The 57671-nt window shown below is 67.4% G+C and carries 19 protein-coding genes and 1 pseudogene (2 of these 20 cut by a window edge); 7 read left to right on the top strand and 13 right to left on the bottom strand.

Annotation, left to right across the window (positions count from 1 at the left end; all coding sequences use genetic code 11):
• Positions 1-697, top strand: partial view of a hypothetical protein gene (locus tag VL15_RS08635; protein WP_053077604.1) — the 3' portion only. 392 nt of this gene lie to the left of the window's left edge; only the last 697 of its 1089 coding nucleotides appear in the window; its start codon lies off the left edge, out of view; it ends in the stop codon at positions 695-697.
• On the opposite strand, the gene VL15_RS08630 is transcribed toward VL15_RS08635, so the two are convergent.
• On the bottom strand, positions 686-1528 hold the full coding sequence (locus tag VL15_RS08630; RefSeq protein ID WP_048244896.1) for a galactosyltransferase-related protein: 843 nt from the start codon (positions 1526-1528) through the stop codon (positions 686-688). The two genes, VL15_RS08635 and VL15_RS08630, sit on opposite strands and share 12 nt — an antisense overlap.
• A gap of 72 nt (positions 1529-1600) precedes the next feature.
• Between VL15_RS08630 and VL15_RS08625 the strand changes: the two genes are divergently transcribed.
• From VL15_RS08625 to rpoD, 5 genes are all read left to right on the top strand, one after another.
• Positions 1601-2458 carry a 1-deoxy-D-xylulose-5-phosphate synthase N-terminal domain-containing protein gene (locus tag VL15_RS08625; RefSeq protein ID WP_080970766.1) on the top strand — a complete coding sequence of 286 codons (858 nt, stop codon included), beginning with the start codon at positions 1601-1603 and terminating at the stop codon, positions 2456-2458.
• A gap of 12 nt (positions 2459-2470) precedes the next feature.
• On the top strand, positions 2471-3379 hold the full coding sequence (locus tag VL15_RS08620) for a hypothetical protein (protein ID WP_048244894.1): 909 nt from the start codon (positions 2471-2473) through the stop codon (positions 3377-3379).
• Positions 3376-4263 carry a JmjC domain-containing protein gene (locus VL15_RS39060; RefSeq protein WP_053077601.1) on the top strand — a complete coding sequence of 296 codons (888 nt, stop codon included), beginning with the start codon at positions 3376-3378 and terminating at the stop codon, positions 4261-4263. The genes VL15_RS08620 and VL15_RS39060 overlap by 4 nt, the downstream gene beginning before the upstream one ends.
• Positions 4264-4277: 14 nt before the next feature.
• The gene (locus tag VL15_RS08610) at positions 4278-5180 is read left to right on the top strand and encodes a DUF6817 domain-containing protein (RefSeq protein ID WP_048244893.1); all 903 of its coding nucleotides are present in this window, start codon (positions 4278-4280) and stop codon (positions 5178-5180) included.
• A 354-nt stretch (positions 5181-5534) separates the two neighbouring features.
• Positions 5535-7526: an RNA polymerase sigma factor RpoD gene (gene rpoD, locus VL15_RS08605; protein ID WP_048245070.1), complete on the top strand. Its 1992-nt coding sequence runs from the start codon at positions 5535-5537 to the stop codon at positions 7524-7526.
• Positions 7527-7622: 96 nt separating this feature from the next.
• Here the strand turns inward: rpoD and VL15_RS08600 are convergent.
• Both VL15_RS08600 and VL15_RS08595 read right to left on the bottom strand, forming a co-directional pair.
• A pseudogene (locus VL15_RS08600) lies at positions 7623-7811 on the bottom strand (cold-shock protein); the annotation flags it as partial.
• A gap of 30 nt (positions 7812-7841) precedes the next feature.
• Positions 7842-9590: a cholesterol oxidase substrate-binding domain-containing protein gene (locus VL15_RS08595; protein WP_048244889.1), complete on the bottom strand. Its 1749-nt coding sequence runs from the start codon at positions 9588-9590 to the stop codon at positions 7842-7844.
• Between the two features lie 913 nt (positions 9591-10503).
• Between VL15_RS08595 and VL15_RS08590 the strand changes: the two genes are divergently transcribed.
• A complete protein-coding gene (locus VL15_RS08590; RefSeq protein WP_048244886.1) occupies positions 10504-11337 on the top strand; it encodes a response regulator transcription factor in 834 nt (277 codons plus the stop codon).
• A gap of 425 nt (positions 11338-11762) precedes the next feature.
• Here the strand turns inward: VL15_RS08590 and VL15_RS08585 are convergent, their stop codons facing one another.
• The 10 genes from VL15_RS08585 to VL15_RS08540 form a co-directional block, all read right to left on the bottom strand.
• Positions 11763-13466 carry a cyclic peptide export ABC transporter gene (locus tag VL15_RS08585; protein ID WP_048244884.1) on the bottom strand — a complete coding sequence of 568 codons (1704 nt, stop codon included), beginning with the start codon at positions 13464-13466 and terminating at the stop codon, positions 11763-11765.
• Positions 13467-13503: 37 nt separating this feature from the next.
• On the bottom strand, positions 13504-13983 hold the full coding sequence (locus VL15_RS08580; protein WP_048244883.1) for a hypothetical protein: 480 nt from the start codon (positions 13981-13983) through the stop codon (positions 13504-13506).
• Between the two features lie 53 nt (positions 13984-14036).
• Entirely contained in the window at positions 14037-14693 is a 657-nt protein-coding gene (locus tag VL15_RS08575; RefSeq protein ID WP_048244881.1) for a glycosyltransferase family 25 protein, read from the bottom strand.
• The gene (locus VL15_RS08570; protein WP_230684381.1) at positions 14690-24169 is read right to left on the bottom strand and encodes an amino acid adenylation domain-containing protein; all 9480 of its coding nucleotides are present in this window, start codon (positions 24167-24169) and stop codon (positions 14690-14692) included. The genes VL15_RS08575 and VL15_RS08570 overlap by 4 nt, the downstream gene beginning before the upstream one ends.
• A gap of 98 nt (positions 24170-24267) precedes the next feature.
• Positions 24268-33354 carry a non-ribosomal peptide synthetase gene (locus VL15_RS08565; protein ID WP_080970765.1) on the bottom strand — a complete coding sequence of 3029 codons (9087 nt, stop codon included), beginning with the start codon at positions 33352-33354 and terminating at the stop codon, positions 24268-24270.
• Entirely contained in the window at positions 33351-37283 is a 3933-nt protein-coding gene (locus VL15_RS08560; RefSeq protein WP_048244874.1) for a non-ribosomal peptide synthetase, read from the bottom strand. Before VL15_RS08560 ends, VL15_RS08565 begins: the two co-directional genes overlap by 4 nt.
• Positions 37271-38887, bottom strand: coding sequence for an MBL fold metallo-hydrolase (locus tag VL15_RS08555; protein WP_048244872.1), 1617 nt, complete (start codon positions 38885-38887; stop codon positions 37271-37273). The genes VL15_RS08560 and VL15_RS08555 overlap by 13 nt, the downstream gene beginning before the upstream one ends.
• A gap of 10 nt (positions 38888-38897) precedes the next feature.
• Entirely contained in the window at positions 38898-52295 is a 13398-nt protein-coding gene (locus tag VL15_RS08550; protein WP_048244871.1) for a hybrid non-ribosomal peptide synthetase/type I polyketide synthase, read from the bottom strand.
• Positions 52292-55615 (bottom strand): type I polyketide synthase, encoded by a 3324-nt coding sequence (locus VL15_RS08545; protein ID WP_048244870.1) that lies wholly within the window; start codon positions 55613-55615, stop codon positions 52292-52294. Before VL15_RS08545 ends, VL15_RS08550 begins: the two co-directional genes overlap by 4 nt.
• A protein-coding gene (locus tag VL15_RS08540; protein WP_048244868.1) for a beta-ketoacyl synthase N-terminal-like domain-containing protein crosses the window boundary here: on the bottom strand, positions 55612-57671 show its 3' portion. 2338 nt of this gene lie beyond the right edge of the window; the window shows 2060 of its 4398 coding nt (coding positions 2339-4398); its start codon lies off the right edge, out of view; it ends in the stop codon at positions 55612-55614. Before VL15_RS08540 ends, VL15_RS08545 begins: the two co-directional genes overlap by 4 nt.

The raw sequence follows: 57671 nt of genomic DNA, 5'->3' as shown, positions 1-57671 counted from the left end.
TGTCCATCCCGGCGCCCATCTCGTCAACGGCTGCTATCCGGACCTGACCAACCACGTGCTGACCGGGCGCGGCATTCCGGTCGCGGGAGGGATCGGCAATATCGCCATCGTCGCGTCGATGTTGCGCGGTCGCACCGATTGCGTGCCCCTGTCGTTGCTCGCGCATCACGCGCACGTCGGCGCGATGATACGCGGCGCTTGGGACGGACTGCCCGCGCCGGCCGTGTGGCTGGACGGCCGCCGCCTGCCGGAACATGAAGCCGCCGCGTTGACCGCGCCCGTGCGCCTGCCCGCCGACGCCACGCTCAACAGCCTCACGGGCGCGCTCGCCGCGCCGATGCTGCGCGCCCTGTCAGGCCGTGCGGACGCATGGCAAGGTCATGCGCCGGGCCTGCACGGCCGGCCCGGCGGCTATCCGGTGCGCGCGGATGCCGCCGGCCTCCATCTCGCGCTGCCGCGCGGCATGACGCCGGAGCAGGCCGAGCAACTGAACAGATCGTATGCGTTGCACGACGGCGTGACCGTCGAGGACGGGCGCTATGTATTGACCCGCTCGCTTGACGATGCGGAACGCGCGCTGGATATCCGCTTGCCGGCGGCGCTTGCCGCGTGGCGGGCCGACGCGCTCGACGAACAAATCGCGTTGCTGGTGCGCTTGCGCGCGACCATCGATGCGACGGACGCCTCAGCTCGCTGAAACCGGGCTGCGCGTCGTTGCGCGCAACGCGTCTTCCTCATAGGTCCCGAGCCAATCCCCGCGATCGTAGTTGGCCAGGGCTTGCCGGAACATGCGGTCGCGGCTTTCCCAACGATCTTGCACGGGTGGATAATGACGAATGCGCGCGTCGTCGTCGTGGGACACATGCAGCACGGTGCCGCTCTGGCGCCGCATGAGCCCGGCGCTCAGCGTCAGCCGCGCGATCATGTCCTGGTCCTCCCAGCCCCAGCCCAACAGGCATCCGTTGTAGCCGCCGATGCATTCGAAGCCGACGCGACGCACCATCAGCAAGCCGGGCGCCTGGCGTGTGCCGTCCGCCGCGTCTTCCTCGTTGTCGATGATCTCGAGCGCGCGTCCGTTGGCAAGCCGCAGCTTCAGGTGATAGCCGAACATCGCGACCTGGCCGGCCTTGCGCGCGTTGCGCACGGTCTCCGTCACGCCCGCGACGGTTCCGAAGGCGTCGGGTTCGGCTTGCAACTGCCGGACCAGCGCGTCGAGTTGCCCGTCCGGAATGATGATGTCGCAATCGCAGAAGAACAGGAGCGGACGACGCGTGTGCGCGGCGCCGATATTCTGGGCGCGGGCCTTGTTGAACCAGCCGGATTCGTCGACGCGCACCACCTTGACGTTCGCCGCGTGGCCGGCCATCAGGTCGCGCAGTTGATCGGCGTCGCCGCCGTAATTGACCACGGTAACGCCGCCGTCATGCCGGGCGGCGAGTTGGCACAAGGAGGGAAGCGCCTGTTTCAGCTCGTGCCGCCCTCTCCAGGTGACGACGATATCCAGGCTGAGCGGCTCGAGAGTTGACATGTTGGCTTTCCTTGAGAATCCTAGTGTCAGGGCAGTATCGATCCCCGTCCTGCAAAGGGAATCGCATCCGAGATGAATAACACTACCGGCAAGCGCGCGACGTCCGACAGACAGCTGGTGCGGCCAGAACTGGCCGATCCCAGTGTAGCACTGCGGGTGCGGCAGGCGATATTGGCAGGATTGCGCGCCAACGGCGGCGGCCATCTGGGCGGCACCTTGAGCTGCGTCGACATCCTGCTCGCGCTGTTCGCCGCGCGTGCGATGTCCGCGCTCGACGCGACAGGCGACGCCCTGTTGCTGTCGAAAGGCCATGCGAGCATGGCGCTCTATGCGGTGTTGCAGCAGGCCGGCGTCGACCTGGGGCCGCTCGACACGTTCGGTACTGCCGGCTCCCCGCTGCAGGGGCACCCCGATCGCACCCGGCTGGCCTGCATGGATTTCTCGTCGGGGGCGCTCGGGCAGGGCGTCGCCATCGGGCTGGGCATGGCGCTCGCATGCGACGCGCGCCACGTGTGGGTGGTGCTGGGTGATGGGGAATGCCAGGAAGGCATGGTCTGGGAAGCCGCGATGCTGGCGGCCCGCCACGGCGTGCCGAATCTGCACGTGGTCGTGGATCTCAATGGGGAACAGGAATGCGGCTGGGCGCACGACGCGCGGCTGGATTCCACGCCCTTGCCCGACGCCCTCGCCAAGTGGCGCGCATTCGGCTGGCGCGCGGATGAAGTGGACGGACACGACATCGACGCATTGACCGGCTTCGTGCATGCGCATGCCAAAGGGCCCCGGCATGGGCCGACCGTCCTGCTGGCGCGAACCGTCAAGGGTCACGGCCTCGGGCTCCAACTCGATCGGTTTCGTCGCCACTGCACCCAATTGTCCGGCGACGAGTGGGCGCGCATCGCGGGCTCCGGCCACGCTCCGGATCGATGAGAGGTTTGCCGCATGAAAAGACTGGCGCTATCGATTGTCGACGAGCTGCGAAGGAGGGCCGAACAGAGCGACCGTATCTGGGTGCTCGACGGCGACCTGGGCGATTCCTACGGCTTGTACGACGCGCAGGGGCGGCCCGTGTTCTCGCGCTTCGTTCAGGCCGGCATAGCGGAACAGGCGCTCATCGGCGTCGCGGCCGGGCTGGCCGTGAGCGGGCAATGGCCCTGGGTGTTCTCGTTCAGCGCATTCCTGTGCCATCGGGGTGCGGATCAGATCCGCACCTGCGTCGCGTCGCAGGGGCTGCCCGTCGTGATGATCGGCTCGCATGCGGGCGCGGCGAGCGGCACCAATGGCGCGAGCCATGCCAGCCTGTCGGACCTCGGTGTCCTCGCATCCATCGGCGGCGTGGATCTCTGGGCGCCCGCGGACACCGCCGACGTCGAACTGGCCGTCGGGTCGTTGGCCGCTTCGCCGCGGCCGGCCTACGTGAGAACGAGCCGGGAACCGGTCGGCGACCTGCGGCTGCCGCCGGGCGTCGTGCGAGGCAACGGCGTGGCCGGCGAGACCGTGCTGCTGTCGTGCGGATACGCATCGCACTGGGCACAGGAGGCCGTGCAGGCGCTGGCTGCCGACGGCGTGCCGATTCCGTGGCGGCACATCGCGCATCTCGGCGAAACCGTGCTCGCTCAGTGGATCACGAGCCAGCCACGTCTGCGCGGCATCGTGGTCCTCGAAGACCATGGACCGGCCGGCGGCCTGGCCGACACCGTTCGCAGGATCGCCCCGCCTGGCGTCACCGTGCGCGCTCTGTCGTGGCCGTCGGGTTGGCATGGCGAATCGGGTGCCATCGCCGACCTGAGACGCGCGCATGGCCTCGACACCGATGCCCTCGTGCGCCGCATTAAGGAAAACATGACGTGAAAGCCCAAGCGAACCCACGCGCGACCCTCGCGAAAATTCTCGATCCGATATCGATCGATGCGTTCCTGCGCGAGTCTTTCGGCAAACGCCCGCTCCTGATTCGCGGGCAACCGGGGAAATTCGATTTCCTGATGAAACCGTCGCGCATGATCTTCGGATTGGACAAGGTCACCGAGATTCGCTGCGTGTTCGGCGGCTTGAAGCAGGCGACCATCGGTCCCGCCGATATCCGGGAGATGTACGAAGCCGGGGCCACGATCTGCGTGACGGACATGCAGCTTGCGCACCGTTCGCTGTGGACGGCGGCCCGCAACGTCCGGCGGGAAATCGGCTTTGCCGGGCGGGTCGATTTCCGCGCGTATCTTTCGCCGCCATCCTCGGGCTTCGATTTTCATTACGACGCGAGGACCGCCACCACCTTACAACTCGATGGCGAGAAGACCTGGTGGTACGCCACGTCGCCTCATACGTTGTTTCCGACCGAGAATTCGACGCGCACCGACATGGCCGCCGTGCATCGAGCCGTCGCGCGGCAGACGATCCGCAAGGTCACGCTTTATCCGGGCGACCTGCTCTGCCTGCCGCCCGGCTTGTGGCACAAGGCGAGGGCGGGTGACGGCGGATCGCTCGCGCTGAACATGGCATTCAATCACAGCGGCGCGACGGTCGGCGACGTCCTGCTCGACGCGCTGAAAGCGTCGCTGGCCGGCATGCCGGACGCCATGCGGCCGTTCATGACCGGCGCGGGCCCTACCGGCGTTGCCGAGCTGGAACCCCATATCGCAACCTGTATCGCCGCGCTACGAGACACGCTCACATCGTTCGACGGCAAGCGCATCGCGCCGCGCCTCGCAAGTGTCGCGAACAAGGCCGGACGTACCTGAGCGCGTGGCCTGCAATGCGCGACGCCCCCATCGACGCGGATCGTCTGAACGCCACGCTGGCCCTCGTCGCGGATGCGATGCGCATCGCGCATTCCGGCTCGACGCTCTGGGATCACCTGCTGGGGACCTACGAGGTGCTGTCGGGATGGGGCGCCGAACCCGACACCTGTCTCGCAGGCCTGATTCACAGCATCTACTCGACCCAGTACTTCCGCCATCGCGTCGTGGCACCCGGCGAACGCGAACGGGTTGCGATGGTGGTCGGCCAACGGATCGAAGCGCTCGCCCATGCATTTTGCGTCCTCGATCGGGACAGCCTTCGTCGAGCGTCCGAGCGCCTTGACCTCGCGCCGGTGCGCAGGCCTTTACGCATTCGGACGCACGCGGGCGACGGTGAGCTGCATGTGACGGCCGCACAGTGCAGGGCATTGCGACTGCTCGATCTCGCCAACGAAGCCGAGCAACGCAGAACCCTGTTCAGGATCGACGGGTCGTGGTTGTCCGTTATGTGCAAAGGATTCCGAAGCATTGGCTTCGTGCCGCGGTCGTTCATCCGCGCTCCCAGCATCAGCGACGTACAGGAACGTCGGTTGTCCACGTTGTATGAGCATGCACTCGCCGCTCCCTCCAGCCATGCCTCGCAAGCGCTCAGGGCCTGCATCCAGCTCGCGCCCCAATGTGCGGAGCCGAGGTTCCTGCTGGCCGCCTTGCGGCTGCAGGCCGGCGATTTTCACGCCGCGTATGTGGAGGCGTCGACGGGAATCGCCAATCTCGATGGCTGGGGCGCGCCATGGGATGCACGGATTCCCGGTCAAGGGTGGCGGTTCCTGGGGGAGCAACTCGCTATGGCTGCACGTGCAACTCATCGGAATGCGCCCGGGATCTATCAGCAGATCCTGAGCCGTATCCGTCAATAAGCCAGCGCATGCCTTCGATACACCGGCTGAACGATTCCATCAAGCTGTTGCAGCGACCGGTTGAATCCGCCGGCCTTGGCGGACGTTCGGGGAAGCCACTTGTTGACGCCGCTACAGGCAGTTTTCCAGACATTCGATGCGCCACGGCCGCGAATGTCCGCCGTCAAAGTTGCGCCGCACGATACATTCCGGTATCATTCACGCCCCCCACAAGCTGCACACACGGATTTCGCGCGAGGCGTCCCGCCCTCGACTATCCGTGCGTACACGATTCCGTTCGCATCCCGGCAGGCAACCCATTCTTCTGGTGTCATGTGCACGACGATCGTCGGCTCATCTGTCGAGGAGCATGTATTGGCAATTCCTGATCGGAACGATTCTATATCCCCTGAAATCACCGCCACGGCAAAAGCCGGCCGCCGTGTGTCAAAGGGAAAGGCCCAGGCCCAGGCCCTGACACCGACGGACGTCGCGTCCCTGGCACGCCAGAATGAGGAGCGCCAGCACCAGATGCGCGCGTTGATCGCGCTCGGTCGCGAGCGCGGCTATCTCACCCACGCGGACATCAACGATCACCTGCCCGACAACTTTACCCAAACGGCGGCGATGGACACCATCGTCAGCACGTTCAGCGACATGGGCGTGGCCGTATACGAACAAGCGCCGGACGCCGAAGCGCTCCTGTTAACCGACGCTGCGCCGGCCGCGGCATCAGACGATCAGGCGGACGAGGAAGCGGAAGCTGCGTTGTCGACCGTCGATTCCGAATTTGGCCGCACCACGGATCCGGTTCGGATGTACATGCGTGAGATGGGGGCCAGCGAACTGCTGACCCGCGCAGGTGAAATCGAGGTCGCGAAACGGATCGAAGATGGTCTGCAGGACATGATTCAAGCGATTGCCGCGTGTCCGTCGATCGTGTCCACGATTCTTGCCGATGTCGACCGCATCGTTGCCGGCGAACTGCGCATCGACGAACTGGTCGATGGCATCCGTGTCGACGCCGATGAAAGCGAAATGGCGCCGGAGTCCCAGGAAGAGGATGCGGAAGCACTCGCTGCCGACGATGAGTCGGACGAAGACGGCATCGAAACGGACGCCGGGGATTCGGAGAAGGTGAACGCGGCACGCCTCGAAGAACTCACGAACGACAGTCTCGTGATTTTTGCGCGTGTGCGTGCACTGTTCGCGCAGTTGCCGGATCTGCCTGTCACAGGAGATGCACGTTCCGCAGCAGTTGCGCAAGTGCGCACGGCGATCCAGCGGGAACTCGCGCCGATCCGCTTTACGGCCAAGACCATCGACCGCCTGTGCGCCATTGTGCATGGGCAGGTGACCGAGGTCCGCGCGATCGAGCGCAGCATCCTGGCGATTGCTGTCGACCGTTGCGGCATGCCGCGCGACGCGTTTGTCGAGTCGTTCCCGGGCCACGAGACCGACCTCGAATGGACGAACCGCGCGGCGGCGACCTCGCAGCAGTTTGGCGCGGCGCTCGAGCGACATCAGCCGGCGATTCAGGCGGCGCAGCAGAAACTCGTCGACATCGAGTCCCGGGTCTCGTTGCCACTCCAGCAGCTCAAGCAGATCAACCGCCAGATGAGTGCCGCGGAACTGAAAATGCGGCAGGCCAAGCGCGAGATGATCGAGGCGAACCTTCGTCTTGTCATTTCAATCGCAAAGAAGTACGTGAACCGCGGCATGCAGTTCCTGGATTTGATCCAGGAGGGCAATATCGGCTTGATGAAGGCCGTGGACAAGTTCGAATACCGGCGCGGCTGGAAGTTCTCGACTTACGCGACCTGGTGGGTCCGGCAGGCTGTCACGCGTGCGCTCGCCGATCAGGCGCGGACCATTCGCGTGCCGGTCCACATGATCGAGACGATCAACAAGCTGAACCGGATATCGCGCGAAATCTTGCAACAGACAGGGCAGGAAGCGCATCCCGCCGTGTTGGCAAAGCGCATGGAGATGTCCGAGGAAAAAGTGCTCGGCATCCTCAAGATCGCCAAGCAACCTGTCTCGCTCGAAACCCCGGTGGGTGACGACGCCGATGCAACGCTCGGCGACATGATCGAGGATGTCTCGGCGAGTTCGCCGGCTGAGGCCGCGATTCAGGCGAACATGCGCGCGGCGATCGACGAGGCGCTCAGCGCGTTGTCGCCGCGCGAGGCCAAGGTTCTGCGGATGCGATTCGGGCTCGACACCAACTCCGATCACACGCTTGAAGAGGTCGGCAAGCAGTTCGACGTGACCCGCGAGCGGATCCGTCAGATTGAGAGCAAGGCGATGCGCAAACTGATGCATCCCAGCCGGGCGGACAAGCTCAGGCCCTTTCTTGAGCGCTAAGGCAAGCCGGGCGTGCGCCCGGCTCCAGGCTTGCAGCGATCAGGCGTCGGCCTGATCGTTGTCCTGAACGGGCGTATTCGCTGCGGGGAAAACTGACAGCGGCTCGATGCTGGCAGCCTGCTTCCCCCTGGGGCCCTGCTTGAACTCGAAGCTGACCTTCCGGCCCTCCTGAAGCGATTTGAAGCCACTTCCCTGAACCTCGGAGAAGTGCGCAAGCAGGTCTTCGCCGCCGTCATCCGGCGTGCCAAGATTGGCGTTCAAGCGAACGCCATCGGCAAAATCCACGAATTTCGACTCCGGCGTCCGCCGGGATTGCTACGGCATCAACCGATCCAGCAGCGGCGACCGGAAGATCCGGTTCGGGTCGTAGCGTTCGAGGGTCGCGCGCGCCGCATCCCACGTGCTCGACGCCGGCTGTCCTTCACGATGCAGGTTCGGAATCGTGCGGGTGAGCATCGTGTCGTCTTGCCAGGCAGCCGTATCGGTGTAGCCCCAACCCTTCGACCATTCGGGGCGAAGCGTCGCATACGAACCGGTGTAGTTCGAGAGCATCCATTGCTCGATCTCGCGATAGAAGCGATCGGCAGACGGCGTGCCCGGTAACGTCAGAATATCGAACCACACGGCGACGTCCCAATCCGGCCGGTCGGGGCGCGGCTTGAGTGCGGACAGGGTGGGCACGGCCGCGCCGGCGCCGACATCGGCCGGCTTGTCGAGACCGGTGATACGGATTTCGACGGGACCGTTCATCGGATACTCGCCGCGCGCCTTGTACGTGTCGACGCGGTTCTGATAGAACTGCACGAATTCGCTGATCACGCGCTGCACGTCGGCGCGCCGCGCCAGTACCGCGTAGCCGTTCGCGGTGACGCGCAGCGTCGTCGGTCGAATGTACTGCAGCACGGTGCGCGACCAGCCCCAGATATCCCCGCTGAGCGTGAGCGCGAGACCGGCGGCCGTGATGGCCAATTGCGTCTGGCCGAACAGCGGCGTCAATGCGCCTTCGCCGCCGATCACGATCCGTTTGACGAGGTCCGAGATGGACTGCGAGATCGAATCGGAGAACGGATAGTTGTACGGCTGCGTGACGGCGCGCGACAGGAACGGTTTGCTGGGCGTCGGCGTCCAGACCTTAAGCCACGGGCTGGACGTGAACGGGAACCAGATGGCTTCCACCCGGCCCGCACGATCGAGAAACGACGCGATCGTGCGGCCCGATGTGCCGGCGGGCGCAAACAGTTCGGATGCCGGAATGTCAACGTAGCTCTGGCAGCGTAGCCGCTGGTTCGGGCCCGCCGTCAGCGTGACTTCGACGACGAAAGCCCGCCCGATGTGCGTGAGGAACGCGCCGATCTCGGGATCGCTGCGCTCGAACCGGCGCAGCACGTATTGCTGCCGGGCCGGATCGTACACGACCGCGGTGAGCGCGACCACGAGGTTGCTCAGCGAGCCGTAGGTGTGGCCCGGTTGCAAGGTTTCACCGGCCGCCGGCACGGCAGTGCCGTGTGCATCGATCGCGAGCGCACCGCCGAGCGTGATGTCGCCTGGCGCAGGCGCGGCAATCACGCCGAGGCCATACTGCTCGAGCGTCGCGAGCAACGACTCCAGCGAGATGCCCGTTTGGGCAGTGACGCGCGCCGGACGTGCCGACGTGTCGACGGAGACGGCCGTCAGCGACTTCGTCGTATCGAGCAGCACCAGATTCGCGCCACCGGCGCCCGGATCCAGCGTCAGCGGCGACCAGTTGTGCATGTACCCGCGCGGGCGGATCCGGTAACCGTTCGCGCGCGCCCAGTTGACCGCCGCGACGACGTCGTCGGCAGAGCGCGGCGCGGCGGTCCACACGTCCTGCACTGCGATTTCGCCGCTCCAGTTCTGGAACGCCTGCTTGTAAAGCGGGATATCGGCCGGGAAGCCGGGCGGCGTCGCGTCAGCGGTCCGCGCGTTGGCCGCAATCTGGTAGAGCGGCGTCCAGCCGGTGACGACGCCTGCGGCCGCGAGCTTCGCCATATCGGCGAGGAAAGCGCGGCGCGACGCAGGTTCGTCTTGGAAGTCTTGACTCATGGTGTGCTCCAGTTTTTTGGAATGGTTTTGACGATCGGAAAGACGACAGATGACGCGTTGATACCGGGATGCGGCAATTCGAACAACAGCGATGCGAGCTAAAGCGTTGGCCGGTCAGGATTGAAAAAACGACCGGTTCGGCGATTCGCGGACGCGCATCATCGCGGACCTCTGGAAGGAAATCCAGAAGCCGCCCGGTTTCTTCTTCAACTGGCGCCGGCCTGTCCTGCCGGCAGGCGAGTAGGGGAATTCGACTGAATATCGCGTGACGAAGCGCTAGCCGCGACGATCAATAAAGGACGATTGCGCGCGAATATTTATTCGCATGTTTCAAAATTCTAAATAAAATCACTCGCAATTCATGATCGGTTGATGATTTACCCATTGCATCGCCGAAATGGTATCAATCTGTTCGATGTGTGACAAGCGGTGATCAATGCAAAAAAAGCACGGTGGAGAACGAATAATCCTGGATGAAATCCGCCTCGCCTTCTCTCGAACGATGTTTCGCAAACGGAAACAAAAACGGAAATAGAAACGAAAACTCCCGCGCGCAATGCATGGCTGGATTGTTGCAAAATATCGTGCCAAATAATGGCGAATCTATTCATTCAAAACTGGTACATCAATCTATTTCCGTTTTGTTGGACGAGGTGTCTGATGAAAATATCCAATTGACTGCAAAATATCTTAAATCGTAGATATCATACGCAGCTAGGGTATTCGTGCATCAAATCAATGAAAGGGATCGTTTCGATTTTTTTGTTTCGTTTTCTTCGGTAAACACGCCAAGAGCGCTTTTATCCCGCGACACTCAATGACCGAAATAAATGTTTCAGCTTATGGCAGGGTTCGCCAGCAATCGTCAATCCCTGCGCCGCCGTCCTCAAGCACGCACGACAAGGAGAGTCAGATGGTCGCGATCTTCGCGAAGCTCGGAAAGGTGATTTCGAGCGCCGGCAGTGAGCGGTTCGCATCCGACATGCATGCATTGCTGGTTGGATCGATTCCGGTCGCAACCACCAGGATGACGGAATGGACGCTCGACGAGCCGGCGGGCGAAGTGGTCCACGTGGAATCGCTCGGTGCGTTCGGCGCGACGCGCGACGACGGACGCGGAGGCGCACCGGTCGTGCACGGCGAGCGGGAACCTGAGACGCATCCACTGCGGAACCGGATCGTGGCCGCTTGCGACCGGCAGCTCATTCACGTCGATCCGCTGATGCGGCGCGGCAACGGCGGAGAGGTCGTGCCGCCGCGTGGGGCGGGCGTGGGATTCCAGTGCCACCTCGTGTCGCGCAAGGCGAATCGCCGCTACGTGATCTCGTTGCATCGCGCGGCGTCGCATGACGACTTTTCGTTGCAGGAGATGTCGTTCCTGAGGAATTTCGCCGATACGCTGCTGCCGCTCGTCGAGTGGCATGCATCGACGCGGCGGCAGGGCGTGCGCGAAGGCGGGACGCCGCGCGGTGCGATGGCGGTCGGGTCTGGTGTCGAGGCGCTGCGCCACGAGTTCGAATCGCGGCTGGCGCGCGCCTCGGTCGTGCTGTCGGCGCGCGAAAGTGAAGTGTGTCTCGGCCTGCTCGCGGGCAAGATGCTGCGCGAAATGGCCGGCGAGCTCGGCGTCAAGGAGAGCACGGTCGAGACGTACATCAAGCGCGCCGCGGTGAAGCTCGGCATCAGCGGCCGGCACGGGCTCACGAAATGGATGATCGACAATTGCGCGCCGTGCGCATCGGCGGCATGACGCCGCTTCCTTTCGCGCATCGGATCGCGGTTCCGGCTTCGGCTGCTTCATCGACCATCTGTTCAACGCTGTTGGAAGACGCCTGACGAGGCGTTGAAGCTGCGCTCGCGCGCGGCGCGCGCCGACATGATCCGAACATCGTGCCGCTCATCCATTTGTCGCGGATATCCGGGACAAACCGACGAAGCACCGGCCATCGAATCCGGTGCGGCGCGCGGCGCCGCGTGTCAGATCGACGCATCCGGCCCGTGAAGCGGTCGCCGGCCCGGGCGATCCGCCGTTCGTTGAAAACGGGATCGTCACGTGACGAAGCGGCATCGTCCGGACGCCCGCTCGTTGCACGGAGGGGTCGACATACATTCGCGCGAACACCCGCATCGCATCGTCGCCGCCGCCGATGACACCCCGGTGGCCCGGGTCACCGGTCACCCTGCCATGTCGGCGCTGACGGGACACCTGGCCGAGTCCGAGAAGATGCGACCGCTATCCAGGCGAATGACCCGACCGGCCAGCCTGAAATACTGATCGTCATGGGTCACGATGATCACGCATTTCCCCCGCGATTGCAGATCGGGCACCAGCACTTCGTAGAAGAATTTCTTGAAAACCGGATCCTGGTCGGCAGCCCATTCGTCCAGGATATAGATCGGGCGATCCTCGATGTAGGCGCAAAGCAACGCCAGTCTCTTGCGCTGCCCCGTCGACAAGGCCGTGGTCGTCGAGTACGTTTTGTCGTGAATGTCGATCTTGCCGGCCAGCTTCAGGGTTTCGAGGTATTCCTGCGCACGCTCGCTGCTCGCGCTTTCATGGTCCGGCCCGATGATACGATTGAACAGATGGAAATCGGTGAATACCGCGGAAAACAGATTCCGGTACCGCTCCCGCGCATCGTCGTCGATGACCTTTCCGTCCAGGGCAATATGGCCTTCGGTTGGCGCATAGAGGCCGCTGAGCACCTTCGCCAGTGTGCTTTTGCCACTGCCGTTTCCACCGATCACATAGACCAGCTCTCCGGCGTGAATCGTCAGGTTGACGGGGCCCAGGACGAAGTCGACCGATGACGCGTTGTCACGGTAGGTCATCTTGACGTCGCGCAACTCGATACGCTGCCATGATCTGATCGGCGCGGATTCCCCCATGCCGGGCGAGGGCGGCTTGCCGAATGAATCGGGCGTGTCGTCGATCAGGAAACCGAATTCCGCGAGTCGGGCGAGGGCGGTCTTGCCCTCGGCCACGATCGGCAGAATGTTGATCAGCATGGTCAGCGGCCCCATCATGTAGAGCACGGCCAGGATGCTCGCCGTGAGTACGGCGGGATCCACGACGCCGAGAGACGGCACGCCGAACAGCAGGAATCCGAGCAGGACCGCCACGGTGACCTGGCCGATGCTGTCGCCGGTCATGAACCAGAAGCGTTCGATGAAGTTGTAGCCCGCCACGCGCCGTGACGAGACTTCGATCGCCGCCTTGGTGAACCAGCGTCGTCTGTCCCGGTTGAGCTTGAGTTCCTTGATGCCGAACACGAGGCTGTGCGTGTATTCGTTGAACTGGACGAACTCGTCGCGCACGCGTTCCGTGAAATTGGCCGCCTTTCGATAGAACAACAGGTAGAGCACCAGGCCGACGATCGTCAGCGTGAGCGTCGACGCGAAGACGATCCACGACAGATAGGCGAGATAGGCGACGCTGCACATCAGGACGACGGATTGAACCAGGATCGTCGGTATGGTGAGCAGGGTCTGGCTCAGTTGCGGAATGTCTTGCGTCAGCATCGTCAGCACATGCGGCGCGCCGCGCCTGTCGATGTCTTCCAGCGGCGTCGCCAGGATGCGCTTGCACAGGTTGACGCGCAATCGCGTCATGATTTTCATGCACGCGTAGGACGGCATCGCGGCAGCGCCGCTCCGGCAGATCACCGCGACGACGTTCACCGCGATGAAGATCATCAACAGCATCGGTCGATCGTCCTGGTCGTGAAGCACCCGGCTGATCAGGCCGACGCCCGCGATCGACGCCACGCCGCTGATGAGGCCCGTCAGGACCGTGCCCAGGGTCAACCAGGGATGACTGCGCCACATCAGGGTGACGGCTGAGTGCCACGGCGGCGATTTGCTTTGCTCGGAGTCCATGAGTCGCTATTCGGAAAGGCGTGAAAACGGGAAGGGCTCAGTTGACCAGGTGACTGAGTTCGATGGCGTGTGCCGCCGATCTCAATCTTGACGAGGCCTCGTGCCTTCCGAGAAACGTGATGCTTTCGACGATTTCCAACGGCGAATCGGAAAACAGGATGCAGCACTTCAGCAGGCGCTGCGCACGCTCCCAGCCGACGTTCATGGAATCGGCCACGCCCTGCAACGCGGCCTCGACCGACGCGGCCGTCCAGCCGTCGTTCCGGATCAGCTGCGACTCGATCAGCCGAAGAAATTTCAGGAGGGTGCGGGGATTGCTTTCGATGCTGTACATGAGGATGTAATCGATCCGCAGTTTCTTCGTGATCAACGGAAAAATCAGGTCGATCACGCCGGCGGTCGATTCGCATTTCCCGTAAGCCAGCGAAATCGCCTCGCCGAGCTTGCGGTCCCGGTGAAGCGCATCCAGCGCGGCCTGTACGAACGCCGCTTCATGGTCAACGGTAGTGATTTGCATGAGATTCAATGGCCTGTCGAGTGATGGATTGCGGCGAGCGTGGACCGCGGGCGTTACCAGCCATCCGGAATGGGCATGGAATAGGTCAGCGGCTTTTCCGGCATGACTTCGTCCATGATGTCGGAGTAGCCGGACTCCTGGCCGACCAGATTGGGCTCGAAGCAGTAGCAGTTGAACGTCTTCTGCAGGACGAGGTTGTTGCGGTCGTTGATGGCCGGCGGGTGTTCGTTGATCGCGATGAACGCGTCGTAAAGCGAGTCCCTGACGACGTACGCATGCGCGGTCAGCGTCTCCACGGTCTTGACGACGTTCGGCGCGACGGGAATGGGCGGCGCGAAGTGATACGCGCCCAGAAACAGCATGTGCCAGTCATCCGGCACCTGCGCGATGAAGTCGGGGAAGCGCGCGGCGAAATCGGCGGCGAAGAACGCGTCGTCCTCGAAGATCAGGACTTCGCTCGCGCCGGCGGCCTTGGCCTGTTTGACGGCGGCGAGATGGCTCATCGTGCAGCCGTAGTCCTGCGGACGCATGTGGCCCAAGGATTCCGGCACGCTCACCAGCCTTGCATCGACGGCGGGCAGCCGTTCGACCGTGAGGATGTTCTGCTCGGCGAATTTTCGCTGCATCCCCTCCCAGCGATCGGGACGCCGGTCCAGGTTGATGCAGACCTTGCGGGCAAAAGTGTTGTCGATCGTCGGCGTTGATTTCATGAAGGCGTTTTTTCCAGGAACTGATTGACATGGGCAGCGAGGACACCGGCATGCGGATCGAGCAGCATGGTCAGGTGGTCGCCAGGGACGTCCGTCACCTCGACGGGAAGCGCCGAGAAGCGTGACCACCCCCAGGCCGGGTCCAGGCGAAGCTGCGCGATCTCGGGCGACGGGTCGTAGTCGCCGGGATCGCGCTCGGTACTGCGGAACAACGCGATCGGCACGGGCAGCGGAGAGGCTTGCGGCGTGTAGTGCGACTTGAAGTTGGCCTGATAGACGCGCAGATAGGCGCGCAGGCGGTCGGGTCCGGCGTCCGCGAACCAGCTGCCGCGAGCGCCGATCCGGTCGAGGATCAGGCCGGCCTGGCCGTCGGGATCGAGCGGGACGAGGTCGTCTCGCGTCACCTGAAGGTCGGTCCCGAGGAAGGTGCCGATTTCGTGGGCGATCGCGACCAGCCATTCGGTGTCGTCCCAGTCCTGCCAGTAGGTGGCGGCCGGGCTGTCGATGGGTGCGGACGCATCGAAGATCGCCAGCAGCTTCACGACGGCGCCCTTGGCAACGAGCTGCCGGCTCATTTCGAGCGCCACCTGCGCGCCGAACGAGTGGCCCGCCAGGTAGTAAGGGCCCGCACCCACCAGCGGCCAGATGCGTTCGATGTGACGGGCCGCGATGTCTTCCACGCGGGTGAGCGGCAGGCAGGCGCCGTCGAGGCCGAGCGCTTCCAGCCCGTGAATCGCGTGGGTTCCGTTCAGGCGGTTCGCGAGCGGGTGGAAGTAGACCACGTTCCCGCCGGCGCCCGGCAGGAGGAACAGCGGCGCAGCGGGACCGCCGTCGCGGATCGGCACGAGCCCGCCGGCAGGCGCGGACGGTTCCTGCGTGGCCAGCGCCGCCGCCAGTTTCTCTATCGTCGGATTCTCGAAGAGACAGGAAATCGGCAGCCGGCGATCGAACGCCTTCTCGACATTGGCCATCAGCTGGATCGCGATGATCGAGTGACCGCCGAGATCGAAATAGTTGTCGCTGACCGTGATGTCGTCTCGCTTGAAGATCCGCTGCCAGATCTCCAGCAACGTGCTTTCGTGCGCCGTCGGCGCGACGGCGCGTGCCGCCGTAACCGGACCGGCGGCGGGTTGGACGGCAGGGTCGGCCACGCCGCGCGGCGCGCCCGGCTGGCCACCGGCAGCCGGCGCATCGGCGAGCTGGCCGGTCAACTGGTCTGGCTCGGCGGCGAATCGCTCCAGCAACGCGCGGAGGGTGTCCAGCATCTGCCGCACCACGTCGGGCGCGACGCGGTGTGCGTCGTGCGAAATTTCGAAGCCGACACGCTCGTTCGGGTGCACGGTCAGGGTCAGCGGGTAATTCGATTCCGCGAAGGCGCGGGTGTCGAGGATCTCGATGTCGTCCGGCCCGAGATCGGGAGCAGCGGCAACCGGGAAGTTCTCGAACACCAGCAGGCTGTCGAACAGGCTGTCGCGGGCGGGCAGTTCGCTCCATGACTGGATATCGACCAGCGAGCTGTACGAATGCGGTTCCATGGCCGTCTGGGCTGCGTGGACCTCCGCCAGCCATTCGGTGAAGGGGCGCTCTGGCGCGATGCGCAAGCGCAACGGCAGCGTGTTGATGAACAGCCCCGCGACCGACTCGACGCCGTCGAGCATCGGCGGGCGACCGGACACGGTGACGCCGAAGACGACGTCGTCCGTTCCGGTGTGACGCTGCAGCACCAATGCCCAGACAGCGCGTATCAGGACGTTGAGGGTGACGCGATGGGTGCGCATGAGCGCTTGCAGCCGCGCGGCCAGGGCCTCGTCCAGCAGGAATTGCTGGGTCCGGCGCGTAGCCTGCCGAGCGGCGTCGCCGGCGGCCTGCCGGGCAGGACCGGCCGCGATCGGCGTGGCGGCATGGAACCCCGCCAGTTCGGCGCGCCACCAGGTTTCGTCGGCGGAGCGAGGATGGCGCGCGAGCCAGTCGATGTACGTGCGGTATCCCGGCGCCGATGCGGTGGCCGCGGGCGCGCCAGTGCGGACGAGCGACAGGTAGTCGTCGAACACTTCCTTCATCAGGATGGCGGTGCTCCAGCCGTCGAGAATGATGTGGTGCGCGCTCCAGCAGAAGCGATGGCGCGTGTCCGTTTCCTGGATCAGCGTGCAGCGGAACAACGGCGCGCGCTGAAGATCGAAGCCGCGCCGCCGGTCCTCGGCGAGGAAAGCGTCGAAGTCCTGCGCACGGCGGGACGCATCGCGGGATCGCCAGTCGAGGCGCGCCCACGGCAGGTCGACCGTGTGCAGCACGGTCTGGACGGGCTGATCGCGATCGGCCCACGCGAACGCGGTACGCAACACGGGATGGCGCGCGAGCGCATTGGCCCACGCTTGCCGGAGCGCCGGCACCTGGAGCGGGCCGCGGACGACGAAGCTGAACTGCTGGAAATAGGCGGCGGGATCCAGGTCGTACAGCGAATGGAACAGAATGCCCTGCTGCAGCGAAGAGAGCGGGTAGCTGTCCTCGATGTCGTCCCATGCGGTGTCCTGGACCGACGCCGCGAAGTCGAGCAGGCGGTCCTTGAAGTGCGCGGCCAGGTTCTCGACCGTCTGCCGCCGGTGCAGCCGCTCGCCGTAGCGCCAGTCCACCTGAAGCCTGCCGTCGACAACGGCGGCGACGATCTCGAACGCATGCGTGCGCTGCGACCGCTCGGCACGCAGCGAACCGAGGTCCTCGGCCGCAGGGCGCCAGCCTTCGGATTGCTGCAACACGGTATCGAGCTGCCCGTGATAGTTGAAGAGGATATCGGCGTTCGGCAGCGCGGCGAGACTGTCGCGCACCGCGTCGTCGGGGCTCAGGTAGCGGAGCAGCGAATAGCTGAAGCCTTCGGCCGGAATCGTGCGCAACTGCCGCCGTGCGGCACGCAGCGCTTCCTCCGGCGTGTGCCGGGCGTCGGCCTCGAGCACGACGGGGTAGATGGAGGTGAACCAGCCCACCGTCCGGGTGAGGTCGATCGGCGCATCCGACACGTGGCGGCCGTGACTTTCGAGATCGATCCGGGTGCGCGCGTTGCCCGTGACCATGCTGCAGGCTTGCGCAAGCGCGGCGAGCAGGACGTCGTTGATGCGGGTGTCGTGGGCCCGCGGCAGCCGGCGCAGCAACGCCGTCGTGGCGGCTTCGTCCAGCTCGAACGACACGCACGCCGCGTCGCCGACCGCGTTGCCGGCCGCACCCGCGGCCGGATAATCGACCGGCATCGGTTCGACGGGCTGCGCAACGAGGGTGTGCCACAGCCCGGCTTCGTCGCCGATGGCCGGCGACCGGCTCAGTTGCTGCAGATGCAACGCCCATTCGCGGAACGAAGTCGTCTTCTCCGGCAGCGGCTGGCCGTGGTAGGCCGCATGCAGATCCTCGAGGAGCACGCGCCACGACACGCCGTCCACCGCCAGGTGATGGATCGACACGAACAGGCGGGCGAGCGGCTCGTCGGCCACGCAGAAGAGCCGGGCCGCCAGCAATGGGCCGTGCGTGATGTCGATGTCGCGTTCGGCTTCGGCGGCGGCGGCGCGCATCGCCGCCAGGCGCTCGCCGGCGTCGCCGGCGATCTCCCGCTTCGCGAAGCATGCGGGCGCCTCGCCGCCGGCGACGACTTCCTGGGTCCAGCGGCCCGCGCTGCGCGAAAGACGCAGGCGCAATGCGTCGTGATGTTCGTGGACTTGCCGGAACGCGTCGGCGAGCCTCGACGCGTCGATATCCGCCGGCACCTGGATCAGGACCGTCTGATTGTAGTGCGACGGCGCATTGGTCTCCTGCTCGAGGAACCAGTGCTGCACCGGTGTGAGCGGCGCATCGCCCAGCGGGCTGACGCTCGACGCATGCGTTGCCCGCTCGTCAGGCGCGGCGGCCAGCTGCGCGATCGTCTGGTACTGGAACAGCTGTTTCGCCGTCACACGAAGTCCCGCCCGATTGGCGCGCGCGATGACCTGAATGCTCAGGATGGAATCGCCGCCCAGTTCGAAGAAGTTGTCGTGGATGCCGACCGAAGGCAGTTGCAGCACGTCTTGCCAGATTGACGCCAGCAGGATTTCCCGGGGCTTGACGGCCGGCGCGTGCGGCCGGGCCGCGTCGATCGTGTCCGCGGGCGCAGGCAACGCCTTGCGGTTGATCTTGCCGTTGGGCAGCATCGGCAAGGACGCCAGCGCGACGAACTGCGACGGCACCATGTAGTCCGCGAGCTTGCCGCCCAGATAGTCGCGAAGATCGGCGAGGTCCGGCGTTGCGGTCGCGATATAGGCGATCAGGAACGTTCGGATGCCTTCCGTTTTCGCGATCACAACACAGTCGTCGACCGCCGGATGCGTGCGCAGCGCCGCCTCGATTTCACCAGGTTCGATGCGCAGGCCGCGCAGCTTGATCTGGTGATCGATGCGGCCGAGGAACTCGATATTGCCGTCGGGGCGGTAACGCGCGAGATCGCCGGTACGGTAGAGGCGCGCCCGCGGGTCGGTCGAGAACGGGTCGGCGATGAACTTCTCGGCGCTCAGTTCCGGTTCGCCGTGGTAGCCGAGCCCCACTGGCGTGCCGCCGATCAGCAGTTCGCCCGCGATGCCGAGCGGCGTGGGCTGCATGTGCGCGTCCACGATATGAAGGCGGGTATTGGCGATGGGCCGGCCGATCGGAACGATGCGGTGCGGGTCGTCGCGCTTGCACTCCCATGCGCTCACGTCGACGGCGGCTTCCGTGGGGCCGTAGAGGTTGTACAGCCTGACGTCCAGGCGCTCGAGGCAGCGCTGCTGCAGGTCGTAGGGCAGTGCCTCGCCGCTGCACACGACGCGGCGCAGCGACGTGCAGTGCGCGTCCAGGTCCGGATGGTCGAGGAAGGCACGCAGCATCGATGGCACGAAGTGAATCGTGGTGATCCGTTCGCGCTCGATGAGTTCGGCCAGATAGTCGGTCTCGCGCTGTCCGCCGGGTCGGGCGAACACGAGGCGCGCACCGGTGACGAGCGGCCAGAAGAATTCCCAGACCGAAACGTCGAAGCTGAACGGGGTCTTTTGCAGGACGGCGTCGTCGGCGTCGAGCGAGTAGGCGTGCTGCATCCAGAGGATGCGGTTGGTGATCGCGCGATGGGTGTTGAGCGCGCCCTTGGGCCGGCCGGTGGAACCGGACGTGTAGATCATGTAGGCGAGGTTGTCGCCGTTCAGATCAGGCGCGGGGTTGGCTACGGCGTCGAGATCGAGGTCGAGTTCGCTGGAATCGACGACGATCAGGGCGGCATCGGTGTCGGGCAGCGCGTCGCGCAGATGTTGCTGGGTGAGGAGCCAGCGCAACTGCGCGTGATCGATCATGAAGCGCACGCGCTCGGCGGGATAGTCGGGGTCGACGGGGACGTAGGCGCCGCCGGCCTTGAGGACGGCGAGCAGCGCGACGATCATGTCGAGCGAGCGTTCCATGGCGACGCCGACGAGGGTGTCGGGCCCGACGCCGCGCGCGATGAGCCGGTGCGCGAGGCGGTTGGCGCGCAGGTTGAGTTCGGCGTAGGTGAGCGTGCCGTCGTCATGGACGGCGGCGACGGCATCGGGCGTGCGCGCGACCTGTTGTTCGAACAGGCGGTGCAGCGGCTGTGCGGCGGCCTCGCCGAACTCCGTCTCGGTCCGGTTCCACTCGACGGTCAGCAGGTTCCGCTCCGCTTCGCTCGTCAACGGCAGCCCGCCGAGCGGCCGGTCCGGATCGGCAATCACGGCATCGACGAGCGTGCGGAAGTGTTCCGCCATGCGATCGATCGTGGCGGCGTCGAACAGGTCCAGGTTGTATTCCAGCGAGCCCGCCAGGCCGTCGTCGGCATCCTGGATATGGAGCGTGAGGTCGAACTTGGCGGTGTGGGTCTCCACCGACACCGGCGTCGCCACGAGACCGGGGAAGCTCAACGCCTGGGATTGCGCTTTCTCGTACGCGAACACGGCCTGGAAAACCGGCGTGCGGCTCAGGTTGCGCTCGAGCTTGAGCGAATCCACGACCTGTTCGAACGGAATCTCCTGGCGGCTATAGCCGTCCAGCGCGACGCGCTTCACGCGCGCCAGCAGTTCGCCGAAGGTCGGATTGCCCGACAGGTCCACGCGCAGCGCGAGCATGTTCGCGAAGAAGCCGATCAGCGGCTCGGTCATGCTGGAGCGCCGATTGGCGATCGGGGAGCCGATGACGAGGTCCTGCTGATGGCTGTACCGCGACAGCAGCAGCGCATACGCAGCGAGCACGACCATGAAGGTGCTGGTGCCGGACGCACGTGCGATCGCGCGCAGGCCGTCGGCGCGTTCGCCGTCCAGCCGGAACGGCAGCACCGCGCCGCGGAACTGCTGGATGGCGGGGCGGGGACGGTCGGTAGGCAGTTCGATCAGGTCCGGCGCGTCCGTCAGCGAGGCGCTCAGAAGCGCCAGTTCCCGATGCGTATCGGCGGACGCCAGGCGCTCGTGCTGCCACACCGCGTAGTCCGCGTACTGGATGGCCAGTTCCGGCAGCGGCTGGCCTGCATAGAGCGCGGCCAGTTCGCCGATGAGGATGCCTGACGACCACGCATCCGACACGATGTGATGCATCACGACGCCGAAGACGTGCAAATCCGCATGCACGCGATACAGCACGACGCGATAGAGCGGCCCGGCGGCGAGATCGAACGGGCGATCGGCTTCCTCGGCGAGCAGCGCGAGCGCCTCGGACTCGCTGGCGACGTCGACGACGTCGAGCGCGACCGGCGCGGGCGGCGCGATGCGCTGGACCCCGAGGCCGTCGATGGCGGGAAACGTCGTGCGCAGGATCTCGTGACGCCGGCTGATCCCGGACACGGCGGCCCGCAGGCGCGAGAGGTCCAGTTCGCCGTCGAAACGCAGCGCGCTCGAGATGTTGTAGGCGGCCGACGGGCCTTCCAGTTGAGCGAGGAACCACAGGCGCTGCTGCGGAAAGGACAGCGGCAGGTCGTTCGCGCGCGAGCGGGGCAGGATGTTGCCGGCCGTCGCACCGGCGCGGGGCGACGACGCCTCGATCAGGTCGGACACCGCGCCGATGGTCTGGAGTTCGAAGATCGCGTCGATGCCGATCTCGACGGAGAAGCTGCCCCAGATCCGCGAGACCAGCTGCATGGCCTGCAGCGAATCACCGCCGTAGTCGAAGAAGCGGCCGGCGAGATCGACGGCCGGGTTGTCGAGCACGTCGCGCCAGATGCGCAACAGTTCGAGCTGGACTGGCGTGGCGTCGGGGCTGGGCGCGTCGGGCGCGGCGGCCGGCTCCATGGCCAGCAGCGCCGGGCGATCCAGCTTGCCGTTGGCGTTGAGCGGAAATTCGGCGATCAGGACGATGTCGGACGGGACCATGTAGTCCGGCAGTTTCCCGCCCAGGAACGCCCTGAGGTCCGGCACGTTCAGGCTCGCGGAGCCCTTGACGTAGGCCGCCAGCTTGCGCACGCCGTGAGCCGATTCGCGCAGCATGACCGCCGCGCCGACGACCGCCTCGTGCGCGGTGATCGCGGCCTCGATCTCGCCGAGTTCGACACGGTGCCCACGAATCTTGACCTGGTCGTCGACGCGCCCATAGCACTGGATCCGTCCGTCGGGCAGCCATCGGCCGATGTCGCCGGTGCGATAGATGCGCGCTTCGCCGGGGAACGGATGCTCGACGAATTTCGCGGCGGTGACGTCGGGGCGCAGGTGGTAGCCGCGTGCGAGGCCGGCGCCGGCGAGGCAGATTTCCCCCGGCACGCCAAGCGGGACCGGCCGCAGGGCCTCGTCGAGCATGTACACCCGGGTGTTGACAATGGGCCGGCCGATCAGTACCGAAGCCGGCACGTCCTCGACGCGCTCGACGATGCAGCCGACCGTCGCCTCGGTGGGACCGTACTCGTTGTAGATTTCGATCGACGGATCGATCTTCCGCAGCGTCGCGATGTGCTGGGGCGTCAGTTCCTCGCCGCCGACGATCACCTTGCGCACGCCGGAGCGTGCCAGGTTCATGTACTCCAGCAGGTGAATGTGGGTCGGCGTGAGCTTGAGGGTGTCGACGCCGCTGCCGGGCTGGAACATCCGGGCCAGAATGGTGTCGATGCTTTCCGACTGCGGATAGATGCGCAGCGTCTTGCCGCGCACCAGCGGGCAGAAGAGGTTGGTCAGCGTGAAATCGAAGCACAGCGAGCTGTACAGGCCGAAACTGCCGGTCGTGCTTTCCGGAAAGTAGTACTCGGCGGCCCACGCGATGTAGTGGGCCAGGTTCCGGTGTTCGAGCAGGCAGCCTTTCGGGCGCCCGGTCGAGCCGGACGTGTAGATCACGTAGGCCAGGTTCGCCGGTTCGGCGCGACACGGCGGATTGTCCGGCAGCGCCGTCCAGTTGGGGAGCGCCTGGTCCAGCAGCAGTGTCACGCCGGAGAACTCGTACCATTGCGCCAGTTGACTCGACTGGGTCACCAGCAGCGACAGGCCGGTGTCGCCGAGAATGTGGTTGATCCGTTCGGCAGGATAGGCCGGGTCCAACGGAACAAACGCCGCCCCTGCCTTCAGGATGCCGAGAATCGCGACGATCATCCATTCGGAACGTTCGAGCATGACGCCGACCAGCGATTCCTGCCCGACGCCGTAATGTTCGCGCAACTGATGCGCGAGGCTGTTGGCCCGGGCGTTCAGGTCGGCGTAGGTCATCAACGCACTGTCGGTGACGAGGGCCGGCGCTGCCGGCGTGCGGGCGACCTGCGCTTCGAACATCTCGACGACCGTCGGATGGCGAGGGCCGGCCGCCGCGGTTTCGTTGAAGGTGGCCAGCTGCCGGCGCGCGTCCGGCGCGCTCGAGTCGATGTCGCCGACCGGCTGGTCGAGGTGTTCGAATGCCTGCAGCACCGTGGCGAGGCTGCTTGCGAAACCGTCCATGACGAACGGCTCGATGGCGCCGGCATGACGAATCTCGATTTCGCCGCGCGCCAGTCGCAGGTGCAACTGCAGGTCGTCGTCCTGCCCCGTCAGTGCATGGTGCACCCGATCGTCCGCCAGCGAGACCTTCGTGAGCTGCGCGAGCGCCAGCTCCTTTTCGTTGCGCACCAGCGTTTCGAGCGGGAATTGATGCTCGGCATAGCTTTCCTCGACGATCCCGGCCACGCGCGACAGGTAGTCCTCGATGCGCTCCTCGGGACGGACCTCGATGATCAGCGGAATGGCGCCGGCCCGGGTCGCCGGGTGCTCGGCAAGCTCCGGCGTGCCGAGCACCGTGACCGGCGTCCGGAAGTATTGCCAGAGCAGGAACGCAATGCCCGCCGCCGTGACGGCGAATTCGGCAAGCTCGCCGTCGCCGATGCGCCGCAGCACGTCGAGCGACGCGGGCGTGAGTGGCACCGTGCGGGACAGCAGGCGCCCCGGTTGCGGGCTCGGCGCGTGCGCGGCGATCCGGTAGGTGCCGGTGACCCGGGACAGGCTTTCGCGCCAGAATCGCGCGGTGTGCGCATAGCGATGGTCGGTGACCAGCACGTTATTGTCTTGCACAGGAAACTCCTCGATACGTTTTGTTCACCTGAAACAACCCGAAGCCGGGTGCATGGCGTCCGCCGTTCGAACTCCGGCCGGCATCACGACTTCTCCTCGAGCACGTCGTCGACGGTGACTTCGCGCGCTTGCTTCAGGCGGAGGCCGACCCGCACGCGCGGGCTGGCGGCGGGCGCATCGCCGGACAGCGGGATGCGATCGACCGGCATGGCCGGATCGCGGCAGAAGACGTCCTGGATCGCGAGCAGTCGATCGCGCATCGCGGCGATGGTCGCGGGGCGGAACAGGTTGGCGTTGTAGATCAACTGAATGCGGTGGCGGCCATCGCTTTCCACGACCTGGAACGACAGATCGAACTTGGCCGTGGTGTCCGCCTGCGAGCGGTCCGTGATGCGCAGATCCGACTGCGGCGCGGGCATCGAAATGGCGTTCGCCTGAATGTCGAAGATCGGGAAGTGGCCGGCCGGGGTGCGAATCTTCAGGTCGTCCAGCAGTGCATCGAACGGATAGGACGCATGCGCCAGCGCGTCCGTGGAGGCTTTTGCCACCGTGTCGATCACCGCTTCGACGGTTGCGGACTTCTGCACCGGGACGCGGAGCACGAGGGTGTTGAGGAACACCCCGATCTGCGATTCGAGCTGCTCGCTGTCGCGCCCGGCCGACACGCTGCCGATGACGATGTCCTCGCGCCCCGTGTAGCGGTGCATCAGCACGCAGAACGACGCGAGGAGCACCGTGTAGAGCGACGTATGGTGCGCGCGGGCCAGTGCCGCGAGGCCCGTCACCTGCGGCTCCGACAGTTCGACTTCGAGCGTCTGCCCGGCATGACCGGGCCGCTCGGGACGCGGGAAGTCGGACGCCAGTTGCAGGCGGGGCAGCGGCGCCGCGAGTTGCGCGAGCCAGTACGCGCGATGCGCGGCGGCGTGCGGACCTTCGAGGCTCGCGTTGTGCCACGCGGCGTAGTCGCGATACTGGATCGACAGCGGCGGCAGGTCGTGTCCCGCATACAGGGCTTGCAGGTCGTCGGTCAGCACGCGGATCGACCACGCATCCGATATCACGTGGTGCATGTTCAACAGCAGCAGGTGTTCCGTCGGCGAGAGCCGGACCAGCTTGACGCGCAAGAGCGGCCCCGACGCGAGATCGAATGGCTGCCCGCTTTCCTCGCGAATCAGCGCATCGATGGCCTGCAGCCCGGCATCGTCCGCGAGATCCATGTGCTCGACCCGGAATCCGGATGCCTCGCGGGTGAGGATGCGTTGCCGCAGCTCGCCTTCGATCATCGCAAACACGGTGCGCAGGCTCTCATGGCGATCGACCAGCGCGTCGAACGCATGGACGAGGCGCGCCGTGTCGACGGCGCCGTCCAGCTGCAGCGCGCCTGCCATGTTGTACGTGGACGGATCCGCGCTGCGGCTGGCGAGCCAGATCCGCTTCTGTGCACGGGACACCGCGTAGGACGGTTGCACCGCAAGCGCCGGGATGGGCGCATCGACATCGAGGCGATCGGTGGGGCGGGACGCCAGCTTCCGCGCGAGTGCGCGCGGCGACGGCGCCTGGAAGATATCGGCGACCGCGACGTTCAGTTTCAGTTCACGCCGGATCCGGCTGACCATCTGGATCGCTTTCAGGCTTTGGCCGCCATGCTCGAAGAAGTCGTCGTCGACGCCCTTCGGCCGACGGCCGAGCACCTCGGCGAAGATGCGCAGCAGCGCTGCCTCGACGGGCGTCTGCGGTTCGGCCGGCGCGCCGTCGGGCACGGACGCGGCATCCGGGAGCGGCAGCGCGGCGCGGTTGATCTTGCCGTTCGGCATGACGGGCAACGCCGGCAACAGCATCACGGTGTCGGGCACCATATGCGCCGGCAGCGTGTCGCGCAGTGCGTCGCGCAGGCGTTGGGGCGTCCAGCCGGTGCCCGACGCGTAGCCGCACAGGGTCATGTCCGAGTCCGACGCCTGCCGGGCGACCACGACGGCGTTGGAGATGCCTGCGAGCCCCGTCAGTGCGGCTTCGATTTCTCCGAGCTCGATGCGATAGCCGCGGATCTTGACCTGGAAGTCGCGGCGTCCGAAGAAGTGGAGCGTGCCGTCGGCCCCGAAGCAGCCGATGTCGCCGGTGCGATACAGGCGCGCGCCCGGTTCCGGACTGAACGGATCGTCGCGGAACACCGCCCGGGTGCGTGCTTCGTCGAACAGGTAGCCGCGCCCGACGCCCGCTCCCCCGATGCAGATCTCGCCTTTGACGCCGGCCGGGCACGGATTCATGTCGGCGTCGACGACGTAGAGGCGCAGGTTCTCGATGGGGCGGCCGATCGGAATCGCCGGCAGATCCGGCGCGCGTTCCATGCTGAAATGCGCGACGGAATCCGACGCTTCGGTCGGCCCGTACGCGTTGATGAGCCGGACCGCCGGATTCAGGCGGAACCACGCGTGCGCGGAGGCCGGCTGCAGGGTTTCGCCGATCGTCAGTAGCGTGTCGAGATGCGGGAAAGCCGGCGCCGGGTGCCGTTCCAGCTCACCGAGAAAGGTCGCCAGATAGGACGGCACGAATTGCATCGCCGTGATGCGGTCGCGGTGAAGCGCGTCGATCAGGCGCGCGGGCTCGAGAATGTCGGCATCGGGATAGATCACCGTCGTGCCGCCCGACACCAGTGCCGCGAAGCACTGCCAGACCGAAATGTCGGAGCAGTGCGAAGCGGTCTGTGCGACCGCGCTCTGCGCGCCGAGCCCGACCCTGCGCGCCATCGCGAGCACGTGATTGAGCATGCCGCGATGCTCGACCATCGCACCCTTCGGTTGGCCGGTCGAACCCGACGTGAAGATCACGTAGGCGAGGTCCGCGGGCCGGCAACGCGGTGCCGGCGCGCCGGCGCCCCGATGCTCGGGCAGGCGCGCGGGGTCGACCTGCGGGATCGCCGCCAGCGCCGGCGGCGGCATGCCGTCCGTCGCGACGAGGATGGCCGGCCGGGCCAGCGTCAGGAGGGTCTCGACCCGCTGGGCCGGATAGGCCGGATCGACGGGAACGTACGCCGCGCCGCACTTCCAGATGGCCAGGATCGTTTCCAGCATCAACGGCGAGCGCGGCATCCAGACGGCGATCCGGTCGTCCGGCTGGATCGGCGCGACGTGCAGCAGATGACCGGCGATCCGGTTGGCGCCTTCGACGAGGTCGCGATAGGTGCGGACCTCCGTGCCGCAGCGGACCGCAATGCGCTCGGGGTGCGCGGCGGCGACGGCTTCGATCAGTTCGGGTAGCGTCCGGTCGGACGGAACCGGCGCGAACGTATCGTTCCATCCGAGCACGATGGCGTCCCGCTCCGCGGCGGTGAGGAGCGCAACGCTGCGGTTCGGGCGATCTTCCTCGCCGGCGAGGCCGACGAGCAGTGTTTCGACGTGACCCAACAGGCGCACGATCGTTTCGCGATCGAACCGGCCGTCGTCGTACAGCACCTGCAGCGACAGGCGCTTGCCCGGCGTCACGACCAGCGTCAGCGGGTAGTTGTTCGGATCGGCCACCTGGAATTCGCCGATCCGCAGGCCGGGCAGCCCGTCGGCCAGCGCTTCCTCGACCGGATAGTTCTGGAAGATGAGCAGGCTTTCGAAGAGCGGCACGCCGGGCGGCAGGCCCGCGAATTTCTGGATGTCGGCCAGCGGATAGTGCGCATATTCCTCCTGCTGCGCGAGCGCCATCTGCAACTGCGCGAGCCACGCGGCCGTCGGGCGCGCGTCGATGCGAACCCGCACCGGCAGCGTGTTGATGAACAGCCCGACCATCTCGTCCGACGCCGGCAGCGAGGCCGGGCGGCCGGAAACGATCGTGCCGAACACGACGTCCGCTTCGCCGCTGTAGCGGCCCAGCAGCTGGGCCCACGCGCCCTGCACGAGCGTGTTGAGGGTGAGGCGACGGGTTTGCGCGAAGGCGACGAGCCGTTGCGTGTCGCTTTCGGAGAGCAGCAGCGGCACCTCGACATAGGCGCCCGGCGCGGCCGTGCCGTCGAGTTCCGGGCGTCCCAGCACGAGCGACGTCGTCGCCGGGAAATCCGCCAGCTTCGTCTTCCAGAAGCGTTCCGCCGCGGCTGCGTCCTGGCGCGCCAGCCAGCGCACGTACTCGGCGAACGCAGGCGGCGCGTCCTGCTCCGGCGCACCGTCGGCCGGCAGCGCCTGATAGGCGGCGGCCACTTCGCCCAGCAGACGGGCGGAGCTCCACCCGTCGAGCAGGATGTGGTGATGGCTCCAGTGGAAGCACCAGGCGTGATCGCCCATGCGGAACAGCGCGAGGCGCATCAGCGGCGCTAGGGTGAAGTCGAAGCCGCGTGCCCGGTCCTGCGCGTCGTAGGTTTGCCGGCGCCGTTCGGCCTCCGCGGCGGACGTCGCGCGCAGATCCTCCTCGTGCCACGGCAAGTCGATATGGCGATGCACGACCTGCGCGGGGCTGTCGAGGTCTTCCCAGTGAAACGACGTTCGCAAGATGTCGTGCCGCTGCGCCACGGTATCCCACGCGCGGCGGAACCGTTCGACGTCGAGCGCGCCGTCGATACGGAAATTCAGGCTGCTGAAGTACGCATCCGACGCGGGTTCGTACAGCCCGTGGAACAACATGCCCTGCTGGGTCGGCGTCAGCGCGTAGACGTCGGCGATCTCGTCCGGCATGACCGAGGCCGGCGCCTGCGCCAGGCCGGTCGCGGGCCGGGTCGATGCGGACGGGTCGGCAGGGGCGGAGACCAGGGATTCGAGCGCCGCGAGGTACGCTTGCGCGACGCGCCGGATGGTGGCGGCGTCGTGGCAGGCCCGGCTGAATTCCCACGCAACGTGCAGGCGGTCGCCGCTCACGTAGGCGTTGATGTCGAGCAGGTGTTCGCGCCGCTGGTTCGCATGGCGGCCGTCCCCGCTCGGCTCCGTCGCCGGTTTCCAGTCGCGCGCGGCGGCGAACAGCTGGTCGGTCTGGCCCAGGTAGTTGAACAGCAGTTGCGGCTGCGGCGCCGGACCGTCGAGCCGGTCTTGCAGCAGGCCATGACTGATGCCCGCGTTCGGCACGGCGCGCAGTTGCGTCTTGACCGACGCAACCAGGCGAGCCGGATCGTGCGGGCCGGGATCGACCGTCAGCGCGACCGGGAACACGGACGTAAACCAGCCCACCGTGCGCGAGATGTCGAGGTCTTCGAACAGTTCTTCGCGCCCGTGCGCTTCGAGATCCAGCAGGACGTCGGCGCATCCGCTCCAGTCGCTGACGGCACGCGCAAGCGCGGCAAGCAGCACGTCGTTGATCTGCGCGTCGTAGGCCCGGGGCGCGGCGCCCAGCAAGGCCGTCGTCGCGGCTTCACCCAGCTCGACCACGATCGTGTCGGCGGACGACACGGTATTGGCGTCGGCCGGCGCGGCGCGATCGAGCGGCAGGCGGGGCAGGTCGGCGCGCGCCAGGGCCTGCCAATGGACGAGATCGGCGTCGGCGGCGCCGGAGCCGGCCCAGTGCGAGATCGCCCGGGTCCAGGCGGTCCACGTTGCGCTGCCGCCCGCAAATTCGGGCGCCTTGCCGTTGCGCAGGCGGGTATAGGCGTCGTACAGGGTTTCGAGCAGCGCGCCCCACGACACGCCGTCGACGACCAGATGATGCGCAACCAGCAGCAGACGAAGCGAACGGCCTTCGTCGAGGCGGAACAGGTCCGCACGCACGACGGGGCCGTCCGACAGATTCAGGCTCGCATGCGACTGCGCGACGTGCTGCGCGAGCCGCTCGCCCGGAATATCGAACACGCCGACGGGCACCTCCGGATCGTCGACGACCGACTGGATCCAGCCGGACTCGCCCGCGCGAAAGCGCAGCCGCAGCGCATCGTGCCATTTGACCGCGTGCCGCAACGCCTGGCGCAGCAAGGCCGGATCGAAATCCGCCGGCACGTCGAGCAGGACCGCCTGGTTGTACTGGTTCGTATCGTTCTGATGCTGCGCGAAGAAGCGCTTCTGGATCGGCGTCAGCGACAGCGGGCCGGACGATGCGACGAACTCCGCCGCGCCGACCGTGCCGCGCGTCGCCACGGCGGCGAGCTCGGCAACCGTCGGATGCTGGAAGATCAGCCGGGTGGTGAGCTTCAGGCCCGCCTTGGCGGCCAGCGACACGATGCGCATGCTGAGAATCGAGTCGCCGCCCAGCGCGAACAGGTTGTCGTGGATGCCGGGCGCCGGAATGCCCAACGCTTCTCCCCAGATGCGGCACAGCAGCGTCTCGGTGGGCGTGCGGGGCGGTGTCGGTGCGTGTGCCGCCGCCGACAGCCGCGACCGGTCGAGCGGCGGCAGCGCATTGCGGTCGATCTTGCCGTTGCCGCTCAGGGGCAGCGCGTCGAGCACCACGTAGATGGCGGGCACCATGTAATCCGGCAGCGTGGCGGACAACGCGGCGGCTATCGCGGCATCGCTCAGCGACGCGCCGTCGCGGAACGCGACATACGCGCATAGCGCGGCGCGGCCGGCGTCGTCGCGATAGTCGAGTGCGGCCGCCTGGCGGATTTCCGGAATGGCGGCCAGCGCGTTGTCGATCTCCCCGAGCTCGATGCGGTAGCCGCGGATCTTCAGCTGGTGGTCCTTGCGGCCGTAGAGCGCGATCGTTCCGTCGGGGAGATAGCAGCCGATGTCGCTGGTGCGGTACATGCGGACACCGCGCTCCGGAATGAACGGATCCTCGACGAAAGCCTCCCGCGTCGCAGCTTCGTTGTTCAGGTAGCCGCGGCCGACGGCGATGCCGGACACACACAGTTCGCCGGGAATCCCGATCGGGCACAGGTTCATCTGCGGGTCGACGACGTAGAGGCGTACGTTGCGGATCGGCTTGCCGACCGGGACGTAAGGCGTGGTTGGCGCGCACGTCATGCGGTGCTGCGCGACGTCGTCGGATGCTTCCGCCGGGCCGTAGGCGTTCACCAGCGCGATGTCCGGGAACACGTCGAACCACTGTTTCACCAGGGCCGGGCTGACCGTCTCGCCGGTGACGAGCAGGTGCCGCAGGTGCCGCATCAGCGCCGGCCGTTCCGACGCACGGTCGAGCACGGCGGACATATAGGACGGCACCAGTTCGAGGATGCTGACCCGGGTGGCGTCCAGGGTCGCGATGAAGGACGCCGGATCGCGAATGCATTCGTCGTCGACGATCACGGTCTTGCCGCCGGCAAGCGGCGCCGTGAAAAATTGCCAGACCGAAATATCGAAGCAATGCGGCGCGGTTTGCGCGATCACCGACGAAGCCGAAATCGAAAACTCGTCGATCTCGGCGAGCATGTGATTCAGCATGCCGGCGTGCTCGACCATCGCCCCTTTCGGCTTTCCGGTGGAACCGGACGTGTAGATCACGTAGGCGAGGCTGTCGGGCGACACGGGGCGGCCGGGGTTGGTGTCGTCGTCGATCCCGGTGGCGTCGTCGAGCGACACGACCGGCGCGAGCGAGGCCAGCTCGGCCGGCAACAGGCCGTCGCAGGTCAGCACGAGGGCGGCGCCGGAATCCTCGAGAATGGTGCGGATGCGCGCCGCCGGATAGTTGGGGTCGATCGGAATATAGGCGGCGCCGCACTTCCAGACGGCGAGGATCGCCTCCATCAGGTGGGCCGACCGGTGCATGCAGATCGCGACCAGCGCGTCCGGCCCCAGCTCGGCGGCGGCCAGCAGGCGGTGCGCGAGTCGGTTGGCGCGGGCGTTCAGTTCACCGATGCTCAGGACGCTGTCGCGGTACTCGACCGCCGCCCGCTCGGGGTGCGCCGCGGCGGCCTGTTCCAGACGATGCACCACGGTGAGCGCGGCGTCGAACGGCACGGCGGTGTCGTTGAAGGTGTCCAGCAGTAGCCGGCGTTCGGCCTCGGGCAGGATCGGCAGGCGTCCGAGCAGCCGGTTCGGATCGGCCGCGAAGGCATCGAGCGTCGCGGCCACGTGGCCCAGCATGCGCTGCATCGTGTCTTCATCGAAGCGCCGCGGATCGAACGACAGTTCCATCTTCCAGTCGTCGCGTGCCGTCACCACGAATTCGAGCGGGATGTCGGCGCGGTTGTAGAGTTGCACCTCGTCGACCGCCAGCCCGTGCGCGCCATGCGTCAGCGACGCGTCCAGCGGGTAATTCATGAACGTGATGTTGCTCTCGAACAGCGGCGTCGTCAGCGGCACTTCGCTGCAGCGCTGAATGTCGGGCAACGGGGTGTGCTCGAACGGCGCGCGGGCGGCCACGCGCGCCTGGATCATCTTCAGCCACGGCACCAGCGGTTGCCTGGGGTCGACCCGCACCCGCACCGGCACCGTATTGATGAACAGGCCGAGCATGGATTCGATTCCCGGCAGGTTGGCGCCCCGTCCGGACACGACGGCGCCGAACACCACGTCGGTCTCCCCGCTGTAACGCGACAGCACGAGCGCCCAGGCCGCTTGCGCGAGGGTATTGAGGGTGACGTGATGGCGGGCCGCAAATTGCCGCAGGCGCGCGCTCAGGTCGGCCGACAGGTCGGCCTGCACTTGCGCGAGGCCCTCGCCGAAGCGCTCGCCCGCGGCCGCGCGCGCGGCCGTGGGCAGCGGGGTCGGCGAGTGAAAACCTTCGAGATAGCGCGCCCAGTATTGCTGCGCGGCTTGCGGCTCGCGCTGCTGCAGCCACTGGATATAGTCGCGATAGGGGCGCACCGCGGGGAGCGCCGGCGGCACGCCGTGCGTGAGCGCGCGATAGGCCTCGAAGATCTCCTCGATGACGAGCGACAGGCACCAGCCGTCGGCCAGGATGTGATGGTGGCTCCAGCTGAACAGGTACGCGTGCTCGGCGACGCGCACCAGGCGGCAGCGCACGAGCGGCGCACGATCGAGCGCGAAGCCTTCGGCCAGGTCGCGGTCGAGATGCGCGCGCCACCGCGCGCGCTGTTCGTGGTCCGGCAGATCGCGCCAGTCGTCCTGCACCCACGGCAGCGTGGCTTGCGCATGCACGACCTGCATGGGCTTGTCGAATTCCTCCCAATGGAACGACGTGCGCATCACCGGGTGCCGATCGATCAGCTGCTGCCAGGCGGCTTGAAACAGCGCGGGATCGAGGCTGCCGGTGATCCGGCAACCGAGCTGGTTGAAGCTGCTGCTCGCGCCGGGCGAGTGCACGGCATGAAAGAGCATCGCCTCCTGCATCGGGGAGAGCTCGTAGATATCGGCGATGGTGGGGGAGGTCACGATTTGATCCTTGATACGAGGGCGTCCAACGCTTCCTGACTGATGCGAGCGGCTGGAAAGTCCGACGGACTCAGCCCGCGCGGGCCTTCACCGCTGGCCTCGACGATCGACAGCAGACGGCTGCGGTAGCACTGCGTCAGCTGCTCGATGACGCCGGGTGGGCAGGCCTCGCGGTTGTAACGCCAGGTCAGGCGCAGACGCCCGTCGAACACCATCCCGTCGATCTCGAACAGATGGCCGCGACGTGCACGCGGGCTGTGCTCGGGACTCTCGAAGTCGAGCACCGGTTTCCAGCCCGTGTCGTCGGCCAGCACGCGATCGATCTGGCCGAGGTAGTTGAAGCGCACCGGCGCCGGCGGCTGCCGTTCCAGTGCCGCCGCGATGCCGGCGTCGTTGCCGAGGTAGCGGGCGACGCCGTAGCCGAGCCCGCGCATCGGCACCGCGCGCAGCTGCTCCTTGACGTGGCGCAACGCGTCGACCGCCACGGTGGCGTTGCCGGCATTCAGGTACACCGGGTAGTGCGTGGTGAACCAGCCGATCGTGCGCGACGTATCGACGCCGTCGAAGAGGTCCTCGCGACCGTGGCCTTCGAGCTCGACGACCAGCGTGGCGTTGCCGGTCCAGTCGCCGAACGCGAGCAGCAGGGCCGTCAGCAGGACTTCGTTGATCTGGGTGTTGAACGTGCGCGGTACGTCCTGCAACAGCGCGAGCGTCTGCCCGGCGTCGAAATCGATGACCGTCGTGCCGGCTTCGCCGACGGTGCCGACCGGCATGTCGTCGAAGCATGCAGGCTCGTCGGCGCTGGCCTGGAGCCAGTAGTCCAGCCCGTCGGGCGCGCTCGCACCGAGTTCGGACAGGCGCGTCGACCAGTCGCGCCACGCCGTCGTCCTGGCCGGCAACCGCACCGCTTCACCCGCTTCGCGCTGGCGGCACGCGGCGTACAGGTCTTCGAACAGGATGCGCCACGACACGCCGTCGATCACCAGATGGTGCGCGACCACGAGCAGGCGCTGCGGCGCGTCGAGGCCGAACTGGAACAGGTGCGCGCGCAGCAGCGGCGGCGCCGACAACGTGAAGCTTTCCTGCAGGTCGCTGGCGGTCGCGAGCATGGCCGCCTGCCGTGCGGCGGGCGCCGCGTCCGCCAGCGACGTGACGCCGAGCGGAATCGCCAGCGGCGGCGCCGCATGCGATTGCTGCCATGCGCCGGCGACGCGCTCGAAACCCAGCCGCAGCGCGTCATGATGGGTCGCGACCGCCGCCAGTGCGTGCTCGAGCACGTCCGGCCGCAGCGACGCGGGCACCTCGATCATGGTCGACTGGTTGTAGTGGTGCGGATCCGCCACGTCCTGCGCGAAGAACCACGACTGGATCGGCGTCAGCGGGGCGGGGCCGACCACCGGTTCCTGCGAAATCCGGATCGACGGCGCCTCCACCGCAACCTGGGCAAGCGCGGTGATGGTCGGATGCGCGAAAAACTGGTCGGCGGTGAATTTGAGGCCGACCTGCTGGGCCAGCGACATCACCTGGATGAGCAGGATCGAGTCGCCGCCGAGTTCGAAGAAATTGTCGTGCACGCCGATCGGCTCGCGGCCCAGCACCTCGGACCAGATCTTGCCCAGGCGCGCTTCGACGTCATTGGCCGGTGCGGCGTACGCGGTTGCGCCCGGCACGGGCGCCAGCTCCAGCGCGGCGAGCGCCTTGCGGTCGGGCTTGCCGTTCGGTGTCAGCGGCAGGCGTTCGAGCGTCACGATCGAGGCCGGCACCATGAACTCGGGCAGGCGTTCCTTCAGATGTTCCCGCAGGCCGGCGACGCTGGCCGTCGCCGTGGCGACGCAGGCCACCAGCTGCTTGTGCTGCGGCGTATCCTCGCGCACGAACACGATCGCGTCGGTCACGCCGGCGTGCTGCCGGAGCGCCGCTTCGATTTCGCCCATCTCGATGCGATAGCCGCGAATCTTCACTTGCGTGTCGCGGCGCCCGGTGACTTCCAGGTTGCCGTCCGGCAGCCAGACGCCGAGGTCGCCGGTGCGATAGAGGCGCTCGCCCGCTTCGAACGGGTGGTCGACGAACGCGGCGGCGCTCAGGTCGTCGCGGCCGACATAGCCGCGCGCCAGCGCGATGCCGGACACGCAGATCTCGCCGGTACACCCGTCGGGGGCCAGCGCCCCGTGCTCGTCGAGCAGGTACAGGTGCGTGTTGTGGATCGGGCGGCCGACCGGCAGACGGGCGCCGTAGGCGATCGCCGGGTCGACCACGTAGTCCGCGATGCACACGGTGGCCTCGGTCGGGCCGTACGAGTTGTGGCACACGCGGGTCCGGGCCAGTTCGCGCAGATCCGCCACGCGCGCGTTGTCGCCCGCGCTGATGACCCGCTTCACGGCGCCGAGCGCGTTCCAGTCGAGCGACGCGAGATAGGCCGGCGTCGCGTTGACGGTGGTGACACCCTGCTGCGCGATGTAGTCGACGAAACGCGGCACGTCCCGGATCACGGCGGTCTTCGCCAGCACCAGGCGCGCCCCCGCGAGGAGCGTGACGAAAATCTCCATGATCGAGCCGTCGAAGCCCGGGGAGTAGAACTGGACGAACCGGTCGTCGGCATCGAAACCGAAGGCGTTCACATGGTACTGCGCCATGTTCAGGAGCCCTGCATGTTCGAGCGCGACACCCTTGGGGATGCCCGTGGAGCCGGACGTGTAGATGATGTACGCCGCGTCGCCCGGCGCGACCTCGACCTGCGATGACGCCGGTGCGGGTTCCAGCGTGTCGAGCTGAAAGTCGAGCGCGAACATCGGAATCGCCCAGAAATCGGCGAGCAACGGCAGGTATTCCGAGTTCGTCAGCAGCGCCTTGACCTTCGCGTCCTCGATCATGAAGCGCAGCCGCTCCCGCGGAAACTCCGGGTCGAGCGGCAGATATACCGCGCCCGCCTTGAGCGCGCCGAGCATGCCGACGATCCAGCGCTCGGACCGGTCGGCGACCACCCCCACCACGTCGCCGCGCTCGATCGCATATTCCGCGAGCAGGAAGCCCGCCAGCCGGGACGACTGGTCGTCCAGCTGCGCATAGGTCAGCGATGCGTCGGCGGTCAGCGATGCGTCGGCGGTCACCACCGCGATGCTGTCCGGCGTGGCCGCGACCCGTTGCGCGAACTGCGCGAGGAAGGTGCCATCCACGGCAACGGGCGCCGCCTGCGCAAGCAGGCGCGCACGTTCCTCGTCATCGAGCAGCGAGACCGTGTCGAGCGGGGCGTCCAGCGCGCCGAAGCCGGCCACGACGTTGCGCAGGTGCCGTGCGACATGCTGCAGATAATGCAGCGTGAAGACCGTCGGCCGGCCCGTCAGGACGATCTCGTAGCACGCACGATGCCGGATCTCGATCGACAGGTCGTAGTCCCCCTCCGTCCACGCTTCGTGCAGGCCGTCGAAGCGCACGCCGACGTTGGTCGCGGGCCGTTCGCCGCGCAGTTTGTGCGCGAGGGCCGCGATCGGAAAATCCTGATACGAATAGCTGCGCTGCACGCTGTCGCGCACCTGGTTCAGGTACGCGCGAACCGTGGGGCCGGGCTGGGCGGCGTCGAGCAGCGGGACGGAATCGGCGGAACCGTTCGCGGCTTCGGCAATCAGGCGCGGCGTATCCACGAACAGGCTGGCTGCGCCGTCGTAGCGCCCGAGCACCCGGAACAGCGCCGCCAGCAGCACGACGAACGCGCCCAGCTCGTTGCCGGCAGCGAGCTTCGCCAGGGTCTGCGCCGCGTCGCCGTCGAGCGCGAACGTCAGCGCCGGCGCGGGGCCGAGGGGCAACGCATACGCCTGCCATGCTTGCTGAAGACGGAAGTCTTCGTCGATGCGACCGAGCGCCTCGTTCCAGAACACCAGGTGTTCCTGGTATTGCCCGCTGGTCGACAGCGCGTTGAGATTCAGTTCTGACAAAGCACGATCTCCCTCGTCGCGTACAGGATTTCGGAAGCGATGCCCTTGGCCTTGCAGTGCGCGACAAACTGGGTGGACTGGATATGGCTGGGCGAGTTTTCGTCGAAGGTGTTGTCGAGGAGGTGGTTGAGCCACGGCTCCTGGCCCATCGCGTAGACATACGCCGCGTTGAACGGGAAGTCGTCCACCAGCGCGGCCGCCTCGCCGAACTGGCAGCCCCGCGCCCGGCGCGACCGGTCGAGGTCGCGCGGCAGCGTCTTGGGAAACAGCGGGCCGTAGACCCATGACGGCGGTGCGCCCTCGGTTTCCATCCCGACGAACAACGTGTCCGGCTTGCCGGCGAGGCGGAAGACATGCTCGTAGAGGCGCGGGTCCAGGTTGCACGAATCGGCGATGCACAGCACCGAGCGCGTGCCGAAGCGGATCATGAAGCTCTGCTTGCTCTGGATCGCCAGGTCGTTGTGTTCGCCCAGGAACGGAATGGCGGTGATGACGCCGTTGGGCACCTTGATTTCGTCTGCATCCCTGACTTCCAGCACATCGTCGAAACCGAGCTTGCGCAACGCCAGCGCCAGTGACGGATCTTGCGGAAACCCGTCGAGATTCCTGCCGACCACCACGGTCTTGACCTTGTGGCGAAGCTGCAGCAGCGTTTCGAGGACGATGTGATCGTGATGGCTGTGCGTGATCAGCACGTAGTCGATCTGGTCGGGCAAGTCCGCGAACGTATAGCGCGGCAGCGCGGTGTCGTAGCCGTAGCTGATCACCGGATCGATCAGGATGCTCACGCCGCGGCTCTGCACCAGCAGGCACGCGTGGCCGTAATAGCGAATGCGGATGTCGTCGCCGTCGAACGAACGATCCGGTTTCGGCGCTGGCGCCTCCTCGACGAAGAACGTGCGGAACAGCGGCTCGTCCTTCTCCTCCACGCGCATCAGGTCGACGATTTTCGCGTAGCTGGCGGGCGTGTCGCGCATCCGGAACAGCGCATCGAGCGCGCGATCGTCGAAGGCCATGTTGCAAAACAGCGTGCGCTCGTCGCTGAGCCGGGGCGTGCTGAGAATGAACGGCCGGGGCGTGTTCTCGTCGATCGCCGACAGCGCGATGCTCTGAGCATCGCGCGCGTAGAGCGGGCTCGCATACAGCAGGCTCTCGAAGAGCCGGAAGGACGGGTTGTGATTCAGGTCGTAGTAGATCTCGACATAGCCTTTCAGCACTTCCGGGATCTCGGGATAGATCGGATCCGACGCCATCCCCTTCGCCTGCTCCAGCAGCAACGTGGAGAACGTCTTGTAAGCCTTCGCCAGTTCCAGTTGGCGGGTCGCGCGAGCGGTGGTCTGCTCGATCAGCGCGCGGATTTCGTCGACGCGCTTGCCGCCCAGGTCGAGAAACGGGCCACCGCGCATCGCGGGATCCTTGCAGGCCGCCGCATGCATCATCGGCGACGCGGCATAGGACTGCATCAGCGGCAGGAACCGCTCGGCCACGTTGAGCGCGGCGGTCAACGGCGGCAGCGTGTGAAACCACGCGTACCAACCGTTGATCAGCGGTTCGAACTGAATGTTTTGCCGCAGGTAGACGTGTGTGCTGGACGAAATAGTCAACGAAGGCTCCTTAGAATGCGCTGAGTTCGACGGTCGGCTGACGGGTTTCGGCGTGCAGCGCACGGTGTCCCAAGGTCAGGTTCCGGATGCGAACGCCCGGATCGGCAAGCACTTCGCCGATGACGGACGTCAGCTCGTCGGCAAGGCCTTGCACCAGGGCCTCACTGAACCGCCCTGCGTGATAGACGACGCTGATCGCGAGGCCCTCGGCGCGCGGCTCGGCCAGGAACCAGAAGTCCGTCGCGGCTTCCGTGTCCGCGCGTTGCGGATCGTGGTCCGGCTGCTCGGCAATGTGCACTTGTCCCGCGTAGCGATCGACGGCGCCCTCGCGCTGGTTCTGCAGCGTCAGGCCGATGTCGAAGAGCGGGTTGCGTCCCGCAACGCGTTTGATGTGCAGTTCGTCGAGCAGGCGATCCAGCGGATACAGCGGATGGGAGAACGCTTCGAGGGTGGTGTCCCGCACCCGGGTCAGCAGCGTGTCGAAACGGTCGTCGCCGGCGACGCGATCGCGCAGCGCCAGTACGTTCAGGTAAGGGCCGACCTGCGACTCGAGTTCGGGTAGCTCGCGGCCCGCGACCGGCGTGCCGACGACGATGTCCTCCTGGCCGGAACGGCGGTAGAACAGTGCCTTGATGGCGGACAGCAGCGCGACGAACAAGGTCGCGCCGTGACGCTTGCCGAGCGCATCGAGCGCCGTCGTCTCGGCGGCGGGCAGTTCGAACCGCCAGGTCTTCCAGCTCGGTGCGGCCGGCTGCTCGACGTCGCCCGGCAGTGCCAGCGCGCGCAGGCCGCCGCCCAGCTTGGCCAGCCAGTAGTCCTTCATGCGGGCGCCGTCCGGCCCAGCGAGCAGGCGGTTCAGCCAGCCGGCGTAATCCTTGTACTGGATCGAGAGGGCGGGCAGCGGATTGTCCCGACGCTGGACGAACGCGTCATAGAGCTTCGACAGGTCGTCGAGCAGCACCTCCGTGGACCAGCCGTCGCTCACGATGTGATGCATCGTGCAGAGGCAGACGTGCCGGACTTCGGACAACCTGAGCAGCTTGACGCGGAAGAGCGGGCCGGCGGCGAGATCCATCGGCGCGAGCCGTTCGCTCTCGTAGATCGAGATGGCCTGGGCGTCCCGGTTCTCGGCATCCTGCAGATTGACGACCTCGACCGGGAAGGCCGCTTCGCCGGGCGGCAGCACCTGCTGGACCGGCTGATTGCCTGCCAGCACGAAACGCGTGCGCAGGATCTCGTGACGTTCGCTCAGCGCGCGGAACGCACGCACGAGCGCATCCACGTCGAGCACGCCCTCGAACAGCAGGGACGTGGGCAGCGGTCCGCCGGCTTGCCCCGCATTGAGGCGATCCTGGACCCACAGCCGGGTCTGGGCGGGGGAGAGTTCGTAGTGCGTCTGCGCCGGCAGCGGCGTCACGGGCACGTAATCGATCGGCTGCGTATCGGCGATGCGCTTCGCGAGACCCGCAATGGTGGGGTGCGCGAACAGGCTGCGGATTTCCAGCTTCGCCTGCAGATCGCGACGGATGCGCGCGACGACCTTCGTCGCGGACAGCGAATTGCCGCCCAGCTCGAAGAAATGGGCGGTCGTACTGATGCGGGCCTGGCCGAGCACTTCCTGCCAGATGGCCGTCAACTGCGCTTCGAGCGCGTTGGCGGGCGCAACGTGGTCCGGGCCGTCGCCGGGTTCGGGCAGCCTCGCGCGATCGAGCTTGCCGTTGGGCAGGGTCTCGAACGCGGTCACGACGACGAACGCCGACGGCACCATGTAATCCGGCAGCCGCTGCCGCAGATGGCCGCGGACCGCTTCGATCAGTTCGGCTTCGGGGTGCGACGCGCACAGCCATGCGACGAGTTTCGCGCCGTCGTCCACGCCGCGCAGCGCCACGACGGCGGCGTCGACCAGCGGGTGCGAGGTCAGTACCGCCTCGATTTCACCGGGTTCGATGCGCAGGCCGCGCAGCTTGATCTGGTGATCGATGCGGCCGAGGAACTCGATGTTGCCGTCGGGGCGGTAGCGCGCGAGATCGCCGGTACGGTAGAGGCGCGCCCGCGGGTCGGTCGAGAACGGATCGGCGATGAACTTCTCCGCGCTCAGTTCCGGTTCGCCGTGGTAGCCGAGCCCCACCGGCGTGCCGCCGATCAGCAGTTCGCCTGCCACACCGAGCGGCGTGGGCTGCATGTGCGCGTCCACGATATGAAGGCGGGTATTGGCGATGGGCCGGCCGATCGGGACGATGCGGTGCGGGTCGTCGCGCTTGCACTCCCATGCGCTCACGTCGACGGCGGCTTCCGTGGGGCCGTAGAGGTTGTACAGCCTGACGTCCAGGCGCTCGAGGCAGCGCTGCTGCAGGTCGTAGGGCAGTGCCTCGCCGCTGCACACGACGCGGCGCAGCGACGTGCAGTGCGCGTCCAGGTCCGGATGGTCGAGGAAGGCACGCAGCATCGACGGCACGAAGTGAATCGTGGTGATCCGTTCGCGCTCGATGAGTTCGGCCAGATAGTCGGTCTCGCGCTGTCCGCCGGGTCGGGCGAATACGAGGCGCGCACCGGTGACGAGCGGCCAGAAGAATTCCCAGACCGAGACGTCGAAGCTGAACGGGGTCTTCTGCAGGACGGCGTCGTCGGCGTCGAGCGAGTAGGCGTGCTGCATCCAGAGGATGCGGTTGGCGATCGCGCGATGGGTGTTGAGCGCGCCCTTGGGCCGGCCGGTGGAACCGGACGTGTAGATCATGTAGGCGAGGTTATCGCCGTTCAGATCAGGCTCGGGGTTGGCCACGGCGTCGAGATCGAGGTCGAGTTCGCTGGAATCGACGACGATCAGGGAAGCTTCGGTGTCGGGCAGCGCGTCGCGCAGATGTTGCTGGGTGAGGAGCCAGCGCAACTGCGCGTGCTCGATCATGAAGCGCACGCGCTCGGCGGGATAGTCGGGGTCGACGGGGACGTAGGCGCCGCCGGCCTTGAGGACTGCGAGCAGCGCGACGATCATGTCGAGCGAGCGCTCCATGGCGACGCCGACGAGGGCGTCGGGCCCGACGCCGCGCGCGATGAGCCGGTGCGCGAGGCGGTTGGCGCGCAGGTTGAGTTCGGCGTAGGTGAGCGTGTCGTCGTCATGGACGGCGGCGACGGCATCGGGCGTGCGCGCGACCTGCTGTTCGAACAGGCGGTGCAGCGGTTGCGCGGCGGCCTCGCCGAACTCCGTTTCGGTCCGGTTCCACTCGACGGTCAGCAGGTTCCGCTCCGCTTCGCTCGTCAACGGCAGCCGGGCAACGGCGGCCGACGCATCGTCCGCGAGACGCGCGAGCAGGGTCCGGTAGATCGCGAGGAAACGCTCCACGGTGCGCTCGTCGAACAGATCGGTGTTGTAGTCGCAATCGATCAGGAGTGCCTGCCCCGAGTCGAGGACGTTGACGTTCAAATCGAACGCGGTGTGGCGGATCAACGGGGCAACCAGGTCGACCGTCAGGCCCGGCAGGCCGGGCAGCGCCGACACGGGCTCCAGATTGAAGACCGCCGATACCAGCGGGGCGGCGTTGAGATCGCGCTGCGCGCCGATTTCGCGGACCAGCTCGGCGAACGGATAGTCCTGGTGCTCGAGCGCGTCGAGCAGGTTCTGCCGGGTGCCGGCCAGGAAGTTGGCCACGGTGGCCTGCTCGGGCAGCGTGGAGCGCAGCGGCAGCAGATGCGTGCAGTAGCCGGCGAGGCGATCGCTGCCGGCCACGGAACGGCCGGTCACCGGGATGCCGGTGACGATCTCTTGCTGGCCGGCGATGCGGTGCAGGAACAGGTTGAAGCCGGCAAGCAGCACCATGTAGAGCGTGCAGCCGTTCTGACGGGCGGCGGTGCGCAGCGGCGCGGCCGCCGCCGCGTCCAGATGCAGCGACACGCGCTTGCCGTGAAACGTCTTCACCGCGGGCCGCGGGTAGTCCGCCGGAAGGTTCAACGGTTCGGCCTGGCGCTCGCACTGCGCGAGCCAGTACGCGCGATTCGCCTTCGTTTCCGGGCTGTGGCGCTGGGTGTCGAGCTGCTTCAGGTATTCGCGAAACTGGAGCGGTGCCGCGGCCGGCGCGGCGCCGGCATACGCCCGGGCCAGATCCTCGAGCAGGATGCCGAACGTCGAGCCGTCACAGATGATGTGATGGGCCGTCATCACCAGCAGGTGACGTTCGCTGTCCAGGCGCACGAGCGCGGCGCGAAAGAGCGGGCCGTTCACCAGGTCGAACGGCTCGCGGCTCTCCTGGTCCCGCCACGCGTCCTGGTCCGCGTCGATCAGCGGAATCCGGAGCGTCAGCGACGGATGCACGATCTGGCCCGACCCGTCCGGCGTCACCGTCGTGCGCAGCGCCTCGTGTCGATCGACCAGGCCCTGGACGGCGGCGCGCATCGCGGCTTCGTCGAGCCGGCCCTTCAGTTCGAGGGTGGTGTTGACGTTGTAGGCCAGCGAGCCTTCGGGATCGATTTCCGACAACACCCACAGCTGGCGTTGCGCTTCGCTCAGCGCGGCGACCGTGCCGTGCTTCGAGTGCGGCCGGATGAAGCCGCCGCGGCGCAGGTCGGCGACGCTGTCCTTCACCGCGCGGATGAACCGGTCGACATCGGCATCCGTATGCGCGGTGGAGAGGAAACAGGTGCGCCATTCCCAGATGTAGATGCCCTTTTCGAGCATGTGATAGAAGAACAGGTCCAGGTTCTCGGTGAATTCGAAGCGGAACATCGAGCCGAACCACGTGACCTTGATCGGCGCCTCGGCCTCCACGAAGAACGCATTCAACGTGCCGGCGATTTGCGCGGTCCGTTCGTTGAGCGCGGCCTGCAGCGCCGGGCCTTCCTGTTCGATCTTCTCCAGCACGGCCAGCGCGGCCGCCATCGCCAGCGGGTACTGGCAGAACGTGCCGCCGAACGCGGTGCGGTCCGCGACCGGGAACGAGTGGTCGCCGTAGGTCCACATGCCGCCGTCGATGGCGTCCATGAAGCGGGTGGTGCCGGCGATGACGCCCAGCGGCAGGCCGCCGCCGATGATCTTGCCGTAGGTCGCGAGATCGGCCCGGATGCCGAACATGGCCTGCGAGCCGCCCGGATGGACGCGGAAGCCGGTGATCATTTCGTCGAAGATCAGCGCGACGCCGGCCTCTTCGGTGATGCGGCGCAGTTCCTTGAGGAACGCGACGGGCTGCAGGGACGGGTTGCGACTCTGCACGGGCTCGACCATCACGGCCGCGAGGTTCGACGCCATGCCGCGAATGGCCTCGAGCGCGGCGTCGCTGCCGTAGTCGAGCAGGATCATGTTCTCGACCGAGCCGAACGGCACGCCGGGCGCGATGGTTTCCGTGACGCCTTCCGCATTCGCCGCGGCGAGCGTGCCGTCGGCATGGCCGTGATACGAATGCGTGAACATCACGATCTTGTCGCGCCCCGTCACGGCGCGCGCGAGCCGCATCGCGGTCATGACCGCCTCGGTACCGGTGTTCGAGAACGCCACGCGATCGAGGCCGGTGACGCGGGCAAAGCGCGCGGCCACTTCGCCGACCATGCTGGAGCGTGCGCCCAGTTCAAGCGGGCGTTGCCATTCGCGGCTGACCTGATGCTGGATGAAGTCCGGCGTGTGGCCGAACAGATGCACGCCGAAGCCCATCGTGAAATCGATGTACTCGTTGCCGTCGATGTCCCACAGCCGCGAACCGGCCGCGCGCTCGCCGACGATCGGATACAGCATTTCCTTGGTCGAAAAGCGGAAGCCGACCGTGGCCCGGCTGTCGGCCAGCACCGGGCGGGACGCCTGCACCGATTCCTTCGATTTCCGGGTGCGCGTCGTGTAGCGCACGATCAGCGCTTCGAGATGCTCCTGCTGTACGGCGGACAAGCCGCGCGCCCGCTGTTCGACCGGGCTGCCCCACGGCATCATCGGCTTGGGCGGCCGGTTGCCGGTCGCGGCCGCAGTTGCCGGCGCGGGCTTCGCCGCGGGCGTGGCGGCCGGCACCGCGATCGCGGCCTTGGCTGCGACGTTCGCAACGTTCGTGACGGCTTGCGCGGCGACCGTCGCCGGCCGGACGTCGGCGTGGCCGGTCAGCGATGTGCGCAGCAGATCCATCTGCTGGCTCATGACGCGCGACAGCAGCTGATTCTGCTCCCGCAACACGCGCTCGACCGTGGAGCCGCCTTCGGCCGCCACCCATTCCACCGGCGCGGCGGCGGGCGGCACACGCCCCTCCGCGGACGGTGCGAGCGCCACCGTGGACGGCTCGACCACGGTCACGGTCACGGCCTCGGCCTCGGACGGCGCGGCTTCCGCCGGCAGGTTGTCCGCGATGTATTCGGCGAGCGCCTGCACCGTCGCCAGGTCTTCGAAGAAGCGGCGCATGGCCGTCTTCACGCCGTACTGTTTCTCGATGTGCCGGATGGCCTCGATCAGGATGATCGAGTCGGCGCCCATCTCCAGGAACGGCAGGTCGATGTTGATGGTGGCGGGATCGGCCTGGATCAATTCGCCGATCTTGCCGCGAAGCCATTCGAGAACCTCGCCGCTACGGTCGTGGGTCGGCGTTGCAGCGATGGGTGATGCGCTTGTCTGAGTCATGGACGTGTCCGCTTTCTGAAACCAGGTACGGCTGCGTTGGAAGGGATAGGACGGCAAGGCGACGCGCACGGGCGCGGGTGTTTCGGTTGCGGCCCAGGCGACATCGACGCCCCGGGCATAAAGGCTCGACAGCGTTTCGATCAGCGCCTGCTGCTCGACTTGCGGCCGCTGCAGGGCCAGGAACTGGATCCCGGCATCCGGCGCGCAGCACGCGCGGGCCAGGTTGACGAGCACCGGCTTGGGACCGATTTCGACCAGCAGGTTGAAACCGGCTTCGGCGAGGCGCTCGACGCTGCTCGCGAACTGCACCGGCTCCCGGCAGTGACGGCGCCAGTACGCGTCGGTGGGCGCCTCGTCCATCGCGGCGCCCGTGAGATTCGAATAGAACGGGATGGCCGGGCGCGCGACGGGCACGGCTTGCGCCGCGGCCTGGAAGCTGTCCAGCATCGGCTCGAGCAGCGGCGAGTGAAACGCGTGCGACGTGTTGAGCGGCACGGACCGGATGCCCTGCGCGGCAAACGCGTCGACCAGCAGTGCGATGCGCTCGCGCTTGCCGGAAATCACGATGCTGGCCGGCCCGTTGACGGCGGCCACCGCGACCTCGTGCGGACAGGCTTCGATCGCGCGCTCGACCGTGGCGAGGTCGGTGAAAATCGCCGCCATCTCGCCGTCGCGGGGCAATGCCTGCATCAACCGGCCGCGTTCGGCGATCAGCCGCAGGCCGTCTTCCGGCGAGAAGACGCCGGCCGCGCAAGCCGCCGCGTACTCGCCGACGCTGTGCCCCATCACGGCGTCGGGCACCACGCCGAACGACGCCAGCAACGTGGTGAGCGCGTACTGCAGCGAGAACAGGGCCGGCTGGCTGTAGCCGGTCTGATGGATGTCCTCGGACGGCGCGGACAGCACGTCGAGCAACGGCTTGTCGAGCAGCGGATCGGCCACCGCGCGGCAGCGGTCGATGGCGTCGCGGAACACCGGATACGCGTCATACAGGCGGCGGCCCATGCCGGCGTATTGCGAGCCCTGACCGGTGAACAGGAACGCCATCTTCACGCGCGGGGCGGGCCGCGCCGCGCCCGCAGGTTCCTTGGCCTGGAAGGCACGCAGCTTGTCGATGGCGTCCTCGACGGAGGTCACCGGCAGCGCCAGCCGGTGCGCGAAATGCGAGCGGCCGGCCGCCGCCGAAAACGCCACGGCCGCGATATCGAGACCCGGTTCGGCTTCGAGCCGCCGCTGATAGCGCCCGGCAAGCTCGCGCAATGCCGCCGGCGTCTTGCCCGACAGCACCAGCGGATGCACGTTGTGTCTCGACGGTGTCGCCCGTTGCGCCGGCATGGGGGCTTCTTCGAGTACCACGTGCGCATTGGTGCCGCTCGCGCCGAACGCGCTCACGCCGGCTCGCCGTGGCCGCTCGCCGCGCGGCCACGCACTCGCCTCGGCACAGATCTCGACGGGCAGCGCGTCCCACTGCACCAGCGGGTTCGGGCGGCGCAGATGCAGGTGGGCGGGCAGGCGGTCGTGGTTCAGCGACAGCACGACCTTGATGACCCCCGCGATGCCGGCGGCGGATTCCGTGTGGCCGATGTTGGTCTTCACCGAGCCGACCCGCAGCCGCCGGCCCCCGTCACGGCCTTCGCCGAATACCGTCGCGAGCGCCTGCACCTCGACGGGATCGCCGAGCGGGGTGCCGGTGCCGTGCGCTTCCACGTAATCGATGGAGGCGGCGGGCAGCCCGCCCAGCGCCTGACGGATGACGGCTTCCTGCGCGCGACCGTTCGGCGCGGTAAAGCCGCTCGATGCGCCATCGTGGTTGACGGCCGAACCACGCAGCACGGCCAGCACGCGATCGCCTGCGGCGAGCGCATCGGACAGGCGCTTGAGCACCAGTGCGCCGCAGCCTTCACTGCGCACGAAGCCGTCCGCCGCCGCGTCGAAGGTCTTGCAGCGGCCGTCCGGCGCCAGCGCCCGCGTGCGCGACACGGCGATGGAATTGTCCGGCGACAGGATCAGGTTGACGCCGCCCGCGATCGCGAGATCGCATTCGCCGCTTCGCAGATTCTGGCTGGCGAGATGGATCGCGGTGAGCGACGACGAGCAGGCGGTGTCGATCGCCATGCTCGGTCCCTGCACGCCCAGTCCATAGGAGATGCGGCCGGCCGCCGTGTTGAGCGGATTGCCGGTGAAGAAATAGCCGTCGATGCCGCTGCCGTCGCCGTTGCGAAGCTGCAGGTTCGCGTAATCGTTGGTGGTGATGCCGACGAAGACGCCGGTCCGGCTGCCCTTGAGACCGTCGACGGGAATCCCGGCATGCTCCAGCGCTTCGTGACTGACTTCGAGCAACAGGCGCTGCTGCGGGTCCATCGCGGCTGCTTCGCGCGGCGTGATACGGAAGAAGGCCGGATCGAACTGGTCGACGTCGCCGAGGAAACCGCCGAAGCGGCAATACATGCGCCCCGGCGCTTCCGGATCGGGGTCGTAGTACGCGTCGACGTCCCAGCGCTCGCGCGGCACTTCGGAAATCGCATCCACGCCGTCGTTCAACAGCTGCCAGTAGGCATCGAGGTCGTGCGCGGCGCCCGGAAAACGGCAGCTCATGCCGACGATCGCGATCGGCTCCGGCGTGCCGGTCTCGCGGGCCGCAACGGTCGCCGCGGCCGGCCGCGGCGGCACGACCTCCGTCGGCGTCGCGTGCGCGTCCGGCGTCGTGCCGGACGACTGGTCCGCCAGGAAATCGGCGAGGGCGTTGACCGTCGGATGATCGAACAGCAGCGCGACCGGCAACGGGATGCCCAGCGCCGTTTCGACGAGCGTGCGCACGTCCAGCGCCATCAGCGAATCCATGCCCATCTCGAAGAAGCCGAGATTGCGATCCAGCGTCCCCGCTTCGTAGCCGAGCACCTGGGCCACCGCGCGGTCGATGCTGTCCGCCAGCAGACGCTTGCGCTCGCGCGGCGATGCGTTGCGCAATGCCGGCATCGCCTGCGCGCCCGCGGCGGTGCCGGTCACCCGCACGCGGTCGAGGAAGGGGCGGGGCCCGCGCGCGTCGTACGAGGCCTGGAACAGCGCCAGGTCGATATCGACGACCGCCGCCTGCGGCACGGCGGGGAGGTGATCCAGCAGGTCGAGCGCGCGATCCGCCGCCAGCGACCGGATGCCGACGCGCCGCAGCAGCGCTTCCGCCTCGGGGAACGTCATGCCGCCTTGTGCCCAGGGCCCCCAGTTCACGCTCAGGGCCGGCAGGCCCAGCGCGCGGCGATGATGCGCGAGCGCGTCGAGGAAGCGGTTCGCGGCACTGTAGTGCGCCTGGTCACGCGAGCCCCATGCGGATGCGATCGACGAAAACAGGATGAAGAAATCGAGCGGGAAGGGCGCGCTGTGCTGATGAAGCAGCCACGCGCCGGCGACCTTCGGTTCCAGGACCGCGTCGAGTTCCGCGCGCTCGACCTGCACGATCGGCTTGTAGCCGACGATGCCGGCCGCATGCACGATGCCCCGCAGCAGCACGCCGTCGCGCCGCAGCGCGGCGAAGAAATCGGCGACCGCCACCGGATCCGCGATATCGAGGCGCTCGCAGCGCAGTGACACATTGCGCTCGCGCAGCTCGTCGATCGCCCGCCGGCTCTCGTCGCTCGCCGCCCCTTGACGGCCGACCAAGATCAGCGTGCCCGCGCCGCGCGCCGCCAGCCATCGCGCGGTGTGCAGTCCGAGCGCGCCGAACCCGCCGGTGATCAGGTAGGCCGCGTCCGGATCGACCCGCAGCGCGGCCGTGTCGGCTTGCGCGAGCGGCCTCAGGCGCGCGACATGGCGCACGTCGCGCCGCAACGCCACCTGTTCTTCGCGGTGCTCGCCGAGCAGTTCCTGAAGCAGCGCCTGCGTCTCGCCCGCCGGCGCGGCCGGATCGAGATCGATCGCCGTGCGGAACCATTCCGGATGCTCGATCATCGCCCCGCGTGCCAGGCCCGACAGTGCAGCCTGTGCGAGCCCCGTGACGCGGGGCGCTTCGCCGGCTTCCACCGCGTCGCGCGTGACCACCGAGATCCTGGGCCCGATCGAAGACGTCCGCTCGCGCTCGCTGCCGGCCCGCGCGTGCACGAGATGCAGCAGCGCGGTGGACATGCGTGACGCGCCCACGGCTTCGTCCAGCGCCCATAAAAAGACGATGCGCTGCCCGGGCGCGGCGGTCTCGTTCAGCAAGCGCACGAAATGGTCCGGCTGCTCGGGCGCGACCTGCCAGCCCGCTTCCGCGCCGCCGCCATAGTCGCGGCCGGGGCGTACCAGCGCGCACGACGCGCCGTGTGCGCGCAGCAGCGCGGCGAGCCGCTCGCCGACACCGCTCTCGTCCGCGAAGATCAGCCACGGGGACGCGTCGGCGGCGAGCCGTGCCGTCGGCAATGCCGCTTGCTGCTCCCACACCACGTGATAGAGCGGAGGCGTGGCCGGGGTGCCGGTTTCGGCCGGGGTGAACGCGGCCCTGAGCAGGTCCGGAAACACGTTCAGCACGTCTTCCGGGTATTTGCCGGACGACTTGAGGTGCCGCAACGCGGCGTCGATGCTGCCGGCATCCATGCCGACGACGGGCGACGGGATCTTCTCCAGGCTGAACCGCTGCCGCTCGAACGGATAGTTCGGCAAGGTGGTGGCAGGCTGGGCCGGCGCCGGGAACAGCGCGTGCCAGTCGAACTGCCCGCCCTGCACGTACAGCGCTGCGAGTGCGTGCTCCAGTGCCTCGCCGGCGCAGGGTGGCGGCAGCCAGCCGTCGGCGAGCCCCTCCGGCACGTGCGGCGCGTCGGGCTGATCCGGCGCCCCGGCAAGCTGCAGCCAGTACTGCGGGTGTGTCACCTCGTCGGTCACCTCCGCGCCGAGACAACCGGAAATCAGGCGGACCGATGGCCGTGCGAGCGGCATGTCCCGAAGCGCGGCGCGCAACGCGTCGGCGTCCCGGCGGGCGGCCACGAGGCGCAGCGCGTCGGCCACGCTCACGACACCCGCCACGCAGGCCGCGACATATTCGCCGATGTCGTGTCCCGACACGACGGCCGGCCGGATGCCCCATCCCTTCCACAGTTCCGCCCACGCGAACTGGACCGCGAAGCGGCCCGCGTCGGTATCGAGCGCCTCCAGCGGCACCGCGCAACGGTCGAAGGCATCGCGAAACAGCGGTTCCGATGCGTGGAGCGCGCGCGCGACGCCAGTGTCCGGCACGCCGAACCGGGCGCCCAGGCGCAACGCCTTGCCCGTGCGCGCCACGGCCGCCGACGCGCTCCGCCCGCCCGACACATAGGCCGTGCGAAACGGATAGTGACTCCGCCCGGTGGCGGCGGCACGGCAGATGGCGGCCTGCTCCTGCGGCGTCGCGCCGGCGATCGCGCGCTCGTAGCGTGACGCGAGCGCCGCCAGCGCCGCTTCGGATCGGGCCGACAGCAGCAGCAACTGGCGCTGCGCCGCGTGCGCCGGTGCGACCGGCGGTTCCTCGACGATCGCGTGCGCATTGGTGCCGCTGAATCCGAACGCGCTGACCCCGGCGATTCGCCGGCGCTCCCCGCGACACCATGCGACCGGATCGGCCGCGACGCGGATCGGGATGTCCTGCCACGGCGTATGCGGATTGGGTTGCGTGAAGTGCAGGTGCGCCGGAATCCGGTCGTGCTCGAACGACAGCAGGACCTTGATCAGGCCGGCGATGCCGGACGCGGATTCGAGGTGCCCGATATTGGTCTTGACCGAACCGATCACGAGCGGCTCGCTGGCCGTACGGCCGGGACCGTAAACGCCCGCCAGCGCTTCGACCTCGATCGGATCGCCGAGGGAGGTCCCGGTACCGTGGGCCTCGACATAGGAGACGTCGCCGGGCGCGAGGCCCGCCTGGTTCAGCGCACGGCGTATCACCCGTTCCTGCGAATCACGGCTCGGCACGGTCAGCCCGCCGCCGCCGCCGCCCTGGTCGACCGCCGTGCCACGCACGATGCCGAGCACCCGGTCGCCGTCCGCGAGCGCGTCGGCGAGGCGCTTGAGCACCACCATGCCGCACCCTTCGCCGCGCACGTAGCCGTCCGCCGACGCGTCGAAGGTCTTGCAGCGTCCGTCCGGCGACAGCATGCGCGCTTGCGAGAAACTGACCATGACCTCGGGCGACAGCATCAGGTTGACGCCGCCCGCGAGCGCCATGCCGGTTTCGCGCGAGCGCAGGCTTTCGCAGGCGAGGTGCAGGCAGACCAGCGACGACGAGCAGGCCGTATCGATCGCCATGCTCGGGCCGGTGAGGCCCAGCACGAACGACAGCCGGCCCGCGGCCATGTTCAGTGCGCTGCCCGTGCCGGCGTAGCTGCTCGACGGCATCGCCGCATTGGACACCTGGATCGCATGGTCGAAGCAGGTAATGCCGACGTACACGCCCGTGGCGGACTGCCGGAAGCGCTCGGGCGCGAGATGGGCATTCTCGAGCGCCTCCCAGGCCACTTCGAGCAGGAGCCGTTGCTGCGGATCGAGATAGGTCGCTTCGCGCGGCGCGATCCCGAAGAACGCCGCATCGAACTGATCGACGCGTTCGAGAAATGCGCCGTGGCGGGTCGCCATCTTGCCGGGCGCGGACGGATCGGGGTCGTAATAGCGATCGATGTCCCAGCGTTCGCCGGGTACTTCGGTGACGGCATCGCGCGCGTTGTCGAGCAATTGCCAGAACGCGTCCGGCGTATCGCTGCGGCCGGGGAAGCGGCAAGCCATGCCGATGATGGCGATCGGTTCGTTGCGGTCCGAGCGCAGCGCCGCGATTTCCGCGCGCCGCTGGCGCAGTTCGTCGAGCGCGGCTTTCAGTGCATGCGTGGCTTTGGCGTTCATTGGGCGCCGATCTCCTGCGCGATCAGTTCGGAAAGGTCGTCCTCGTCGAGGTCGTCGGATGCTTCGTCGACGACAGGCGCGGGGAGCGACGGTGACAGTTCGCCGAGCACGTACCGGGCGAGCGCTTGCAGGTTCGGATAGGAAAAGAACAGCGTCGCGCGGAACGGCCTGCCGAACACCTTGGTGAGGCGGTCGGTCAGTTCGAGCGCGATCAGCGAATCCAGGCCGAGATCGAGCAGCGATTGCTCGGGCGCAATGGCGTCGGGGCCGGGCAGACGCAACGTCTCGGCCAGCATCTTCGCGAGCGTGCCGGCGATGAGCTCGAGCCGCTCGCGCGGCGCGCACGGATGCAGTTGGCGCAGCAATGCCGTCTCCTGCTGCGCAGGCTGCGCGGCCGGTTGCGCCAGCTCGGAAAACAACGCCGACCCGGCAGCCGGCGCATCGACCCGGAACAGCGTCGGCCAGTCGATGCGCGCGACCCCGGACTGGGCAACGCCGGACGCCATCAGCCGTTCGAGGGTCGCGATGGCCAGTTCGGGCGACAGCGTGCCCACGCCGAGCGCGCCCAGCTGTTCGTGCGCGCGCCGTCCGTAGTCGGTGGCGGCGTGGCCGATCTCGGCCCACGGCCCCCAGTTGACGCTGAGCGCCGGTTTTCCCTGCGCGCGCCGATGCTGCGCCAGCGCGTCGAGGAAGCTGTTCGCCGCCGCGTAGTTGCTCTGGCCCGGCATGGTGATCAGCGCCGCCATCGACGAGAACAGCACGAAATGGTCGAGCGGCAGGTTGGCCGTCAGCTCGTGCAGATACCACGCGCCGTCGGCCTTGCCGCTGCCGGCGCGATGGAAGAAGTCGTCGTCCTGACGGGCCAGCAGCGCATCGTCGAGCACGCCGGCGAGATGAAACACCCCCTTGAGCGGCGGCATCGAACGCGCAATTTCGTCGATCGCGTCCGCAACGTCCCCGCGACGCGACAGATCGGCGTGAATGAAGCGAGCGTCGAGCGTCTGCAGGATCTTTTCGGCGGCGGCGGAAGGCTTGCTGCGCCCGAGCAGCACGACCTTGCCGGCGCCGTTGCCGGCGAGCCAGGCCGCGAGCCGCAGGCCGAGCCCGCCGAGCCCGCCGGTCACCAGATAGGCCGCGTCAGGGTGGAACCTGACCGGCCGGTGGCTGACGAATTCGCGATTGTCGCGGGCGATGCGTGCGACGTGGCGCTGTCCGCCGCGAAACGCGATCATGTCTTCACGGCCGCCGGCCAGCACCGCCTGCACGATGTCCGTCGCCGACGGCTGCGCGGGATCGAGGTCGATCAGGCCGCCCCACAGCGGCGCATGCTCCACCGCGATCGCCCGGCCCAACCCCCACAGCGGCGCCTGCGCCACGGCGGTCGATTCGCCATCCAGAACGTTCATCGCACCCGACGTCACCAGCCACAGACGCGCCTGCCGGGCCGACGGCGCGCGCGACGCAAGCGCCCTGACCAGTTGCAGCACGCTCGCGCTGGCGCGCCGTCTCGCGGCGACATCGGCGGGCGCGAGATCGAGACTCCACAGATGGATGACGCCCTTCAGCGGCCGGTCGAGCGCGGGCAGCGCCGCGCTCGCGTCGGCGAAGTGCAGCGCGCACGTATCGCCCGCGCTTTCCAGCAGGGCCGACAATTGCGCGCCGACGCCACCACGGTCCGCGAGAATCAGCCACTCGCCATGTGCTGAAGCGCCGGCTGCCGCTTCGACGCTCGACGGTCTCCAGACACGCTGATAAAGCAGGGCAGCGAAGTCGTGCCGCTCGACGGCGCGCCCGGCACGCACCTGCTGCAACCGCAGCGCATCGATCTCGATCAGCAGCCGGCCGGCGAGGTCGTGGACGCGGATATCGCCCTCCAGCGCAGGTTGCCCGGTCGGCTTGCGCAGCGTCGCGTGACTCCACGCCTCCGCCGACGACGGCGGCTGATGAATCCGTACCGCACCAATCGAACTGGGCAGGTACAGGCCCCCGGCCTCCAGCGCGTCCGGATCGATGGCGGCCGCGAGCACGCGGCTGCACGCATCGAGAAACGCCGGGTGCACCTGAAATTGCGACGACGCCAGCGCGTCGGCCGGCAGGCTGATTTTCCCCAGCGCCTCACCGGTCGTGCGCCAGATCTGCCGGATCGCATCGAACACGCCGTCGATCTGCACGCCGTACTGCCGGATTTCGCCATTGAAGTCCGCGCCCGACGTCGTTTCGGTGCAGCGCGCCTGCACCTCGGCGGCATCGAATCTCGCCGGCTCGGCGCGCCGTTTGGGCGCGCACATCTCCCGCAGCCGGCGCAGGTGAGGAAGATTGCCCAGGATCAGCTCGACCGGCGGACCGAAGTCGAGCAGGCACGCCACTTCGTCCACGCCGATCGACTCGAGGTCCCGCACCAGGTCGACGCAGCTTTCCGGCGTCCCGATGAGGCCGCGCGATTGCGCGAAGCGTTCATAGAGAAACTCGACGAACTCGTCCAGTTCGCGCGCGCCCATCGCGCGCACGTCCACCGACTGGCCACGGCTTTGCGCCAGCCCGTTCAGCAGTCCGATATTGCTGCGGATGTAGTTGCAGAACGGCGCGCGCGCCTGCTCGCGCACCCGCGTCGCATCGTCGCCGACGAACGTGTGCAGCATCACCGACACGGTGCCGGTCGCCGGGTCGAAGCCATGCTTCACGCGCGCCTCGCGGTAGAGCGCGATCTTGTGCGCGAGCTGGTCCCGGTCCTGGTCGAGCACGTGGGTCAACAGGTTGGCGCCGACTTCGCCGGCGCGGACGAACGTCTGCGGATTGCCGGCGGCGGTCACCCAGACGGGCAGTTCCGGCTGCACCGGCGTCGGGTAGATGCGCAATTGCACCGGCTTGCCGACGCCATTGTTCGCATTCAGCGATCCGCCGCGCCACAGATTCTGGACGGTGCGCAGCGTCGTCAGCATGTCGTCCTGCCGGGTCGCGTATTTGTCAGGCGCGAGCACGAAGTCGTCCGGATTCCATCCGGAGGCAAACGACACGCCCACGCGACCGTTCGACAGGTTGTCCACCATGGACCATTCTTCCGCGATCCGGATCGGGTTGTGCAGCGCGGCGACCACGCTGCCCGCGACCAGTTGCACGCGTCCGGTGACCGCGGCGAGGGCGGCGTGCAGGACGGCGGGATTCGGGTACAGCGAGCCGAATTCGGTGAAATGGCGCTCCGGCACCCAGACGCTGGAGAACCCGTTCGCATCGGCGAAGCGCGCGCTCTCCATCACGAGCTGGTACTTGTTGCCGGACAGCGCCTCTTCACTGCTGGCGAAGAACATCAGGCCGAATTTCATGCGTGGCTCCGATCCGATTCGTGAATTTCGGCACTGGCGCAGATCTGCCATGTCGCGGCAGCGCTCGTGTCCTCGATCCGGTGATAGACGGCAAACGAAAACGGTCCCCACGACTGGCGGCTCAGCACGGTCTGCACGGCGCGCGATCCATGCGGATGCAGCGGCAACGGCGCATGCAGTGCGAGGTCCTTCAGCGTGGTATGGCCGTCGGCACCGATCTCCGCGGTGGCCGCCAGCGCCATTTCCACATAGGCGGAATAGGGCAGGACGGGCGGTCCCTTCACGCGATGACCGGCGAGAAAGGCGGTGTCCGGTGCGTCGAGACTCGACTCCCAGATCCACGTGCCGGGCAAATGCGCGTGCTGCGCCATGAGGCGCCCGAGCAACGGATGTCGAGGCGCGCGCGGGTTGAGCCAGAAGCCGCGACGCTCGAACGGATAGGTCGGCAGCGCGAGCCGGCGGTGCGGGGCGGGCTGCTCGACGGCATGCCAGTTGACGGATGCGCCACGGACGTAGAGCTCGGCGAGCGTGTGCAGGATCGCGTCCCAGGCGGCCGCCTGCGCGCCGATCTCGATGACGTTGCCAGGGGTGCCCGCCGCAGCGCCGTCCGGGGCCTGCGGCACGTCCGCCAGCGAGGCCGCGGCGCGATGCCCGTCGCCCGTGCTGCTGACGGCGTCCGGCGTGATGCCGAAGGACATCCACAGTTGCGCGAGCGCGCGCTGGAATGCCGTGAAGCCGGCCTCGGCCGCGTCCGGTTGCTGCTGCATCAGCGCACTGAAAGCGAGGCTCGCCGAGCGCAATTGCCGAACCGCATCGGCGCTGGCGCCGTCGTCGTCGGAAAAGTGAAACGTCACCGCGGGCGGTGTGTCGGCGGCCTTGCCGGCCGAAACGGCATGCAGCCGTGAACGCAATGCATCGAGACTCGATGCGACGATGGCCGCCCGCCGCGTGAAGTGGGTGCGCCCGGTGTTCGCCGTCGACGCGACCTCCCGCAAGCGGACCTCGGGATGAGCGTCGAAATACGCCGCATAGGACGCCGCCAGCGCTTGCAACGCTTCGGGCGTGCGCGCGGAGAGTGTCACGACGTGCGTCGCGGGCGCCGCCGGATCGTCTTCGACCGCTCCGGCGTGCGGCGCTTCGGACAGGATCATGTGCGCATTGGTGCCGCCGAAGCCGAACGAACTCACGCCGGCCACACGCGGCCCGTGTTCCGGATGCCAGGGCATGACCTGCTGCGGAATGCGGAACGGCGTGTCGTCGAGCGCGATATGCGGATTGAGCGACCGGAAATGGAGGTTCGGCGGAATGGTGCGATGGTGCAGCGCCAGCGTGGTCTTGATCAGGCTCGCGATGCCCGCTGCCGACTCCAGGTGGCCGATGTTGGTCTTCACCGAACCGATCCAGCAGCGCGCTTCAGGTTGGCGCGATTCGCCCAGCACAGCCGTCAGCGCGTTCAGCTCGATGGGGTCACCCAGCGGCGTGCCCGTTCCGTGCGCCTCGACGAAGCCGACGTCCTGCGGCCGCACGCCGGCATCGCGCAGCGCGCTGTGAATCACTGCCTGCTGAGCCGGGCCGTTCGGCGCGGTCAGACCGTTGCTGCGCCCATCCTGGTTCACCGCCGAACCGCGGATCACGGCGAACACGGTGTCGCCGTTCGCGAGCGCATCGTCGAGACGCTTGAGCAGCACCATGCCCACGCCTTCGCCGCGCACATAGCCGTTGGCATCCGCGTCGAATGCCTTGCAGCGGCCATCCGGCGACAGCATGCCCGCTTGCGTGAAGGACGCGCTCAATTGCGGCGCCAGGATCAGGTTGACCCCGCCGGCAAGCGCCGCATCGCTCTCGCCGCGCTGCAGCGCGCGGCACGCGTGGTGAACCGCGACGAGCGACGACGAACACGCAGTGTCGACCGCCCAGCTCGGGCCGCGCAGATCGAGCGTGTAGGCAATGCGGTTGGCGGCGACGCTGAGCGCGTTGCCGGTCGCGACATACGGGCCGACATCCGCGTCTTCTTCCTGCGCCAGCCGGACGTAGTCGGAATTGCTGATGCCGACGA

The sequence above is a fragment of the Burkholderia cepacia genome (genome assembly GCF_001039005.1).
In the GTDB taxonomy this organism is placed as follows: domain Bacteria; phylum Pseudomonadota; class Gammaproteobacteria; order Burkholderiales; family Burkholderiaceae; genus Burkholderia; species Burkholderia theae.
The sequence above is the reverse complement of the archived record's forward strand: the minus strand, read 5'-3'. Positions and strand labels throughout refer to the sequence as shown.

Coding starts and splice junctions, on each gene's coding strand:
- VL15_RS08545 (WP_048244870.1), bottom strand. CDS start 55,615: ATGAAATTCGGCCTGATGTTCTTCGCCAGCAGTGAAGAGGCGCTGTCC.
- VL15_RS08585 (WP_048244884.1), bottom strand. CDS start 13,466: ATGGACTCCGAGCAAAGCAAATCGCCGCCGTGGCACTCAGCCGTCACC.
- VL15_RS08550 (WP_048244871.1), bottom strand. CDS start 52,295: ATGAACGCCAAAGCCACGCATGCACTGAAAGCCGCGCTCGACGAACTG.
- VL15_RS08575 (WP_048244881.1), bottom strand. CDS start 14,693: ATGAAATCAACGCCGACGATCGACAACACTTTTGCCCGCAAGGTCTGC.
- VL15_RS08610 (WP_048244893.1), top strand. CDS start 4,278: ATGCGCGACGCCCCCATCGACGCGGATCGTCTGAACGCCACGCTGGCC.
- VL15_RS08625 (WP_080970766.1), top strand. CDS start 1,601: ATGAATAACACTACCGGCAAGCGCGCGACGTCCGACAGACAGCTGGTG.
- VL15_RS08620 (WP_048244894.1), top strand. CDS start 2,471: ATGAAAAGACTGGCGCTATCGATTGTCGACGAGCTGCGAAGGAGGGCC.
- VL15_RS08590 (WP_048244886.1), top strand. CDS start 10,504: ATGGTCGCGATCTTCGCGAAGCTCGGAAAGGTGATTTCGAGCGCCGGC.
- VL15_RS08580 (WP_048244883.1), bottom strand. CDS start 13,983: ATGCAAATCACTACCGTTGACCATGAAGCGGCGTTCGTACAGGCCGCG.
- VL15_RS08595 (WP_048244889.1), bottom strand. CDS start 9,590: ATGAGTCAAGACTTCCAAGACGAACCTGCGTCGCGCCGCGCTTTCCTC.
- VL15_RS08630 (WP_048244896.1), bottom strand. CDS start 1,528: ATGTCAACTCTCGAGCCGCTCAGCCTGGATATCGTCGTCACCTGGAGA.